General features: G+C 72.0%; 39 protein-coding genes and 2 pseudogenes. 14 read left to right on the top strand and 27 right to left on the bottom strand.

The genetic code is table 11. The annotated features are described in order from the left end of the window. Nucleotides 1–30: 30 nt before the first annotated feature. Both VIW71_RS25395 and VIW71_RS25400 read right to left on the bottom strand, forming a co-directional pair. Nucleotides 31–1,434, bottom strand: a complete 1,404-nt coding sequence (locus tag VIW71_RS25395) for an ABC transporter substrate-binding protein (RefSeq protein ID WP_331624968.1) — start codon at nt 1,432–1,434, stop codon at nt 31–33. 363 nt (nt 1,435–1,797) lie between these two features. Then, the gene (locus tag VIW71_RS25400) at nt 1,798–2,823 is read right to left on the bottom strand and encodes a LacI family DNA-binding transcriptional regulator (protein ID WP_331624969.1); all 1,026 of its coding nucleotides are present in this window, start codon (nt 2,821–2,823) and stop codon (nt 1,798–1,800) included. 893 nt (nt 2,824–3,716) lie between these two features. Between VIW71_RS25400 and glnA (VIW71_RS25405) the strand changes: the two genes are divergently transcribed. The 3 genes from glnA (VIW71_RS25405) (at nt 3,717) to VIW71_RS25415 (ending at nt 9,264) form a co-directional block, all read left to right on the top strand. Continuing rightward, nucleotides 3,717–5,078 (top strand): type I glutamate--ammonia ligase, encoded by a 1,362-nt coding sequence (gene glnA / locus VIW71_RS25405; protein ID WP_331624970.1) that lies wholly within the window; start codon nt 3,717–3,719, stop codon nt 5,076–5,078. 49 nt (nt 5,079–5,127) lie between these two features. Then, entirely contained in the window at nt 5,128–5,811 is a 684-nt protein-coding gene (locus tag VIW71_RS25410) for a histone deacetylase (protein ID WP_414720843.1), read from the top strand. Nucleotides 5,812–6,198: 387 nt separating this feature from the next. Further along, a complete protein-coding gene (locus VIW71_RS25415) occupies nt 6,199–9,264 on the top strand; it encodes a bifunctional [glutamine synthetase] adenylyltransferase/[glutamine synthetase]-adenylyl-L-tyrosine phosphorylase (RefSeq protein WP_331624971.1) in 3,066 nt (1,021 codons plus the stop codon). A 61-nt stretch (nt 9,265–9,325) separates the two neighbouring features. Here the strand turns inward: VIW71_RS25415 and VIW71_RS25420 are convergent, their stop codons facing one another. The 8 genes and pseudogenes from VIW71_RS25420 to VIW71_RS25455 all read right to left on the bottom strand — a co-directional run. Then, a complete protein-coding gene (locus tag VIW71_RS25420) occupies nt 9,326–10,234 on the bottom strand; it encodes a phosphatase PAP2 family protein (protein ID WP_331624972.1) in 909 nt (302 codons plus the stop codon). A 37-nt stretch (nt 10,235–10,271) separates the two neighbouring features. Continuing rightward, nucleotides 10,272–11,339, bottom strand: a complete 1,068-nt coding sequence (locus VIW71_RS25425; RefSeq protein ID WP_331624973.1) for a LacI family DNA-binding transcriptional regulator — start codon at nt 11,337–11,339, stop codon at nt 10,272–10,274. A 34-nt stretch (nt 11,340–11,373) separates the two neighbouring features. Further along, nucleotides 11,374–13,245 (bottom strand): glycoside hydrolase family 13 protein, encoded by a 1,872-nt coding sequence (locus VIW71_RS25430; protein ID WP_414720844.1) that lies wholly within the window; start codon nt 13,243–13,245, stop codon nt 11,374–11,376. A 140-nt stretch (nt 13,246–13,385) separates the two neighbouring features. After that, the gene (locus VIW71_RS25435; protein WP_331624974.1) at nt 13,386–14,297 is read right to left on the bottom strand and encodes a sugar ABC transporter permease; all 912 of its coding nucleotides are present in this window, start codon (nt 14,295–14,297) and stop codon (nt 13,386–13,388) included. A gap of 11 nt (nt 14,298–14,308) precedes the next feature. Beyond that, the gene (locus VIW71_RS25440; protein ID WP_414720845.1) at nt 14,309–15,289 is read right to left on the bottom strand and encodes a carbohydrate ABC transporter permease; all 981 of its coding nucleotides are present in this window, start codon (nt 15,287–15,289) and stop codon (nt 14,309–14,311) included. 285 nt (nt 15,290–15,574) lie between these two features. Continuing rightward, nucleotides 15,575–16,870, bottom strand: coding sequence for an extracellular solute-binding protein (locus VIW71_RS25445; protein ID WP_331624977.1), 1,296 nt, complete (start codon nt 16,868–16,870; stop codon nt 15,575–15,577). A gap of 292 nt (nt 16,871–17,162) precedes the next feature. Beyond that, nucleotides 17,163–17,495: a putative quinol monooxygenase gene (locus VIW71_RS25450; RefSeq protein ID WP_331624978.1), complete on the bottom strand. Its 333-nt coding sequence runs from the start codon at nt 17,493–17,495 to the stop codon at nt 17,163–17,165. 248 nt (nt 17,496–17,743) lie between these two features. After that, nucleotides 17,744–17,986, bottom strand: a pseudogene (locus VIW71_RS25455) (GNAT family N-acetyltransferase); the annotation flags it as partial. Between the two features lie 461 nt (nt 17,987–18,447). Between VIW71_RS25455 and pulA the strand changes: the two are divergent. Together pulA and VIW71_RS25465 are read left to right on the top strand one after the other, a co-directional pair. Next, complete coding sequence (gene pulA, locus VIW71_RS25460; RefSeq protein ID WP_414720846.1) at nt 18,448–23,889, top strand: pullulanase-type alpha-1,6-glucosidase; 5,442 nt, start codon at nt 18,448–18,450, stop codon at nt 23,887–23,889. 193 nt (nt 23,890–24,082) lie between these two features. Beyond that, nucleotides 24,083–24,550 carry a GNAT family N-acetyltransferase gene (locus tag VIW71_RS25465; protein ID WP_331624980.1) on the top strand — a complete coding sequence of 156 codons (468 nt, stop codon included), beginning with the start codon at nt 24,083–24,085 and terminating at the stop codon, nt 24,548–24,550. 67 nt (nt 24,551–24,617) lie between these two features. Here the strand turns inward: VIW71_RS25465 and glnII are convergent, their stop codons facing one another. After that, complete coding sequence (gene glnII / locus VIW71_RS25470) at nt 24,618–25,637, bottom strand: glutamine synthetase (protein ID WP_331624981.1); 1,020 nt, start codon at nt 25,635–25,637, stop codon at nt 24,618–24,620. A 213-nt stretch (nt 25,638–25,850) separates the two neighbouring features. On the opposite strand from glnII, the gene VIW71_RS25475 reads away from it, so the two are divergent. The 4 genes and pseudogenes from VIW71_RS25475 to VIW71_RS25490 all read left to right on the top strand — a co-directional run. Further along, on the top strand, nt 25,851–26,273 hold the full coding sequence (locus VIW71_RS25475; RefSeq protein WP_331624982.1) for a 5-carboxymethyl-2-hydroxymuconate Delta-isomerase: 423 nt from the start codon (nt 25,851–25,853) through the stop codon (nt 26,271–26,273). A gap of 2 nt (nt 26,274–26,275) precedes the next feature. Then, entirely contained in the window at nt 26,276–27,145 is an 870-nt protein-coding gene (locus tag VIW71_RS25480; protein ID WP_331625005.1) for a Gfo/Idh/MocA family protein, read from the top strand. 641 nt (nt 27,146–27,786) lie between these two features. Further along, nucleotides 27,787–28,794: an NADPH:quinone reductase gene (locus VIW71_RS25485; protein ID WP_331624983.1), complete on the top strand. Its 1,008-nt coding sequence runs from the start codon at nt 27,787–27,789 to the stop codon at nt 28,792–28,794. Nucleotides 28,795–28,827: 33 nt separating this feature from the next. Then, nucleotides 28,828–28,938: pseudogene (locus tag VIW71_RS25490) on the top strand (DUF5990 family protein); the annotation flags it as partial. Nucleotides 28,939–28,945: 7 nt separating this feature from the next. On the opposite strand, the gene VIW71_RS25495 reads toward VIW71_RS25490, so the two are convergent. Then, a complete protein-coding gene (locus tag VIW71_RS25495; RefSeq protein ID WP_331624984.1) occupies nt 28,946–29,944 on the bottom strand; it encodes a serine hydrolase in 999 nt (332 codons plus the stop codon). 805 nt (nt 29,945–30,749) lie between these two features. Here VIW71_RS25495 and VIW71_RS25500 point away from each other — a divergent pair. Then, the gene (locus VIW71_RS25500) at nt 30,750–32,435 is read left to right on the top strand and encodes a discoidin domain-containing protein (protein WP_331624985.1); all 1,686 of its coding nucleotides are present in this window, start codon (nt 30,750–30,752) and stop codon (nt 32,433–32,435) included. Between the two features lie 18 nt (nt 32,436–32,453). Here the strand turns inward: VIW71_RS25500 and VIW71_RS25505 are convergent, their stop codons facing one another. Both VIW71_RS25505 and VIW71_RS25510 read right to left on the bottom strand, forming a co-directional pair. After that, nucleotides 32,454–34,157, bottom strand: a complete 1,704-nt coding sequence (locus VIW71_RS25505; RefSeq protein ID WP_331624986.1) for a hypothetical protein — start codon at nt 34,155–34,157, stop codon at nt 32,454–32,456. A 207-nt stretch (nt 34,158–34,364) separates the two neighbouring features. After that, nucleotides 34,365–35,357 (bottom strand): LysR family transcriptional regulator, encoded by a 993-nt coding sequence (locus VIW71_RS25510; protein WP_331624987.1) that lies wholly within the window; start codon nt 35,355–35,357, stop codon nt 34,365–34,367. 137 nt (nt 35,358–35,494) lie between these two features. On the opposite strand from VIW71_RS25510, the gene VIW71_RS25515 reads away from it, so the two are divergent. Beyond that, on the top strand, nt 35,495–36,217 hold the full coding sequence (locus VIW71_RS25515) for a type 1 glutamine amidotransferase domain-containing protein (protein ID WP_331624988.1): 723 nt from the start codon (nt 35,495–35,497) through the stop codon (nt 36,215–36,217). A 71-nt stretch (nt 36,218–36,288) separates the two neighbouring features. After that, nucleotides 36,289–37,161, top strand: a complete 873-nt coding sequence (locus tag VIW71_RS25520; protein ID WP_331624989.1) for an aldo/keto reductase — start codon at nt 36,289–36,291, stop codon at nt 37,159–37,161. 66 nt (nt 37,162–37,227) lie between these two features. Here the strand turns inward: VIW71_RS25520 and VIW71_RS25525 are convergent, their stop codons facing one another. Then, nucleotides 37,228–38,094, bottom strand: coding sequence for an Fpg/Nei family DNA glycosylase (locus VIW71_RS25525; RefSeq protein WP_331624990.1), 867 nt, complete (start codon nt 38,092–38,094; stop codon nt 37,228–37,230). Nucleotides 38,095–38,291: 197 nt separating this feature from the next. After that, nucleotides 38,292–39,701 (bottom strand): type I glutamate--ammonia ligase, encoded by a 1,410-nt coding sequence (gene glnA / locus VIW71_RS25530; protein WP_331624991.1) that lies wholly within the window; start codon nt 39,699–39,701, stop codon nt 38,292–38,294. Between the two features lie 198 nt (nt 39,702–39,899). On the opposite strand from glnA (VIW71_RS25530), the gene VIW71_RS25535 reads away from it, so the two are divergent. Next, complete coding sequence (locus VIW71_RS25535) at nt 39,900–40,367, top strand: RDD family protein (RefSeq protein WP_331624992.1); 468 nt, start codon at nt 39,900–39,902, stop codon at nt 40,365–40,367. A 131-nt stretch (nt 40,368–40,498) separates the two neighbouring features. Here VIW71_RS25535 and VIW71_RS25540 read toward each other — a convergent pair whose 3' ends face one another. The 4 genes from VIW71_RS25540 to lipB form a co-directional block, all read right to left on the bottom strand. Further along, the gene (locus VIW71_RS25540) at nt 40,499–41,182 is read right to left on the bottom strand and encodes a DUF4191 domain-containing protein (RefSeq protein WP_331624993.1); all 684 of its coding nucleotides are present in this window, start codon (nt 41,180–41,182) and stop codon (nt 40,499–40,501) included. Nucleotides 41,183–41,295: 113 nt separating this feature from the next. Beyond that, a complete protein-coding gene (locus tag VIW71_RS25545) occupies nt 41,296–41,526 on the bottom strand; it encodes a hypothetical protein (protein ID WP_414720847.1) in 231 nt (76 codons plus the stop codon). Nucleotides 41,527–41,792: 266 nt separating this feature from the next. After that, on the bottom strand, nt 41,793–42,749 hold the full coding sequence (lipA, locus tag VIW71_RS25550) for a lipoyl synthase (protein ID WP_331624995.1): 957 nt from the start codon (nt 42,747–42,749) through the stop codon (nt 41,793–41,795). A gap of 145 nt (nt 42,750–42,894) precedes the next feature. Next, on the bottom strand, nt 42,895–43,671 hold the full coding sequence (lipB, locus tag VIW71_RS25555; protein ID WP_331624996.1) for a lipoyl(octanoyl) transferase LipB: 777 nt from the start codon (nt 43,669–43,671) through the stop codon (nt 42,895–42,897). 290 nt (nt 43,672–43,961) lie between these two features. Between lipB and VIW71_RS25560 the strand changes: the two genes are divergently transcribed. Continuing rightward, the gene (locus VIW71_RS25560; protein ID WP_331624997.1) at nt 43,962–45,680 is read left to right on the top strand and encodes a regulator; all 1,719 of its coding nucleotides are present in this window, start codon (nt 43,962–43,964) and stop codon (nt 45,678–45,680) included. 17 nt (nt 45,681–45,697) lie between these two features. Here VIW71_RS25560 and VIW71_RS25565 read toward each other — a convergent pair whose 3' ends face one another. The 7 genes from VIW71_RS25565 to sucB all read right to left on the bottom strand — a co-directional run. Then, entirely contained in the window at nt 45,698–46,996 is a 1,299-nt protein-coding gene (locus VIW71_RS25565) for an NAD(P)/FAD-dependent oxidoreductase (RefSeq protein ID WP_331624998.1), read from the bottom strand. Nucleotides 46,997–47,198: 202 nt separating this feature from the next. Beyond that, nucleotides 47,199–48,095, bottom strand: coding sequence for a TIGR01777 family oxidoreductase (locus tag VIW71_RS25570; RefSeq protein WP_331624999.1), 897 nt, complete (start codon nt 48,093–48,095; stop codon nt 47,199–47,201). Between the two features lie 112 nt (nt 48,096–48,207). Then, the gene (locus VIW71_RS25575) at nt 48,208–48,720 is read right to left on the bottom strand and encodes a DUF4240 domain-containing protein (protein WP_331625006.1); all 513 of its coding nucleotides are present in this window, start codon (nt 48,718–48,720) and stop codon (nt 48,208–48,210) included. A gap of 127 nt (nt 48,721–48,847) precedes the next feature. Beyond that, a complete protein-coding gene (locus tag VIW71_RS25580) occupies nt 48,848–49,837 on the bottom strand; it encodes a GNAT family N-acetyltransferase (RefSeq protein WP_331625000.1) in 990 nt (329 codons plus the stop codon). 149 nt (nt 49,838–49,986) lie between these two features. Beyond that, nucleotides 49,987–52,668, bottom strand: a complete 2,682-nt coding sequence (aceE, locus tag VIW71_RS25585) for a pyruvate dehydrogenase (acetyl-transferring), homodimeric type (RefSeq protein ID WP_331625001.1) — start codon at nt 52,666–52,668, stop codon at nt 49,987–49,989. A gap of 242 nt (nt 52,669–52,910) precedes the next feature. Then, nucleotides 52,911–53,549 carry a GntR family transcriptional regulator gene (locus VIW71_RS25590; protein ID WP_331625002.1) on the bottom strand — a complete coding sequence of 213 codons (639 nt, stop codon included), beginning with the start codon at nt 53,547–53,549 and terminating at the stop codon, nt 52,911–52,913. A 175-nt stretch (nt 53,550–53,724) separates the two neighbouring features. Continuing rightward, nucleotides 53,725–54,758: 2-oxoglutarate dehydrogenase, E2 component, dihydrolipoamide succinyltransferase (gene sucB / locus VIW71_RS25595; protein ID WP_331625003.1), on the bottom strand; the 1,034-nt coding region annotated here is incomplete at its 5' end.

Genomic DNA, 54,758 nt, shown 5'->3' on the forward strand with positions numbered 1-54,758 from the left:
CCCCCCCCCCCCCCCCCCCCCCCCCGACGGTTACTGGCCGGCCGCCAGCAGCGAGTTGACCTGCTTCTCGGCGGTCGACAGCAGCTTGGAGACGTCGGCGCCCTTGTCGGTCAGCACCCCGGACATCACGGTGTCGAGCACGGTGTAGATCTTCTGCGCGTTCGGCGGCTCGGGCAGCACCGGCACCTGGGCGTCCACGTACGGCCTGAAGTTCTCCACCGGCACGGTGGCGTTGGCCGTCTTGGTCTCGGTGTCCTTCGCCTTGGAGGCACCGGTGAAGAAGAACGGCTGCGGCAGGCCGACGGGCAGACCGTCGGCCTTGTTGCGCGGGTAGTCGAACTGGCCCTTCTCCAGGGTCAGGTACTTGAAGTTCACCCAGGCGATGCCGGCCTTGATCTGGTCCGGGCTGGCCGACTTCTTGAACATGTAGTCGGCGCCGCCGAACAGCGCGGTCCTGCCGCCGGGGATCGGTGCCATGCCGAGGTCCTCGAACTTCGCCTTGTACTGCTGTACGACCAGCGGGATGTCGTCGGGTGCCCCCACGTACATGCCGATCTTGCCGGTGCCCATCGCCTTCTGCACGTCACCCCACTGAAGACCGGGCGTGGCGGGCATGCTGTTGTCGGACCAGCGCATGTCGTGCAGGGTCTGGAGCACCTGCCGGGTGGGCGCGTCGTTGAAGGCGGCCTTCCGGCCGTCCTCGGTGACCGCCTTGCTGCCCACGCCGTACATCTCGGAGACAAGGTGCCAACCACCCTGGTTTCCGGCCGAGTTGTCCATGTAGCCGTGGATGCCCTTGCTCCCCAGCTTGTCCTGGATCACCTTGGCGTCCTGCCGGACCTCTTCCCAGGTGGCCGGCGGCTTGTCGGGGTCGAGGCCGGCGTCGGCGAAGATCTTCCGGTTGTAGATCAGGCCCATCTGGTAGTTCGAGGTGGGCAGACCGTAGAGCCTGCCGCCGTCCTTGAGGACGTCCAGCACGCCGGGGTCGATGTCCTTCAGGTTCGGCACGGTCGTGTCGTTCACGTAGTCCGTGATGTCCGCGGCCTGGCCGGCGTCGAGCACCTGCTGAAGGTCGGTCATGTACGTGTAGAAGGTGTCGGTCTGGCTGCCGGCCTGGAGTTGCGCGGTGAACTTGGCCGGGTCCTCGCAGGGGAACGCGTCCTTGCTCTTGACCGTGACGTTCGGGTAGATCGTGTTGAACTCGGCTACGTCGTCGAGCCACTGCCGGCGCTCGGCCTTCTTGGTGGTCGGCGGCTCGCAGTCGACGGTGATGGTCACCTTGGTCTTCGGGTCCAAGGGGGTTCCGGCGCTGGAGCCGGTGCTCTTGCTCCCCGGGCCGTCGCCCTCGCTGTCGCTGGAGCACGCGGCGCCGGTCAAGCCGATGCCCGCGACCAGCGCGACCGCCACCAGTCCGCGGTAGCCGATTCTGCTCATGATCAAACCCTTCCCTGAACCACTGCGCGTCGTTGAACTGCGATCTGGGACCCCGCGGCACGTGTCGCACAAGGCGTCCGGCACAGCTACGCGCCGCCGTTTCGGGTTGGCTCAACGTACTTAAGCCGATAGATGTCCGCAAGATGTCGCGCAAATGTCGCAAAGAAACGACCCAATGACGGCGGAGAGTGGTGCGAGTGGTGCGAACATGACGACGCCGGGTCGGGGACGAGTCCCCGACCCGGCGTCGGAAACGGCCGGTCGGCGGTGCGGTGGGTTCACGGGAGGCCGGTGCCGCGGGCGGCGGCTCCGCCGCTGATCGGTGCCGCTGGCCGGTGGCCGGCCGGCGCCACGCGTCGGCGGTCAGACGTTGGCGCGGGCCTCCGGGTGCGGGATGCGGGCGGAGTGCGGGACCGGGCCGGTCGAGCCGCGGACCACCAACTCGGGCTCGAAGAACAGCTCGTCGTGGTCGACCGCGGCGCCGCTGATCTCCCCGGCCAGCAGGTCCACCGCCGCCCGGCCCATCGCCTCGATCGGCTGCCGGACGGTGGTCAGCGGCGGCTCGGTGCAGTTCATCAGCGACGAGTCGTCGTACCCGATCACCGAGACGTCGTCGGGTACCCGCATACGGCGCCGGCGGGCGGCCCGGATGGTGCCGAGTGCCAGCATGTCGGAGGCGCAGATGAACGCGGTGATGCCGCGGGAGAGCAGCCGGCTGGCGGCGGCCTGCCCGCCCTCCAGCGTGAACAGCGCGTGCTCCACGGTGACCGAGGGGTCCACCCGGCGGGCGGCGGCGAGCTTGCGGCGGGACGGCACGTGGTCCGGCGGGCCGAGCACCAGCGCGATCCGCTGGTGGCCGAGCGAGATCAGGTGGTTCATCCCCTGCTCGACCGCGACCGCGTCGTCGCAGCTGACCCGCGGGAAGTCGAGGTGGTCGATGGCCGCGTTCATCAGCACGGTGGGAAGGTTGCGCTCGGCCAGCCGTGCGTAGTGGTCGTGCGGGGCGTCGGCCTGGGCGTAGAACCCGCCGAAGAAGACCACCCCGGAGACGTGCTGCTGGAGCAGCAGTTCGACATAGTCCGCTTCGGAGACGCCCCCGGCGGTCTGGGTGCACAGCACCGGTGTGAAGCCCTGCTGGGCCAGCGCACCGCCGACCACCTCGGCGAAAGCGGGGAAGATCGGGTTCTGCAACTCGGGCATGACCATGCCGACCAGCCGGGCGCGCTCCCCGCGCAACTGGGTGGGCCGTTCGTAACCGAGCACGTCGAGGGCGGTGAGGACCGCGGCCCGGGTCGCGTCGGAGACTCCGGGCTTTCCGTTCAGCACCCGGCTGACGGTGGCCTCGCTCACCCCGACCTTCTTTGCCACCTCGGCAAGTCGTCGTGTCATGGCGTCGATTCTAGTACAGGTGCCGCAAGATTCTTGCGGTGAACTTGCGGAATCTGTGCAAGCCATCGGCTTTTTGCGATATTTGCTCGATATATTGCCGTAACTGGTACGGCAATGTAGCTGTCCCGGTCCTGAAGGTGCGGCGCCCCGCCCGCGGTGCGTCCTTCGGCAGTGAACGTGCGCTCCCCGGTGGCCCGGAGAGGTGCCCGGGCCGTCTGTGCCTGCCGCACCCCGGCCCGACCGCGCCCGTACGACCGCCGCCCCCCTCGCCGCTCCGGTCCCGTCCGGGCTCTCGCGAGCTGCCTTTCGCGCTCCGGGAACCATCCGCGCGAACACTGGGTGAACACGTGTGGCAGTCCCGCGGTGCCGGTGGCTCGGTCTCGTTCGCGGCTCTGGTGCCGACGATTTCCGGCACCGACGGGGAAGGAAATTCCTCAACAGCGGGTGGCCCGATCCCGCGGTGTATTCGCTACTCGTGCGGGGAATCCGCTCCCTCGGGCGCGCGTAAGCTACTGGCAGGTAATGGAAGAGTCCGAGGTCCGGAGCGCCGGGAGGCCCGCCCCGCCGGCCCGCATCGACCACGCGGGCGGAGGTTCTCCGGAACCGGCGGGCGCATGCGCACGCGCAGCAGCCGGAGGCCGTCGTCCGGAGCTCTCCGGTCGCCGGCCTCCCGTCGGGTCCGCGCCACTGGCCGCCGGACGTCCAGGAACGGCACCATGGGGAGTGCACCATCATGGGGAGTGCACCATGAGCAGGCACGATGGCAGTGACCTGGCACCACGGGGAGCGAGCGGTGCTCGCAGCGCCTGCGAAACGGTGTGATGCAATGCTCACGACCCCCCGATGTGGTGTGCGGCGGGGGAGAGATGCCTGACCGGCAAGGATGGATGGATATGGACAAGCAGCAGGAGTTCGTTCTCCGCACCCTGGAGGAGCGGGACATCCGCTTCGTACGGCTGTGGTTCACCGACGTGCTGGGCTATCTGAAGTCGGTCGCCGTCGCCCCCGCGGAACTGGAGCAGGCCTTCGACGAAGGCATCGGGTTCGACGGCTCGGCCATCGAGGGCTTCGCCCGGGTCTACGAGTCCGACATGATCGCCAAGCCGGACCCTGGAACGTTCCAGGTGCTGCCGTGGCGGGCCGAGGCCCCCGGCACCGCGCGGATGTTCTGCGACATCCTGATGCCCGACGGCTCCCCGTCCTACGCCGACCCGCGCTATGTGCTCAAGCGCGCCCTCGCCAAGACCTCCGACCTCGGGTTCACCTTCTACACCCACCCCGAGATCGAGTTCTTCCTGCTCAAGGACAAGCCGCTGGACGGCGGCCGGCCGACCCCCGCGGACAACTCCAGCTACTTCGACCACACCCCGCAGAACGTCGGCATGGACTTCCGCCGCCAGGCCATCACCATGCTGGAGTCCATGGGCATCTCGGTGGAGTTCTCCCACCACGAGGGGGCGCCCGGCCAGCAGGAGATCGACCTGCGGTACGCGGACGCGCTGTCCACCGCGGACAACATCATGACCTTCCGCCTGGTGATGAAGCAGGTCGCGCTGGAACAGGGCGTGCACGCCACCTTCATGCCGAAGCCGTTCTCCGAGTACCCCGGCTCCGGCATGCACACCCACCTGTCCCTCTTCGAGGGCGACCGCAACGCCTTCTACGAGTCCGGCGCCGAGTTCCAGCTCTCCAAGGTCGGCCGGTCCTTCATCGCGGGCCTGCTCAAGCACGCCGGCGAGATCTCCGCGGTCACCAACCAGTGGGTCAACTCCTACAAGCGCATCTGGGGCGGCTCCCAGCGCACCGCCGGCGCGGGCGGCGAGGCCCCCTCGTACATCTGCTGGGGCCACAACAACCGCTCGGCGCTGATCCGCGTCCCCATGTACAAGCCCGGCAAGACCGGCTCCACCCGCGTCGAGGTCCGCTCCCTGGATTCCGGCGCCAACCCGTACCTCTCCTACGCGGTCCTGCTTGCCGCCGGTATGAAGGGCATCCAGGAGGGCTACGAACTCCCGGCAGGCGCCGACGACGACGTCTGGGCCCTCTCCGACTCCGAACGCCGCGCCCTGGGCATCGAACCCCTCCCGCAGAACCTCGGCGAGGCGATCGACCTCATGCAGCGCAGCGAACTCGTCGCCGAGACCCTGGGCGAGCACGTCTTCGACTTCTTCCTGCGCAACAAGAAGCAGGAGTGGGAGGAGTACCGCTCCGAGGTCACCGCGTTCGAGCGGCGGAAGAACCTGCCGGTGCTGTAGTCCGGGAGCGGCGCGGCCTTTCCACGCCGGACGTCATGCGGAGAGAACAGTGAGCCCGGTTCGACAGGTGGCGGCCCGAGGCGTTCATCCGGCGCCCGTCGAGCGGGTCTGGTACGCCGCCTACGGGTCCAACATGCACAGCGAGCGGCTGCGGTACTACCTGGCCGGAGGGTGCCCGCCCGGCGGTGCCCGTACGTACCCGGGGTGCCGGGACACCCGGATGCCCGAGAGGTCGGTGCCCGTCGAACTGCCGGGCACGGTGTACTTCGCCACCGAGTCGCTGGTGTGGACCGGCGGGCGGGCCTTCTACGACGCGGACGCGCCGGGCCGGGTGTGGGGGAAGGCCCATCTCGTGACGGTGGAGCAGTTCTCCGACATCGCCGCACAGGAGATGTACCGGTCTCCGGGCCAGGACCTCGACGTCGCCGACGTCCTGACCCGAACGCTGAGCGGCGGACGGCTGCGGCTCGGGCCCGGACGGTACGAGACGCTGGTCCGCCCCGGGGACGTGGACGGGGTCCCGCTGCTCACCTTCACCGCGCCATGGCGGGCGGCCGAGGTCGTCACGACCAGGCCGTCCGCCGCGTACCTCGGCCATATCGCGGCGGGCCTCCTGGAAGCGCAGGTCTGGGGCGCGGCGGCGGTCGCCGACTACCTCGCGGCGTGCCCGGGAGCGGCCGGCCACTGGTCGGCCGAGGACGTGACGCTCCTCATCGACGGCCTTCGGCGCTGAGGAGGAGGCGGGTGGACACCGTGCCCCTCGACCGCCCCACGCCGGGTATCCCCGCACCTGCGCAGCGCCTACGCGCAGGTCGGCGGCTCCTGCACCGCGCGGGCGCCGGGTGACCCGGAAGCCCTTCGGCGGTGACCGGAACCCCGCCGACGCTGAACGGAAGTCCTTCGACGGTGAGAACGGATACGGAACGCTCGGCCGACCGCCGCAGGCCGCAGCGTGCCACCTGGCGACGCGCGCCCCCGGCGAGCCGCCCGGGAGAGCCTCCGATCCGGCCACCGCGGCCGCGCTCACCGAATCCGTCCCCCACGCCACGTTTCCGCCCCGCGCACCTGCGGTTACGCTCGTGTGACCTGGTGACCGGAACGAGACCCGCCCGGAGGGCACATGTCCCTGCCGCAGGGCAGACGCAGCAGTACCTTCTCCCGCCTGCTGCGTCACGGCTTCACCGACCCGGCGGCGGCCGAACGGCTGCTGGACGCGACCGTCCTGCGCGGCGTCCGCAGCGACCCCGTCCTGCTGGACGCGCTGAGCGCCACCGGCGACCCGGACCAGGCGCTCGCCGCCCTCGTCCGGCTGACCGAAGCCCTCGACGGGCAGGAGCGGCAGGCCCTGCTGGACACGGTCACCACCGCCAAGCCGCTGCGCGACCGGCTGCTGGGCGTACTCGGCGCCTCCGCGGCGCTCGGGGACCACCTCGCCCGGCACCCGCGCGACTGGCACGCCCTGGTGACGTACGAGTCCGCGGACCTGCACCCCGGGGTCGCCGAGTTCGAGCGGTGGCTGCGGGCCGCCGACACCCCGGACGCGCTGCGCGCCGCGTACCGCCGCTGCCTGCTCGGCATCGCCGCCCGTGACGTGTGCGGGACGAACGACCTGGCGCGCACCGCGGCCGAACTCGCCGACCTGGCCACCGCCACCCTGCGCGCCGCCCTGGCGATCGCCGCAGCCGAGCAGCCGCAGGACGCCGCCGCCTGCCGCCTCGCCGTCATCGGCATGGGCAAGTGCGGCGGCCACGAGCTGAACTACGTCTCCGACGTGGACGTGATCTTCGTGGCCGAGCCGCCGGAGGACCCGGAGGACCCGGACGGGAGCGCGGGCCGGACCAGGGACGAAGGCAACACCGTGCAGGCCGCCACCCGCCTCGCCGCCCGCATGATGTGCATCTGCTCGGAGAGCACCCCCGAGGGCACCATCTGGCCGGTGGACGCCAATCTCCGGCCGGAGGGCAAGCACGGACCCCTGGTCCGCACCCTCGCCAGCCACCTCGCGTACTACCGGCGCTGGGCCAAGACCTGGGAGTTCCAGGCGCTGCTCAAGGCCAGGCCGGTCGCCGGGGACGCGGCGCTCGGCGAGGAGTACGTGGCCGCGATCCGCCCGCTGGTGTGGCAGGCCGCCGACCGCGAGCACTTCGTCACCGACGTGCAGGAGATGCGCCGCCGGGTGGTGGACAACATCCCGGTCGCGCACGTGGACCGCGAGCTGAAGCTCGGGCCCGGCGGCCTGCGCGACGTGGAGTTCGCCGTGCAACTGCTCCAGCTCGTGCACGGCCGCACCGATCCCTCGCTGCGCAGCGGCACCACGCTGACCGCGCTCGCCGACCTCGCCGCGGGCGGCTACGTGGGCCGCGCCGACGCCGCCTCGCTGGACGACGCGTACCGCTTCCTGCGCCAGATGGAACACCGCATCCAGCTCCACCATCTGCGCCGCACCCACCTCGTACCGGAGGACGAGGCTTCTTTGCGCCGGCTCGGCCGGGGCCTGGGGCTGCGCGCCGAGCCGGTCACCGAGCTGAACCGGGAGTGGATGCGGCACGCCATGGAGGTACGGCGGCTGCACGAGAAGCTGTTCTACCGGCCGTTGCTGGACGCCGTCGCCCAGCTCGGCGGCGACGACACCCGGCTCAGCACCGACGCCGCCCGGACCAGACTCCAGGCCCTGGGGTACGCCGACCCGGCCGCCGCGATGCGGCACCTGGAGGCGCTGGCCAGCGGGGTCAGCCGGAAGGCGGCCATCCAGCGCACCCTGCTGCCGGTGCTGCTCGGCTGGTTCGCGGACTCCGCCGACCCGGACGCCGGACTGCTCGGCTTCCGCCAGATCTCCGACGCGCTCGGCCACACCCCGTGGTACCTGCGGCTGCTGCGGGACGAGGGCGCCGCCGCCCAGCGGCTGGCCCGGGTGCTGTCCTCCGGACGGCTCGCGCCCGACCTGCTGCTGCGCGCCCCCGAAGCGGTCGCGATGCTCGGCGCGCCCGACGGCCTGGTCCCCCGGGAGCGCGTCGCCCTGGAACAGGAGGTGCTGGCCGCGGTCGGCCGCGCCGAGAGCCCCGAGCAGGCCGTCGCCGCGGTACGCGGGGTGCGCCGCCGCGAGCTGTTCCGTACCGCCGCCGGCGACCTCATCGACACCCACGGCGACGACGCCGGGGGCACCTCCCGGATCGCGGACTCCGGGGAAGGGAACGGGCGGGTGAGCCCCAGCGCCCTGGTCGACCGGGTGGGCACGGCCGTGTACGGGCTCACCTCGGCGACCCTGGCCGGGGCGCTGCGGACCGCCGTGAACGCCGTCACCGACGGTGACGCGCATCCCCTGCCGACCAGGTTCGCCGTCATCGCCATGGGCCGGTTCGGCGGCCGGGAACTGGGCTACGGCTCCGACGCCGACGTGCTCTTCGTCCACGAGCCGCTGGACAGCGCCGACAGCGGCGAGGCGAGCCGTGCCGCGCTGGCCGTCGCGGACGAGCTGCGCCGCCTGCTCCAGATACCCACCGCCGACCCACCACTGCTGGTCGACGCCGGCCTGCGGCCCGAGGGCAGGAGCGGCCCGCTGGTCCGCAGCCTCGCGTCGTACGCCGCGTACTACCGGCGCTGGTCGCTGGGGTGGGAGAGCCAGGCGCTGCTGCGGGCCGCGCCGGTCGCCGGCGACCAGGGGCTGGGGGAGCGGTTCATGTCGCTGATCGACCCGCTGCGGTACCCCGAGGGCGGCCTGAGCGACGAGGCGGTACGGGAGATCCGCCGGCTGAAGGCCCGGATGGAGTCCGAGCGGATGCCGCGCGGCGCCGACCGCACCACCCACGCCAAGCTCGGCCGCGGCGGACTGTCCGACGTCGAGTGGACCGTACAGCTCCTCCAGCTCCAGCACGCCGCGCGGCTGCCGAGCCTGCGCACCACCAGTACCCGGCGGGCGCTGGCCGCCGCGCGGGCCGAGGGGCTGATCGACGCCGCCGACGCCACGGTGCTGGACGAGGCGTGGGTGCTGGCCACCCGGGTGCGCAACGCCGTGATGCTGGTCCGCGGCCGGCCCGGCGACACCTTCCCCCGCGACGGCCGCGAGCTGGCCGCGGTCGCCCGCTACCTCGGCCATCCGCCCGGCCACGTCGGCGACATGCTGGAGGACTACCGCCGCCGCACCCGGCGGGCCCGCGCGGTCGTGGAGCGGCTGTTCTACGAGGGCTGAGGCGCGAACGGTGAGCCGGTGGTACGAGGGGTGACCCGCCCGTACCGACAGTGACCCGCGGCTACCGCACCGGCTCCAGTTCAAGCCCGAGTTCCCCTGGCAGGTGGTACGCCCAGCGCCCGTAGAGGACATACGCCACCGCGTAGGCGAACCCCAGGCAGAGCGTGCCGCCGACCGCGTCCATCCAGAAGTGGTTCGCGGTGGAGACGATCACCAGCAGGGTCCCCGCCGGGTAGACCGCACCGATCATCTTCACCCACACCGGTACGGCCAGCGTCGCGATGGTGACGCCGCACCACAGCGACCAGCCGATGTGCATCGACGGCATGGCCGCGTACTGGTTGGACACCTCGGCGAGGCTGCCCTCGGACATCGTGCCCCACGTGTTGTGGGTGCGCACCGTGTCGATGAAGCCGCCGTCGGTCATCAGCCGCGGGGGCGCGAGGGGGTACGCGTAGAAGCCGATCAGCGCCAGCCAGGTGGTGACGAACAGCGCGAGGCGGGTCGGGCCGTACCGGCCGGGATGCTGGAAGTACAGCCACACCAGTACGCCGACGGTGATGACGAAGTGCAGCGTGGCGTAGTAGTAGTTCATCCCCACGATCAGCCAGGTCACCGAGTCGGCCGCGTGGTTCACGCCGTGCTCGACGGCGAGACCGAGACCGCGCTCGAACGACCAGATCTCGGCGGCGTGCTTCAGCGCGGTGTCCTGCTGCTCCGGAACCGCGTTCCTGATCTGGGAGTAGGTCCAGTAGCTCACGCCGATGAGGAGGATCTCGAACCACAGCCGCGGCTTACGGGGAGCACGCAGCCGGATGAGGAGCGTGTGCCCGAGCGTGAACCCGACGCGCGTCCAGGCGCCGCCGTTCGGTCCCGCGGCGATGGTGGAACCCTTGAACCCTTTGGATCCCCTGGAGGCCGGCGGGGTGGCCGAACGGCCGTTCATCGTCTTCGTGGTCGGTTCCCCCATGACACACCAGTCTGCCAGATCGGCACTGCCCTGCCGATCAGTTCTCGGCCGAACCGGGGACCGGACGGCCCTCCTGCGCCGGGTGCTGCGGGGCGGGCCCGGCGGCGGTGGAACCGCGGACCACCAGCTCCGGCAGGAAGACGAACTCGCTGTGCGGGGCCGGAGTGCCGCCGATCTCCTCCAGCAGCGCGTTCACCGCGGCCTGGCTCATCGCCGCGACCGGCTGGCGGATGGTGGTCAGCGGCGGGTCGGTGAACGCGATCAGCGGTGAGTCGTCGAAGCCCACCACCGACACCTGGCCGGGCACCGAAAGACCCTGCTGCCGGGCCGCCCTGATCGCGCCGAGCGCCATCATGTCCGAGGCGCAGACCACCGCGGTGCAGCCGGCCGTGATCAGCGCACCGGCCGCAGCCTGACCACCCTCAAGGGTGAACAGCGAGTGCTGGATCAGCGACTGCGCCTCCTTCTCGGCCATCCCGAACACCTGGGCCATCGACGCCACGAAGCCCTCGATCTTGCGCTGTACGGGGACGAAACGCCGCTGCCCGACGGCCAGGCCGATCCGGCGGTGCCCCAGGGAGGCGAGGTGGGTGACGGCCAGCCGGACCGCGCCCCGGTCGTCCGGTGAGACGAACGGGGCGTCGACCTTCTCGGAGAAGCCGTTGATCAGCACGAACGGGACGCCTTGGCCCTGCAGCCGGGCGTAGCGCTCGGTGTCGGCGGTGGAGTCGGCGTGCAGCCCGGAGACGAAGATGATTCCGGCCACCCCCCGCTCCACCAGCATCTCGACCAGTTCGTCCTCGGTGGAGCCGCCGGGCGTCTGGGTGGCCAGTACCGGGGTGTAGCCCTGCCGGGTCAGCGCCTGTCCGATGATCTGCGCGAACGCGGGGAAGATCGGGTTCTCCAGCTCGGGCGTGATCAGCCCGACCAGGCCCGCGCTGCGCTGCCGCAGCCGCACCGGGCGCTCGTAACCCAGCATGTCGAGGGCGGCCAGCACGGATTCGCGGGTGGCCGCGGAGACCCCGGGCTTGCCGTTGAGTACCCGGCTGACGGTCGCCTCACTGACTCCCGCCTGGGCTGCGATGTCAGCGAGCCGTGCGGTCACAGCACCGGATGCTAGGCGACGGAGCGCCACCACGTCAGATCGCCCACCAAATTGCCGTGTCTCCGGCGATCGTGACGGTCGTGACGGTCGGGGTCGAATCACCCGTCCCGGCCTCCGAGGCCCCGGCGCCCGGCTCCGCGCCTGCCTGCTCTGTGCCCGGCTCCGCGCCTGCCGGCTCCGCGCCCTGCTCTGTGCCCTGCTCCGCCCTTGCCGACGCAGCCGGGTCCGTCATCTGCGGCTGCGCGCCGCTGGACAGCAGCGCCCGGCCCGGCAGCGGGATCGTCACCGGAGCGCCGGTCAGGTTGACCGTGCAGACGAAGCCCTCGCCGTCGCGGCCGTCGCGGCGGAAGGCGAGCATGCCGTCCGGGGCGTCCAGCCAGGTCACCGCCTCGCCCGCGCCCAGTGCCGGGTGCTCGTGCCGCAGCGCGAGCGCGGCCCGGTACAGCTCCAGCGTGGAGTCAGGGTCGCCGCTCTGCACCTCCACGCTCAGCTCCGCCCACGTCTTGGGCTGCGGCAGCCAGCTCGGGCCGCCGGCCTCGGGGCCGAAACCGTACGGTGCCTCGGTGCCCGACCACGGGATCGGCACCCGGCAGCCGTCCCGGAAGCCGTCCTGCCCGGCCGCGCGGAAGAACGACGGGTCCTGCCGCACCTCGTCCGGCAGATCCGTGACGTCCGGCAGGCCCAGCTCCTCGCCCTGGTAGAGGTAGGCGGACCCGGGCAGCGCCAGCATCAGCAAGGTGGCCGCCCGCGCCCGGCGCAGCCCCAGCTCGCGGTCGCCGGGGTCGCGGAGCTGGAGCCCGCCGCCGGTGGTTCCCTCCCCGTCCGGTACGGGGTGGGCGAACCGGGTGGCGTGCCGCGTCACGTCGTGGTTGGACAGCACCCATGTGGCGGGCGCGCCCACCGCGCCCATCGCGGTCAGCGATGTGTCGACCACCGTGCGCAGTGCCGCGGCGTTCCACGGGGTGGCCAGGTACTCGAAGTTGAACGCCTGGTGCAGCTCGTCGGGGCGCAGGTAGAGCGCGGCCCGCTCGATGGTCGGCGTCCACGCCTCGGCGACCGCGATCCGGTCGCGGGAGTACTCGTCCAGGATCCGCCGCCAACCGCGGTAGATCTCGTGCACGCCGTCCTGGTCGAAGTACGGCATCGTGGACGTGCCGAGCAGCGCCAACTGTTCGGCGTGGCCGATGTCGGGCAGCCCCTCGGCCTTGACCAGGCCGTGCGCCACGTCGATCCGGAAGCCGTCGATGCCCAGGTCCAGCCAGAAGCGCAGCACCGACCGGAACTCGTCGTGCACCGCCGGGTGGTTCCAGTTGAAGTCGGGCTGCTCGGGTGCGAACAGGTGCAGGTACCACTCGCCGGAGGTGCTGTCCGGGTTCAGCGTGCGGGTCCAGGCCGGGCCGCCGAAGATGGACTCCCAGTCGTTGGGCGGCAGTTCGCCGTGCTCGCCCTTGCCCGGCCGGAAGTGGAAGCGCTCGCGCAGCGGCGAGCCGGGGCCCTCGCGCAGCGCCTGCTTGAACCACTCGTGCTGGTCCGAGCAGTGGTTGGGCACCAGGTCCACGATCACCCGCAGGTTCAGCGCGTGGGCGGTCCGTACCAGGTCGTCCGCGTCGGTGAGGGTGCCGAACATCGGGTCGACCTCGCGGTAGTCGGCGACGTCGTAGCCCGCGTCGGCCTGCGGAGAGGCGTAGAACGGCGACAGCCACACCGCGTCCACCCCGAGGTCGCGCAGATAGGGCAGCCGGGCGGTGATGCCGGGCAGGTCGCCCATGCCGTCACCGTTGCCGTCGGCGAAACTGCGCGGGTACACCTGGTAGATGACCGCGTCGCGCCACCAGTCTCTGCGCTCGGCCTCGTCGTCGGCAGCGGTGGCGGCGGAGCTGGGCGCGTCGGTGAGATGCTGGCTCATGACTTCCTTCATGTGTCCCGGGCCTGTGTGTGCGGGGGTTGGGGGCACCCCCGGCCGGAGGTTGGGGGAGGATGGCATACGTGCGGGTGGCATACGTGCGGGTGGGTACGGGCTGGGCTTCAATCCTCGCTCCAGGATCGTCAGCCCTTCGTGCCTCCGGCTGTGAGACCGGTCACCAGGTGGCGCTGGACCAGCAGGAAGACGATGGCGGCGGGTATCGCGATGACCACCGAGGCGGCCGTCATGGCCCCCCAGTTGGCGCGCTGGTCGGAGGCGAAGGTGCGGATGCCGGCCGCCAGCGTGTAGTGGTCGGCACCCATGAACTGACTGGAGTAGGCGACCTCGCCCCACGCCGTCAGGAAGCTGTAGAACGCGGTGACTGCCAGACCCGGCCGGGCCAGCGGCACGACCAGCCGCCAGAAGGTGCCGAACGGGGTGAGGCCGTCGACCCGCCCCGCCTCGTCGATGTCGCGCGGGATGGTGTCGAAGTACCCCTTGAGCATCCACGCGCAGAACGGCACCGAGATGGTGCAGTAGACCAGGATCAGGCCCAGGTAGCTGTCGATCAGGTCGAACCTCGCCAGCAGGTTGTACAGCGGCACGATCAGCACGGCGACCGGGAACATCTGCGTCAGCAGGAAGGTCCACATCAGCGGCCGGTGACCGGGGAACCGCATCCGGGAGATCGCGTAGCCGGCGCTGGCGGAGATCAGCACGCCCAGCACGGTGGTGGCAGCGGCCACGATCACGGAGTTCAGCATCCACCGCGGGAAGTGGCTGTCCAGCAGCACGAACCGGTAGTTCTCCAGGCCGAGATGGTCCAGCACCTCGCCGGGCTGCTGCCAGGCGCTGCTCGGCCCGAGCGAGATGAAGACGATCCACAGCACCGGGAAGACGGCGATGGCGCTGGCGGCGAGCAGCGTGGCGTGCAGGGCGACGGACGCGGCCGGGCTGCGTTCGCCGCGGCCCCGGTGCGCGCGGCGGCGGGGGGTGGCGGTGGTGCGGGACAGGGCGGGGGCGGCTGCGGAGCCGCGCTGAGTGGTCGCGCTCATGGGGGCTCCTTCTAGTCCTGCTGCGTCCGCACCTGGCGGCGGTAGAACGTGGAGAAGGCCACCAGGATGAGGAGGATGACGATGCCGTAGGTCGCGGCACCCGAATAGTCGGACACTCCCGTGAACGCCTTCTGGTAGGCGTATGTCACCAGGATGTCGGTGTCACCGGTGGTGTTGGTGCCGAGCAGCAGGTAGATGATCGGGAACATGTTGAACGTCCACACGGTGCTGAGCAGGATCACCGTGCTGGTCACCGGCCGCAGACCCGGCACGGTTACGTTGACGAACCGCTGGAGCGGTGAGGCGCCGTCCATCTCCGCGGCCTCGTACAGCTCGCCCGGGATCGCCTGGAGGCCGCCGAGCAGCGCGACCATCATGAACGGGACGCCGACCCAGATGTTCACCAGGATCACGGCGACCTTCTGTGCGAACGGCGTGCCGAGCCAGTCCTGGGCGGGCAGTCCGACGCCGGTGACGATGTCGTTGAAGACGCCGTACTGCGAGTTGAACATCAGCCGCCAGGCGAACACGCCGATGAACGCGGGCACCGCCCACGGCAGGATCAGCGACAGCCGGTAGAACAGCCGGAACCGCACCGGGCGGTTGAGCAGCATCGCCATGCCGAGCCCGATGGCGTAGGTGACCGCGACGCAGGAGACCGTCCACACCACCGTCCACTCCAGGCGCGGGTAGAAGTCGCCGTCCTGCCCGGAGATGATCTTCCAGTAGTTGTCGAGGCCGACGAAGTCGTACGTGGCGCCGACGTGGAACGAGCCGATGTCCTTGGCGACGTTCGCCTCGTTGGCGTCGGTGAACGACAGGTACAGGCCGTAGCCGAGCGGGTAGAGCACCAGCACGCCGATCACGATGACGACCGGGGCGACCATCGCCCACGCGTACCAGTGCCTGTCCCACGACCGCTTGATCGACGTCATGAGTCCCGGCCGGGGGTCGCGCGGCGTTCGGGCCGGGCCCCGGGCGGGTTCGTCCATGGTGGCGGTGGTCATCGCTCCTCGGCTCTCGTCACGTCTGTACGGCGGTTGCCCGTGTGGGGAGGTGGTTCACGTGCTGCGGCCACCGGCGGGCGGTCCACGTGCGGCGGCTGTTCGCGCGCGGCGGGCTGTTCGGGTGGGGCGGGCGCTTCGCGCGCGGCGGCCGCCGGTGTGCGGTGGGTGTTCCCCGTGCGCTGACCGGGCCGGCCGGCCGGGCGCGTGGGCCCCGTTCGCGGACGCGAGTACGGGACCCCGGCCGACCGGCCCGGAGCTGGTGGTGGGCCGCTACTGCGCGAAGCCCGGCAGCAGGTCGCCGAACTCCTTGGCGGCGGCGTCCAGACCCGACTGCACGGACGTCTGTCCCTGGAGGATCTTGATGTACTGCTGCTGAAGCGGGGTGAACAGGCTGCCGACCTGCGGCAGTGCGACCCGTGGCCGGGCGGTGTCCATGATCGACTTGAAGCCGGCGATCTCCGGGTCCTTCAGCACCTCGGCGGTGTATGCGGAGGTACGGGTCGGCAGGGTGCCGTTCTTCAGCGCGATCTGCTGCTGGCTGGCCGAGGAGGTCATGAACTGCGTGAAAAGGTACGACGCTTCGAGGTTCTTCGAGCCCTGGTAGACCGCCAGGTCGTGGCCGCCGGTCGGCGCGAGCGCCTTGCCGGTGGAGCCGGCCGGCACCGGCGCGTACCCGAGGTTGGACTCCTTGCCCTTGAAGGCGGAGCCGCTCAGGTCGTCGCTGACCGACCAGGGTCCCTGGATCAGCATGGCGACCTTGCCGGTCCTGAAGGAGGTCTGCATGTTGTCGTACGCGCTGGCGAAGTCCACCTTCAGCGAGGAGGTGTCGTAGATCTCCTTCGCCTTGGTGACCGCCTTGACGGCCTCCGGCGAGTTGATGGTGATCTTCTTCGCCGCCGGGTCGGCCAGGTCCGCGCCCTCACCGAAGAGCAGCGGGAACAGGAAGTACGAGTCCGGGTTGACGTACGTGCCCGCGACGCCGGGCACCTTCTCCTTGATGGTCTTGGAGTCGGCGATCAGCTCGTCCCAGGTGGCCGGCGGCTTGGTGATGCCGGCCTTGGCGAAGATCTCCTTGTTGTAGAGGAGCCCGAGCGTGTCGGTGACCGACGGGACGGCGTAGGTCTTGCCCTCGTACTTCGTGGTGTTCATCGGACCGGCCACGAAGTCCTCGGTGTCCGCCAGCGCGGCGGTGCCGTCCAGCGGGGCGATGTAGTGCAGCGAAGCGTACTCGGGGATCAGGCCGACGTCGGCCCGGATCACGTCCGGCGCGCCCTTGCCGCTCTGCGCCGCCGCCTTGAACTTCTGCTCCACCGTGGTGAAGTCGACGTTCTGGTACGTCACCTTGATCTTGGGGTACTTGGCCTCGAACTCCTTGATGAGCGCCTGGTACGTCGGGGCCTCGTTCTTGGCGTCGGACGTGTCCCAGTACGTGACCGTGCCCGAGACCGATGCGGGGTCCTTGCCGGAGCCGTTGTCCTTCTTGCCGTCACCGTCGCTACCGCCGCAGGCGGTGACCCCGAGAACGATGGCCGCGGCCATGGCCACGGTGGATATGCCGCGTCGCATACCTGTACTCCTTGATGAGGGAACTGCCCGCTCGCCCTGGTCTGACTGGATCGGCTCGGGCTGGGCAGGACCGTAACAGCGTCGCAACCCTTTGCGAAAGAGGTTGCAAGCTCCTTTCCTCTGGTCACCGCTCCGTGACGTCGCCGTTACCTACGGATCACAAGAATGCCTTAATGCTCCTATTTCGGGCGCAACCCCCCGCTCTGGCGCGCCTCACCCACGCCTCACCCTGGAACTGTTTGCGGCCCTTTGCGGCAAGGCGACACAGCGCGGCGCGCCCTGTCCTCCGGACTCACCCTCCCCTGGCCCCGCCCCGGGGGACGCCCTTGCCCGCCAGGTCGTGCAGGAAGGTCACCTCGTGCGACGCGAGGTACCGCCCGCGCTCGGCCAGGAACCGCCGTACGTGCGGCTGCGCCTCGTGTGCGTCGAACGCCGCCCGGTCCGCGTACAGCTCGTAGAAGACCCGGACGTTCGGCTCCTCCGGCACGGTGTGGTTGACGTACACGAGCGTTCCCGGCTCGCCCTCGATGCCCTCCAGCGCCTCGGCCGCGAGTGCGTCGAACGCCGCAGCCGCGTCCGCGTCCTTCGCGGTGAACCGCACCACCAGGCCGAACCTTATGGCCACACCCCTTCCGAACGAGTACCGCCAACGGACCACATACCCCGCCCGCCGGTCAACGGCGACATTCGCGGCCCCACCACTACGCGGCGCAGGGTGTCCGCCTCAGCGGAACAGGCTCAGCGCAAGCCGGCCGAGTCCGCACGGCCAGGCTCGTTCGCATGGCTGACTTCTTGCAGGTGTCCACGGCGACGGCGACCCGTGAGCAGGCTGTGGGGCTGGCACGGTCGGTGGTGGGAGAAGCATCGCCCAGGTCACTCTGCCACCGTCTCGGACCACTTCTCACGGAGAACGCCATAGGTGATCGATTCCCGCCAGGTGCCCCGTACGTGGACGTGCCCGCGGATACGCCCTTCCTCCACCATCCCGGCACGGAGGAGAGTCCGGTGGGACACGCTGTTGGCCGGTGACCTGGCAGCCCACAGCCGATGCAGGTCCAGGACGCGGAATCCCAGGTCCATCAGGGCCCGCACGGTTTCGGTGCCGAGCCCGCGCCCCCAGCGCCGTCGCGGTCTTCGGAGTACTCATCCGCCAGCACTGACGACTTCTCACCGGACGAAAAGGCCGCCCGCCCGGTGCTCGCCGACCCCTGGGCCGACCGGGAGGCCACCGCGCGGCAGGGCGCGGCCCGGTGCGGCCGGGCAGCAGACCGGGTGCCCCGCGCGGGGCCTGGCCTTCCCGGTGGCGTCCCCGGGCTGCGGCCTGCCAGCCGCCCGCGCCCGCCCAGCCCGCAGGACCGCTCACGTCTCCCACGTCGGGCGAAACCACTCCGCCGGACCCGCCCTGGAATTGCTTACAGACCCTTGCTGCAACCGCGCCCGGAGGGATACCGTCCCGGACGACCCCGGCACCGACGCCGGGGCGGCACCCGGTTCATGCGCGTGGGTCCGGGCGCGAGGCTGTCCTTTTTCCGTTGTCGGACGACGACGGATAGCCGCAAGGAGAACCGCCCGTGGCCCTGCCGTTCAGGCTGCCCGCGTCCAGGACGCGGACCCGCCGGACCCGAGTGAGACGCACCGCCGCCGCCACCGCGCTCGCCGCGCTCGCGGCCCTGGTCGTGCCGGCCGGTACGGCGCACGCGGCGCCGCAACCGCCCCCGCCGCCCTCCGACGAGGTGCTGGCCGCGCAGCCCGCGCGGCACGACGCCACCCGTGAGCAGTTCTACTTCGTCCTGCCGGACCGGTTCGCCAACGGGGACGCCTCCAACGACCGCGGCGGCCTGATCGGCAGCCGCCTGGAGACCGGGTACGACCCCACGGACAAGGGTTTCTACCAGGGCGGCGACCTCAAGGGGCTGACCGAGCACCTCGACTACATCCAGGGACTGGGCACCACCGCCATCTGGATGGCGCCGATCTTCAAGAACCAGCCCGTGCAGGGCGCGGGCAAGGACGCCTCGGCCGGCTACCACGGCTACTGGATCACCGACTTCACCCAGGTCGACCCGCACTTCGGCACCAACGACGATCTGAGGAAGCTGATCGGCGCCGCCCACGCCAAGGGCATGAAGGTCTTCTTCGACGTCATCACCAACCACACCGCAGACGTCATCGGGAACACCGCGAACACCTACGGGTATCTCTCCAAGGGCGCGTTCCCCTACCTGTCGGAGGACGGCACCCCCTTCGACGACAGCGACTACGCCGACGGCACGAGGGGGTTCCCTGAGGTCACCGCCGACTCCTTCCCGCGCGTGCCCGTCGTGCCCGAGGCGAAGCGCAACATCAAGGTCCCGGCGTGGCTCAACGACCCGACGATGTACCACAACCGCGGCGACTCCACCTTCGCCGGCGAGAACTCCGAGCAGGGCGACTTCGTCGGCCTCGACGACCTGTGGACCGAACGGCCCGAGGTCGTCCAGGGCATGGAGAAGATCTACCAGAAGTGGGTCGGGGACTACGGCGTCGACGGTTTCCGGATCGACACCGTGAAACACGTGGACATGCCGTTCTGGACCCAGTGGGCCACCGCGCTCGACGCGTACGCCGCCCGCCGCGGCCGGCCCGACTTCTTCATGTTCGGCGAGATCTACGCCGCCGACCCGGCGTTCACCTCGTCGTACGTCACGCAGGGCCGCCTCGACGCCACGCTCGACTTCCCGCTGCAGGAAGCGGCCCGCGCGTACGCCTCGCAGGGCGCCGCGCCGGACAGGCTCGCCGGGATCTACGCCCAGGACTACCGCTACACCACCGACAAGGCGAACGCGTACGAGCAGGTCACCTTCCTCGGCAACCACGACATGGGCCGCATCGGCGCCTTCGTCAAGCAGGACAACCCGACCGCGAGCGACGCCGAACTCCTCCAGCGCGACCGGCTCGCCAACGAGGTGATGTTCCTGACCCGCGGCAACCCGGTGGTCTACTACGGCGACGAGCAGGGCTTCACCGGCTCCGGCGGCGACAAGGACGCCCGCCAGCCGATGTTCGGCTCCGGCGTCGCCGACTACCTGGACGACGACGAACTGGGCACCGACCGTACCGCCGCCGACGACGCGTACGACCCCGCCCACCCGCTCTACCGCGCCATCGCCGCCCTGTCGAAGCTCACCAAGGAGCACCCGGCGCTCCGGGACGGCGTCCAGACCGAGCGGTACGTCGAGCCCGGCAGCGGCCCGGGCGTGTACGCGTACTCGCGCACAGCGGAGAACGACTACCTGGTGGCGGTCAACAACGCGACGACCGCGCGGACGGTGACCGTGCCCACGGGCGCGGCGGCCGGCGCCGAGTACCGGGGGATCTACGGTACGGACGGTACGGTCGTCGCGTCGGGCCAGGACGCGACCGTGACGGTCACCGTGCCCGCGCTCCACGCCGTGGTCTACCGGGCGGCCCAGCCGCTGCCCGCACCCGCCGCGACGCCCGCACTGACCCTGACCGCGCCGGAGGCCGGCGCCACCGGCACCGTCGAGCTCACCGCCGACGTCACCGGCGGCGGCCTGAACCGGGTGGTGTTCGCCGCCCAGGCCGGCACCGCGCGGTGGCAGGTGCTCGGTTCGGCCGACCACGCGCCGTACCGGGTCACCCAGGCCCTCAGCCCGACGCTGCCCGCCGGAACTCCCGTACGGTACAAGGCCGTCGTGATCGACTCCGCCGGCCGTACCGCCGCCGCCACCGCGGCCACCAGCACCGGCACTCCGCCGGTCACCGCGCCGCCCACCGCCGTCAGCCGCGACTACGCGATCGTGCACTACCAGCGCACCGACGGCGACTACGCGGACTGGGGCCTGTACACCTGGGGCGACATCGCCGACGGCGAAGGCACCAGCTGGCCGGCCGGCCACCCCTTCACCGGGCGTGACGCGTACGGCGCCTTCGCCTACGTGAAGCTCAAGCCCGGCGCGTCCGGCATCGGCTTCATCGTGGTCAGCAAGGACGGCGTGAAGGACACCGAGGCCGACCGCGCGATCGACCTCACCGCGACCGGCGAGGTGTGGGTCAAGCAGGGCAGCCCGGACGTCGCCACCACCGCGCCCGCCGGCGCCTACCCGCCGCAGGACACCGCGAAGGCGGTCCTGCACTACCACCGCGCGGACGGCGACTACACCGGCTGGGGGCTGCACGTGTGGACCGGCGCCGCCCAGCCCACCGAGTGGAGCGCTCCGGTCCTGCCGGCGAGGACCGACTCCTACGGCGCGGTGTACGAGGTGCCGCTGGCCGCCGGTGCCACCTCGCTCAGCTACATCGTGCACAACGGCGACACCAAGGACCTGCCCAGCGACCAGTCCCTCGACCTCGCCGCCACCGGGCACGAGGTGTGGCTGCTGAACGCCACCGAGAAGTACCTGCTGCCGCAGCCCAAGGGGTCGGGCGCCGACCTCGACCTCGGCAAGGCGCAGGCGCAGTGGATCGACCGCGACACCGTCGCCTGGAAGACGTCCGCCCCCTCTGCCTCCCAGCAGCTCGTGTACGCCCGCGACGGCGGCATCACCCTCCAGGGCGGCGCCCTGTCCGACGAGGGGCACTGGCTGAGGCTGACCAGGCAGGGCGACCTCACCGACGCCCAGCTCGCCGCGTACCCGCAGCTCAAGGGCTACACGGCGTTCACCGTCGACCCGCGCGACCGCGACCGGGTGCGGGACGCCCTGCGCGGACAGCTCATCGCCACCCAGCGGGCGGCCAACGGCGCCCTGCTCGCGGCCACCGGGGTCCAGATCGCCGGCGTCCTGGACGACCTGTACGCCGGGGCCGCCCGGCAGGCCGCGCTCGGCCCGGTGTTCGGAGCGCACGGCACACCCCGCCTGTCGCTGTGGGCGCCGACCGCCCACAGCGTGTCGGTGGAGATCGGCGGCCGGACCGTACCCATGCGGCGGGACGCGGCCGGCGGCGTCTGGTCGGTGACCGGCAACCGGTCATGGACCGGCAAGCCGTACCTGTACGTCGTCACCGTCTGGGCGCCGAGCGTCCGGGCGCTGGTGGTGAACAAGGTCACCGACCCGTACTCGGTGGCGCTCACCGCCGACTCCGCCAGGAGCCTGCTGGTGGACCTGGACGACCCGAAGCTCGCGCCCCGGGGCTGGGCACGGCAGGCGAAACCCGCCGGCGTGCCGATCGGGCGGGCGCAGATCCAGGAGCTGCACATCCGGGACTTCTCCGTCGCCGACTCCACCGTGCCGGCCGCCGACCGCGGGAAGTACAGCGCCTTCACCGACACCCACGCCGCCGGCATGACCCACCTGCGCGACCTCGCCGCGGCGGGCATCACCCACGTCCACCTGCTGCCCGCCTTCGACTTCGCCACCGTGCCCGAGCGCGACCAGGACCAGGCGGAACCGGCCTGCGACCTGGCGTCGTACGCCCCCGACAGCGACCAGCAGCAGGCCTGCGTGACGAAGTCGGCGGCGAAGGACGCGTACAACTGGGGCTACGACCCGTACCACTACACCGTGCCCGAGGGGTCGTACGCGAAGGACCCGGACGGGCCGGAGCGGACCAAGGAGTTCCGGCGGATGGTGCAGGGGCTCAACGGCGCGGGACTGCGGGTGGTGATGGACGTGGTCTACAACCACACGTCCGCGTCCGGCCAGGCCGCCACCTCCGTACTGGACAAGATCGTGCCCGGCTACTACCACCGGCTGCTGCCGGACGGCTCGGTCGCCACCTCGACCTGCTGCGCCAACACCGCGCCCGAGAACACCATGATGGGCAAGCTGGTGGTCGACTCGATCGTCACCTGGGCCAAGGAGTACAAGGTCGACGGCTTCCGCTTCGACCTGATGGGCCACCACCCCAAGGCGAACATCCTCGCCGTCCGCAAGGCGCTGGACGCGCTCACCCTCGCGCACGACGGCGTGGACGGCAAGAAGATCATCCTCTACGGCGAGGGCTGGAACTTCGGCGAGGTCGCCGACAACGCCCGCTTCGTCCAGGCCACCCAGGCCAACATGGCGGGCACCGGTATCGCCACCTTCTCCGACCGGGCACGCGACGCGGCACGCGGCGGTGGCCCGTTCGACGCCGACCCCGGCATCCAGGGCTTCGCCTCAGGCCTGTTCACCGATCCCAACTCCTCGTCGTCCAACGGCACCGTGGCCCAGCAGCGGGCCCGGCTGCTGCACTACCAGGACCTGATCAAGGTCGGACTGACCGGAAACCTGCGGGAGTTCGGCTTCACCGACTCCGCCGGCCGGCAGGTCACCGGCGCCGGGATCGACTACAACGGCGCGCCCGCCGGATACGCCGACGCGCCCGGCGACGCCCTCGCCTACTCCGACGCACACGACAACGAAGCCCTCTACGACGCCCTCGCCTACAAACTCCCGGCCGGCACCTCCGCCGCCGACCGGGCCCGAATGCAGGTACTCGCCGAGGCCGTCCCCGCGTTCTCCCAGGGACCGGCCCTCTACCAGGCCGGATCGGACCTGCTGCGCTCCAAGTCCCTGGACCGCAACTCCTTCGACTCCGGGGACTGGTTCAACGCGATCCACTGGAGTTGCGCTGGGGGGAACGGCTTCGGGCGCGGCCTGCCCCCCGCGGCCGACAACCAGTCCAAGTGGGTCTACGCCAAGCCCCTGTTGACCGCTGACGGCCTCACCCCCGACTGCGCGCGGATCGACGCGGCCGGCGCCGCGTACCGCGACCTGCTGCGGATCCGCACCGCCGAGCCGGTCTTCCACCTCACCACGGCGGCGCAGGTACAGCAGCGGCTCTCCTTCCCGCTGTCGGGGACGGACGAGACGCCGGGCGTGATCACCATGAAGGCCGGTGACCTGGTGGTCGTCCTCAACGCCACACCGCAGTCGCAGGAGCAGCGGATCGCCTCCCTCGCGGGCACGCGGTACGGGTTGCACCCGGTCCAGGCCACGGGCGCCGACCCGGTCGTCAAGACGGCCGGCTACGCCCCGACAACCGGCACCTTCACCGTGCCCCCGCGTACGGTGGCGGTGTTCAGGTCGGCCGGCTGACGCCCGGCTGACCCTACGGTGGGCCGGTCCGGGTCCTGACCCCCGGACCGGCCGCCGCGTTCGGCGCGGGGGCGGGAACGTGGTGAGTACGGGGCCGGTGCGTCGGTCCGACCGGTGTTACCGGCAGTTGCGCCGACCGGGGAACTTCGAGGCCGGATTACGCGTCCCATCCCCCGTGAACATCCCCCATGTCATGATCCGGCCTGCCCTGCCCGAGGACCTCGACGCCATCTGCGAGGTCCACGCGCGGGCGAGGGCGACCTATTACGCGGGGCATCTGCCCGCCGAGGCGTACAGCGGGCCCGCCGAACTGGAACGTCAGCGGGCCGGGACCGAGCAGGCGATCCGCTCCGGGGAGTACACCGTGCTGTGCGCCGTCCGTGACGAACGGGTGGTCGGGTTCGCCGTCCTGGGAGCCCGGTTCGAGGGGGACAAGCTGTTCCACTTCCACATCGACCCCGCGGTGTGGCGGACCGGCACCGGGACCGCACTGCACCGCGCGTGCGTCGCGGTCTGGCAGGACGCCAAGCTGACCACCGCCCGTCTGTACGTCTTCGCCCCCAACGCCCGCGCCCGTGCCTTCTACGCCCGGCAGGGGTGGGAGGAGGACGGCCGCGAGGAGGACCATGTGACGATGCGGCTGCGGGTGCCGGAGGCGTGAGGGGGTCGTACGAAGGGTGCCCGGCTCCGAGGAGCCGGGCCCCCTTCGTACGACGCGGGGCGGCGGATCAGACCAGGCCGGCCTTCTCCAGCGCGCTGCCGCAGGTGTCGGTGATCAGGCGGGTGACGACGTACGGGTCGACGTTCGCGTTGGGGCGGCGGTCCTCGATGTAGCCCTTCTGGTCCACCTCGACCTGCCACGGGATACGGACCGACGCGCCGCGGTTGGAGACGCCGTAGCTGTACTCGTTCCACGGGGCGGTCTCGTGCGCGCCGGTCAGGCGGGCCTCGACGCCGGTGCCGTAGTTCTTGATGTGCTCCATCGGCTTGTCGTCGCGGCCGAGCGACTCGGCGGCCTCGATGATCGCGTCGTAGCCCTCGCGCATCGCCTTGGTGGAGAAGTTGGTGTGCGCGCCCGCGCCGTTCCAGTCACCCTTGGCCGGCTTGGGGTCCAGGGTGGCGGAGATGCCGAAGTCCTCGGCGGTGCGGTAGAGCAGCCAGCGCGCGATCCAGAGCTGGTCGGAGACGTCCAGCGGGCCCAGCGGGCCGACCTGGAACTCCCACTGGCCGGGCATGACCTCGGCGTTGATGCCGGAGATGCCGAGGCCCGCGGCGAGGCAGTTCTCCAGGTGCTTCTCGACCACCGGGCGGCCGAAGATCTCGTCGGCGCCGACACCGCAGTAGTAGCCGCCCTGCGGGGCCGGGAAGCCGCCCTCGGGGAAGCCGAGCGGGCGCGAGCCCTGGAAGAAGGTGTACTCCTGCTCGATGCCGAACAGCGGCTCCTGCGCGGCGAACTTCTCCGCGACCTCGCGCAGTGCGGCACGGGTGTTCGACTCGTGCGGGGTGTCGTCGATGTTGAAGACCTCGCACAGGACGAGGACGTCGTCGCCGCCGCGGATCGGGTCGGGGTAGGAGGCGACCGGCTTGAGTACGCGGTCGGAGGCGTGACCCTCGGCCTGGTTGGTGCTGGAACCGTCGAAGCCCCAGATCGGAAGCTCGGCACCGTCCGCAAGGATCTTCGTCTTGGAACGGAGCTTCGCGGTCGGCGTGGTGCCGTCTATCCAGATGTACTCAGCCTTGTAGGTCACGGTGACGCCATCCTTAACGAGCGTGTGCGCGGGTTGGCCGAGCGGCAGCGATCGGGCCGAAGGCAGCGTGACAAAACGGCTTTTCCCAACTGTTGCCCACGTGTTAACCCAGTGTGAACTAGCCTGCATGACCAGCGGATACAGCACTTCAGTCTCCTGGGCCTCAACCCCGCGTCGGTGGTGGCCGGAGAACGTGCCGTTAGGCTGCGCCCCATGCCGCACACGACCGTTGAGTTCTCCAGTGACCTGGGCTCCGTATTCGACACGGCGGGTTTCGCCGAGGATCTGCACCCGACGATCGCCTCCATCGCCGACGCGAGCGTCGAAGGCTGCAAGACCCGCTTCCTCCACCCCGGCTTCGTCGACACGGACTACCTCCACATCGCCGACGGCTCGCCCCGCCACGCGATGATCCACGTCGAGATCGCGCTGCTCTCCGGCCGCACGACGGACGTGAAACGCGAGCTCGGCCAGGCCGTCCTGGCCCTGGTCCGCACCCACACCGCGCCCGCGCCGGCGTTCCGGATCCAGATGTCGGTGGAGATACGCGAGCTCGACCGCGAGACGTATGCGACCCACGTCGAGCCGGTGCGGGACGCCTCCCCGCAGGACGCGCCCGTCCGGGACGACGCGTGACCGTGCGCGTCGGGCTCCTCGGGACCGGGCCGTGGGCGCTGCGGACGCACGGGCCGGCGCTGGCGGCACACCCGGGGGTGGAACTGGTCGGCGTGTGGGGCCGCAGGCCGGAGGCGGCGGCGCGGGTCGCGGCGGAGTTCGGCGCGCGGCCGTACGGGGACGCGGACGCCCTCATCGACGCCGTGGACGCGGTGGCGATCGCGCTGCCGCCCCACCTCCAGGCGCCGCTGGCGGTGCGCGCCGCGACGGCCGGCCGCCACCTGCTGCTGGACAAACCGCTGGCCGCGACCGTCGAGGACGCCCGCGCGGTGGCCGACGCGGTGGCCGCGGCCGACGTCGCCTCCGTGGTCTTCTTCACCCTGCGCTTCGACACGGAGACCGAAGAGTGGCTGGAGCGGCAGGCCGCGGCGGGGGAGTGGTACACCGGCCGCGCCGACTGGTACGGCGCGGTGTTCAGCGCGGTGGGGAGTCCGTACGCCGACTCGCCCTGGCGGCGGGAGATGGGCGGCCTGTGGGACGTCGGCCCGCACGCGCTCTCCGTACTGCTGCCGGTCCTCGGCGACGTCACGGAGGTGAGGGCCTCGCGCGGCCCTGGCGACACCGTCCATCTGACGCTGCGTCACGTCGGGGGACCGTCCAGTACGGCCGTGCTCACGCTCACCGCCCCGCCGGCCGGCGCGGGCGTCGCCGTCGAATTCCGGGGCGCCCACGGTGTCGCCGCCCACCTCGACGGCCTGCGCGGCTCCGCGACCGACGCGTACGCCCGCGCGATCGACGCGCTGCTCGCCGCCACCCCGCATCCGTGCGACGTGCGCTTCGGTCTGCGCGTGACGGAGATCCTGGCGGCGGCGGAGGCGGCGCTGGGGGAGTAGACGGCGGGGGCGGGGGCGCGCCCTGCCGGCACGAGGTCACCACCACCGACGGCGCCACCCGGCAGGGCCGTTCTCCGGTGCCGGGCCCGGGGCGGACGCCGTACGTGCCCGCGCCCTTCTCCGACGTGGTGTCGCCGCGGATGTTCCACCTCACCGACTACCTGTACCGGCCGCGGGCCCGCACGGGCGCGGCGCGGGCGGCGCTCGACGCGGTGCACGACCCGGTGCGCGGGCCTCTCACGCACCGCGGGCACGCGGGTGCGTGCGGCAGTCACGCGCCGCCGGTCCGGGCGCGGGGGATCTCCCGGTTCCGGCGCGGAAGACCAGGCTGCCGGTTCCGGTACGGACGGTACGGCCGCTCCCGCGGCCTCCGGCGCGGTCACCGGTCGCCGGGCCGCCGGTCGAGGGCACCGCGCCGCGGATCGCGCCGGCGGCGGACCGGACGGCGCCGGTGGACCGGTCGGCGAGCCGCGGTCCCGCACGGTGGGCGCGTCCCGGGGGCGAAGGGCCGCCCCCTCGGTGCGCTCGGCGAACCGCCGCCGCACCGACGCGTCGTCCGGGAGTGCCTTTCACCTGCGGCGCACCGAACGGAGTATGCGATTGCGGGAAGAATCCGGGGGGCGGCGTACATTCTTGGATGCATGAAGGCGATCATCTACACCACCAGCGGCAGTCCCGACGTCCTGACCCTGAGCGAGCGCCCGGTGCCCGAACCGGGTCCGGGTGAGGTACGGGTCCAGGTGCGGGTGTCCGGCGTCAACCCCACCGACTGGAAGAGGCGCCGGACCGTCGGCCCTTCCTGGGAGCAGGTCCCCAACCAGGACGGCTCGGGTGTCATCGACGCGGTCGGCTCCGGCGTGCCCGAGAGCCGGATCGGTGAGCGGGTCTGGGTGTGGGAGGCCGCGTACCAGCGCCCCGGCGGCACCGCCCAGGAGTACATGACGCTGCCCTCCCGCCAGGCCGTCGCCCTCCCCGACCACGCCTCCTTCGCACTCGGCGCGAGCATCGGCATCCCCGCGCTCACCGCCCACCGCGCCCTGACCGTCGCCGACGGAGGGCCGCAACGGCTCGCCCCCGGCGCGCTCGACGGACGTACGGTGCTGGTCGCCGGCGGGGCGGGCGCGGTGGGCAACGCGGCGATCCAGCTCGCCCGCTGGGCGGGCGCGACGGTCGTCACCACGGTGAGCAGCAAGGAGAAGGGCGAGCTGGCCCGCGCCGCCGGCGCCCACCACGTCGTCGACTACACGTCCCAGGACGCCGCCGCCGAGATCCGCCGCATCGCCCCGGACGGCGTCCACCAGGTGGTCGAGGTCGCCCCCGCCGCCAACGCCGGACTCGATCTCGCGGTCGCCGCCCCGGACGCGGTCGTCGCCTTCTACGCCGACGACAGCGGCACGGTCACCGTCCCGGTCCGCCCCTCCATGACCGCCAACCTCCGCTGGCAGGGCATCCTCGTCTACACCTTGCCCCCGGCCGCCAAGGACCACGCCATCGCCGCGGTCACGGCGGCGCTGGCCGACGGCGCGATCCGGGTGGGCGAGGAGGCGGGCCTCCCTCTCCACCACTTCCCCCTCGACCGCACGGCGGACGCCCACGCGGCGGTGGAGCAGGGCGCGGTGGGCAAGGTCCTGGTCGACGTCTCCTCCTGAGCCGGGGCGCACTCGGGGACCGCCGGCGTACTCGGCGCCGCCCTCCGCGCCGGCCGCCTGACCTGCCGCCTCTGCCTCACCGACGCCAGGGGTCACCCCCTGTGCGCCCGCGTGGTCCCGCCCGCCGTCGCATGGTCCGCGTAGCCGGAGGTCACCCCGCGGTCCCGGCTGCGGTGTACGCCTTCGCCGCGGCCAGGGCCATGTCCTCGACCAGGTCGATCCCGGCGGCCTGCGAGCGCTGGCCGGAGGACAGGACGGAGATCAGCAGCCGGTGCCCCCGGTAGGTCACCTCGCCGATGCTGTTGATGTCCCACAGACCCGTGGCGGTACGCCGCAGCCAGCCGTTCTTCAGCGCGTAGCCGCGCGCGTCGGAGTCGGGGCCCCTGTTCGCCGCGGAGACCCCCCATCGCTGACCCGAGGTCACCGAGCGCATCAGGCCCTTGACGTACGTGCGGGAGGTCGCCGACAGTGGCGAGTCATCACCGAACACCGCGCGGAGCAGGGTGAGTTGGTCGTGGGCGGTGGTCTGGGTGAGCCCCCACAGGTCGCCCGGCCCGCCCCAGGTGCGCTGCAGCCCCAGCGTGCGGTTGGCCGCGTTGAGGCCCGGCGCGCGGCCGATGGTGCGCCACAACGCGAGGGCCGAACTGTTGTCGCTCCACTCGATCATCGCGGTGGCCAGCCGCCGCTGCGCCGCGGTGAGCGGCCTGCCGTCGTGCTGCGCGTCGAGCAGCAGCGCGGCGAGGATGTCCACCTTGACGATGCTCGCGGTGTCGAAGAAGTCGTCCCCCGCGTCACTGTCGTACGTCGCCACGACGCCGCCGTCCAACGCCGTCACGCCGACCGCGAAGTCCCCGGTACGGCTGCCGGGCAGCGCGGTCACGGCCCGCGCGACGGCCCGCCGGACATCGACGGCGGTGGCCGTCCTCGTCGGTGCGGGCGGTGTCGTCGTGGGCGTGGGCGTGGGCGTGGGCGTGGGCGGCGGCGCGGTGGCCGCACCGGTCATGGCCACCGGTGTGGTGAGGACCGCGTTCCGCGCCGCCGCCGTCGTGTGCGGCACCGGCTTCGTATCCGCCCCCGCCCCCGCCTTCGCCGAGGGCGACTGCGCGATCGTGACCAGGGTGAGGACGGCGACCGCGGTCACCGCGGTCACCGCGGTGGGTCGTGGCCGAGCCCGCCACCGACGCCCCCCGGCCGGCCCGGCCGCCCCCACCGTCCGCGCGCCCGCGGCTTCCGCCGTCTCCCCGAGGTCCGCAGGGCCTTTGGCTCCCCCAGCGTTCCCGGGGCCCGCGGCGTCCGGGCTTGCCCCGGGGCTCCCGGTGCCTGCGGCGTCTCCGGTGTCCTCCGCGTCTGCGGCTTCGCCGGCGTTCCCGGCTTCTGCCGCGTCCCCGGGGTCCGCGGTCTGCCCGGTGTCCGCCGTGTCCTCGGCGCTCCCCGCGTCCGGCGTTTCCCCGAGGTGCCCTGCGGCCGCGGCGTCCGGTGCGTTACCGGCTTCGGCCGACTCTCCGGCCCCTGCCGCGTCCCCGGTGTCCGCCGTGTCTTCGCCTTCCGGCGCGTCAGCGGTGTGTGCCGTGTCTCCGGCGTCCCCCGCGTCCTGCGCCTCCCCGGCCCCCGGTATGCCGCCCTCACCGTCCTCCGGGGCCTCGTCGTCCTGGTCCATGCGGGGACCGTATGAACGAATTCTTGGATTGCGCCGAGCTTTCCGTTCCAATCATGTGAAACCTTCCGGAGGGCGCCGTACCGCGGTGCCGCACTCCGCCACCCGCCCCCACCTGAGTGCTTCTTGCGTGACTTCGGTCAAATTTTTCTACTGGTGCGCGATCCATTGCGAAGCCGTAACGCTGTCGTTACGATCCCCGCACCAGATCCCCGGCTCGCTGCCGAGCACATCGGGAACGTCAACCAGCCCTCAAAAAAGGGGAGTTGACCCGGCCGGAGGAGAGAGCGGAGGAGTCCAGATGGGCGTCACACGCAGGACCCTGTTGCAGAGCGCGGTCGCGGCCAGCGCCGCGGGCACGTTCGGGATCACCGAGACCGCGGTGGCCGGGAGCGCGTCGGCCGCCGCCAGTCCGCCGGGAGACGTGGTCGGCAAGATCACCGTCGGGTACCAGGGCTGGTTCGCCTGCATCGGCGACGGCGCACCGATCAACGCCTGGTGGCACTGGAGCCCCGACTCCGGCCGGCCGCCGTCCCCGTCCAACACCGGCATCGCCGCCTGGCCGGACGTACGCGACTTCACCAGGACGTACCCCACGGCCTACGCCGACCTCGGCAACGGGCAGCCGGCCGCGCTGTTCTCCTCGTACGACCAGCAGACCGTGGACACCCACTTCCGGTGGATGCAGCAGAACGCCATCGACACCGCCGCCCTGCAACGCTTCAACCCGACCGGCGGCGAGGGCCCGACCCGCGACGCCATGGCGGTGAAGGTGCGCACCGCCGCCGAGTCGTACGGGCGGAAGTTCTACATCATGTACGACGTCTCGGACTGGACGAACATGCAACCGGAGATCAAGGCGGACTGGACCAACACGATGTCCGCGCACACCGCGTCTCCCGCCTACGCCCGCCAGAACGGCAAGCCGGTGGTCTGCGTCTGGGGCTTCGGCTTCAACGACAGCCAGCGGCCGTTCGCGCCGGGTCCCTGCCTGGACGTCGTCAACTGGTTCAAGGCCCAGGGCTGTTACGTCATCGGCGGGGTGCCGACCTGGTGGCGTACCGGCGACCGCGACTCGCGGCCCGGGTTCAGCGACGTCTACCACGCCTTCCACATGCTCTCGCCGTGGATGGTCGGCCGGATCGGCAACGTCGCCGACGCCGACAACTTCTACAACGTGGCGACCCTCCCGGACCTCGCCGAGTGCGCCGCGTACGGCATCGACTACCAGCCCTGCGTGCTGCCGGGTTCGGTCGCCGACCGGCAGCGCGCGCACGGCGACTTCATGTGGCGGCAGTTCTACAACGTGGTCCGGGCCGGGGTGCAGGGCATCTACATCTCGATGTTCGACGAGTTCAACGAGGGCAACCAGATCGCCAAGACCGCCGAGTCACTGGCCTGGGTGCCGGTCGACTCCGGATTCCTCGCCCTCGACGAGGACGGCACCGCCTGTTCCGCCGACTACTACCTGCGGCTGACCGGCGACGGCGGCCGGATGCTCAAGGGCCAGATCGCGCTGACGGCCACCCGCCCCACCCCACCGGTGGCCGGCTCCGGCTCCGGCACCACCAACCTCGCACTGCACAGACCGACGTCGGAGAGCAGCCACACCCAGGTCTACGGTTCGGGCAACGCCACCGACGGCGACCCCGGCACCTACTGGGAGAGCGCCAACCACGCGTTCCCGCAGTGGCTCCAGGTCGACCTCGGCGCCGCCACCGGCATCGGGCGCATCGTGCTCACCCTGCCGCCGTCCAGCGCCTGGGGCACCCGGACCCAGACCGTCTCGGTCCAGGGCAGCACCGACGGCGGCAGCTTCACCACCCTGCTGTCGGCCGCTGACCACACCTTCGACCCGGCGACCGGCAACACCGCCACACTCACCCTGCCGTCCACCGCCACCACCCGCTACGTGCGCCTCACCTTCACCGCCAACACCGGCTGGCCGGCCGGCCAGGTCTCCGAGTTCCGCGTCTTCAGCGCCTGAACCCGCCCACGTGCGTGCTCAGCGCCGTGGGCAGACCACCAGATGGAGCGCGGGGTACGTGGCCGACGGCGCGGCGCAGTCGTAGCGGGCCCGTACCGCCGCAGACACCTCGGGCGCGACCTGGCTCAGCGGGAACCAGAACGTGTCCAGCACCGCGTACCGCGCGCCCGGGTCGTCCAGGCAGCCCAGGTTCTCCCGGTAGCTGGTCTGGCCGGTGATCTCGCGGTCGTAGCGGGTGCGCTGCAGGAAGGTCGGGGTCGGGTAACGGCAGTGCGTCGGATTGCCCAGCAGGTAACCGATGTCCCCGAAGGCCAGATACGTCACCGGGGTGCCCGGCCCGATCCGGTCCCGTACTCCGTCCAGCCACCGGCTCACATCCTGCCGGGTGCGGGCGCGTTCGAGCGCGGTGAAGGCGGAGTGCCGGGTGTCGTAGGAGTACGGGGTCGTCGGCCACGCCGGGATCGCCAGCGCGAGGACGGCGACGGCGGCGGTCCCGTACCGCGGCGGCGCCCCGCCCCGCAGCGGCCTTCCCCGCCCGGAGAAGGCCGCACCGAAGGCGACGGCGGTCACGGCCGACAGGAGGCTGTACGCGAGGCCCGCGTGCGCGCCGCGCCAGGCGAGCGACTGCCCGGCGACGGCCGGGACGGCGGCGCCGAGCAGCGCGGTCGCGGCGAGCACCCAGCGGTGCGGGTACCGGACCAGGGCCAGCGCCCACAGCGCGGCGGCCAGGACGGGCAGCGCGGCCAGGTGGTACTCGAACCACTGCCCCTGCACGACCAGCGCGGCCAGTACGCCGGCCACCCCCGCCCCGGTCAGCAGCGGCCACGCCCAGCGCGCGCGGCCGCTTCCCCCGGCGAGCAGGACGACGGCGGCGGGCAGCAGCGCCACCACCGGGTTCATCAGCGCTTCCGTACCCACCGTGTCGACGAGCTGCCGCAGGTCGGCGACGTGCAGGCCGTTCTGCAACGGCGTGTTGGGGTTGAGCGCGGACAGCTCGTTGAACCACCGCCACTCGCGCGGCTGAACGGCGATCGCCAGAACGAACCCGGCCGGGGTGGCGATCGCCGCGGCAGCCGCCGTCCACCAGCCGCGGCGGCGGTCGAGCACGACCAGTGCGCCGAGCGACAGCAGCGCGGTGGGGGCGGTCGTGTACTTGACCAGCACCACCAGCGCGGTCAGCGCACCCGCGGCCGGGACCGCGTACCGCAGGCGGCGCAAACCCAGCCCGGCCGCCAGCGCCGCCACCGCCAGCCACACCGCGACCCACTCCGGTTGCAGGAAGTCCCAGGCCGGCGCGAACAGCAGCGCGAGACCGATGCCGGCGGCGACCGCGTTCGCCTCCCGCCGCGGCAACCGCCGGGTGAGCCCGGCCCGCAGCCACCACACCACGGCGGCGGTCAGCGCGATCACCAGCAGCCGCAGCCATGCCTCGCGCGGCGCGACCGGCCCCGCGGTCAGCCGGTCCAGCGACGCCAGGATCCAGCGGTACGCCAACGGCCGGTGCACGAACGTCTCCGACGCGGAGTACCCCCCGTCGCCGGCCGCCCGCATCCCGCCGAGCACGTACCGCACATCGTGGTTGAGCCCGCTCCAGCACATCGCCGCCACCGCGACCACGCCGGCCACGGCCGCCGCGATACGGGCGGCGTGCGGCGTCGTACCGTCCTTGGCAGCGGTCGGTGTCGTGGTGCCGCGCTCGCCGTGAGCTTTCACTGAGGTCACAGCGACCGACTCTATGCGGGCGGTCGCGCCGCTCCTCGACCGGCGGGTCACGGAACGGGGACGGCCGGCCGCCACCCACGGGCGCTTCGACACGGCTCGGCGCGCGTGCCCGCGCTTCGCAGCGATCGCCGCGCCGTGCGGACCGGGGCGGCGGTGAAGGCGGCCCGCCGGCCCGCGGCTGGTGAGGTACCACCGGCCGGCGGTGTCTCACCAGCCGCGGGCCGCCTGGAGGAGGTGGTCGCGGACCCGGGCGATGCCGGGGTTGGCGGTGGGCCCGGGACGCTGCACGAGGAAGGGAGTGTTGATCGGCGGGTCGTCGGGCTCGTGCAGGGCGACGAGGGCGCCGGCGGCCAGTTCGCGCCGGCACAGATAGCGGGGCAGGACGGTGAAGCCGGCGCCCGCGGTGACCGCGGCGAGGACGCCGCGCAGGTCGGGCACGGTCACGGCGGCGCGGCAGGTCAGGCGCCTGCCGAAGACGTGCCGCCAGTAGCGGCGGGCGATCGGCAGGTCGTCGGCGTAGACCACCAGCGGCACCCTGTGCAGCGCGCCGGGCAGCTCGGTACCGATCCCCTCGGTGCCGATCCGCTCGGCCCAGGTCGGCGCGGCGACCAGTACGAACTCCTCGTCCATCAGCGGCGCCGCGGTCAGCGCGCGACCCCGCGGCCGGCTGGTGGCGATGACCAGATCGTGCCGTCCGGCCCGCAACTCCTCCAGCAGCGGATCGGTCAGCCCCGGGGTCACCCGCAGCCGCACCCCCTCGGCGACCAGCGGTGCCAGTGCCGGAAGCACCCGTACGCACAGCAGCTCGGCCGGCCCCGCCAGGTGTACCGGTTCCGCGGCGGCGTCCCCCGCCCCGTCGCCGGAACCGGTCACCGCGGCGAGCGCGTCCAGCGGCGCCACCACCCGGTTCGCCAGGTCGTCCGCGAACGCCACCGGCACCACCCCGCGCGCCTGCCGCTCGAACAGCTCCCGGCCGAGCTGCCGTTCCAGCGCCCGCACCTGCGTGGTCACCGTCGGTTGCGACAACCCCAGCAGCCGCGCCGCCGCGGTGAACGAGCCGGAACGGTGCACGGCGAGGAAGGTGCGCAGCAGGTTCAGATCGAGCGGGCCGGTCCCGTGCGGCTGCGGCAGCCCGTTTGCCCCGGCGCCCCCCGGCTGGGCCGCCCGCTCCTGCGACCCATTGGTTTCCCTATGCCTCATGCAGGCGATCCTATTGGTAGCCGATGGTCGCAGCGTCCTACGGTCGAGGAGTCGGCGCGGTGGCGTTCCGGGTTCGAGGAGCCGGAACGTGCACCTCCTTCGGGCCGGGCGGCCCCCTACCTTCGGAAGTGTGTGAGATGGCGAGGATCCTTTTCGTGGTGACCGGCAGCGACCACTGGACGCTGGCGGACGGCACCAAGCACCCCACCGGCTTCTGGGCGGAGGAGGCCGTGGTGCCGTACGAGGCGTTCACCGCGGCCGGACACGAGGTCGTGGTGGCAACGCCCGGCGGTGTCGTACCGACCGTGGACCGGGGCAGCCTGGCGCCGGAGTTCAACGGCGGACCGGAGGGCGCCGGGAAGGCCGCCGCCGCGCTGGCCGGGATGACCGAGCTCGACCACCCCGTGCGGGTCGAGGACGTGGACCTCGCCGATTACGACGCCGTGTACTACCCGGGCGGACACGGCCCGATGGAGGATCTGTCCGTCAACGCCGCTTCCGGCAAGCTGCTGATCGACGCGCTGGGCTCGGGCAAGCCGCTCGGCCTGGTCTGCCACGGCCTGGCGGCGCTGCTCGCCACCGGCGAGAACGGGGAGAACGGGGGGATCGCGGGTACCGGCGCCGGGGGAGCGTTCGCCGGCTACCGCCTGACCGGTTTCACCAACGTCGAGGAGAACCAGGCCGGTCTCGGGCCCAGGGCGAGGTGGCTGCTCCAGGACGGCCTGACCGGCCTCGGCGCGGACTTCCAGGAAGGCGAGCCCTGGGCGCCGTACGTCATCACCGACCGCAACCTGGTCACCGGTCAGAACCCGGCCTCCTCCGCCCCGGTCGCCGCCGAACTGCTGAAGCGGCTGGCCTGATCACGTCCGCGGACCGGCGCTCGCGGATAGCCTCGTACCGTCCCACTGTTGTGCGTCGAAAGGCACCTCACATGACCACGCAGACCTCCGCCCGCCCGGCGGACGCCTCCGGCACCTTCTCCGTCGGCGGTGATCTGCCCGTCAACCGGCTCGGGTACGGCGCCATGCAGATCACCGGCCCCGGTATATGGGGCGAGCCGAAGGACCCGGCCGAGGCGGTACGGGTGCTGCGGCGCGCGGTCGAGCTCGGCGTGAACTTCATCGACACCGCGGACTCGTACGGCCCGTTCGTCAGCGAGCTGCTGATCCGCGAGGCCCTGCACCCGTACGCCGACGACCTGGTGATCGCGACCAAGGGCGGCCTGACCCGCTCGGGCCCCGGCGACTGGCGGCCGGTCGGCCGGCCCGAGTACCTGCGGCAGCAGACCGAGTTGAGCCTGCGTCACCTCGGCGTGGAGCGGATCGACCTGTACCAGCTGCACCGCATCGACCCCCAGGTGCCGCTCGCCGACCAGCTCGGCGAACTCGTGCTGCTCCAGCAGGAGGGCAAGATCCGGCACATCGGCCTGTCCGAGGTCACCGTCGACCAGATCCGGCAGGCGCGGGAGATCGCGCCGATCGTCTCCGTGCAGAACCTGTACAACCTCGCCAACCGCAGCGCCGAGGACGTCCTGGAGTACGCCGAGGCGGAGAACCTCGCGTTCATCCCGTGGTTCCCCATCGCCACCGGTGAACTCGCCAAGCCCGGCGGCCCGTTGGACACCTTCGCCAAGGACCACGCCGCCGCCCCCTCGCAACTCGCCCTGGCCTGGCTGCTGCGCCGGTCCCCGGTCATGCTGCCGATCCCCGGCACCTCCAGCGTCGCCCACGTCGAGGAGAACACCGAGGCGGCGCGTCTCTCCCTGAGCGACGAGGAGTACGAGGCGCTGGCCGCGGCCGTCTGAGGCCCCGCCGGTACGGACTCCGTACGGGACGCGGGCGCGCCGCGCGGACCGGCCCGTCTGCCGTGGTTACTTCAGCAGCCGCGACAGGCGCCGGTCCGCCAGCGGCTTGCCGCCGGTCTGGCAGGTCGGGCAGTACTGCGTCGAGGAGTCGCTGAACGACACCTCACGGATGGTGTCCCCGCAGACCGGGCACGGCTCGCCCGTGCGTCCGTGTACCCGCAGCCCGCTCTTCTTCTCCGCTTTCAGGTCGCGCAGCGGCAGCCCGCGCGACCGCTCGATCGCCTCGGCCAGCGTCGTCCCCATCGCCGTGAAGAGCCGGGCCACCTCCGCCGCCGTGAGCCTGGCGGCCGGCTTGTACGGCGACATGCGGGCCGCGTGCAGGATCTCGTCCGAGTACGCGTTCCCGATCCCGGCGAGCACGCTCTGGTCGCGCAGCACGCCCTTGATCTGCCGCCGCTCACGGCTGAGCAGCCCCTGGAACGCCTCCAGCGTGAAGCCCTCGTCCAGCGGGTCGGGCCCGAGCCGGGCGATCCCGGGTACCTGCGCGGGGTCCCGTACGACGTACACCGCGAGGCGTTTCTGCGTCCCCGCCTCGGTCACGTCGAAACCGGCGCCCTCGGGGTCGGCGAGCAGTACGCGCAGCGCCAGCGGCCCCTTGCCGGGGCGCGGCGGCACGGTCGGCGTCTTGTCGTGCCACCGCACCCAGCCCGCCCGCGCCAGATGGACGACCAGATGCAGTTCACCGGCGCGCAGGTCGAGGAACTTCCCGTGCCGGATCACCTCCTCGACCGTACGGCCCTCGATCGCGCCGACCGGCGGGTCGTACGTCTTCAGCGCGGACACGGCGACCGCGTACACCTTCCCGACCCGGCGCCCGACCACCTGCTCGGCCAGGAACCGGCTGAGTGACTCCACTTCCGGCATTTCAGGCATAACCCCAGTCTGCCAGGGGCGCCGCCTTCCCCGTACTCCGCCCGCCTCCGGGCCGCCGTCCGACCGCAGTGTTCACCGCCCGTCCGTTCGGAGCGGGGCCGCCGGTCAACCGCGTTCGGGGGACCGTTACGCCCCGCGGCCCCTCCCGGTAGCCGTTCGGGCTGGTGGGAGGGGCCGCAGGGCGGTCTGGGGCCGGATCACACGTCGAAGTAGAGCTCGAACTCGTGGGGGTGCGGGCGGAGCTGGAGCGGGGCGATCTCGTTGGTGCGCTTGTAGTCGATCCAGGTCTCGATCAGGTCGGAGGTGAAGACGCCGCCCTGGAGGAGGAACTCGTGGTCGGACTCGAGGGAGTCGAGGACGCCCGGGAGGGAGGTGGGGACCTGGGGGACGCCCGCGTGCTCCTCGGGGGCGAGCTCGTAGAGGTCCTTGTCGATCGGCTCGGCGGGCTCGATCTTGTTCTTGATGCCGTCGAGGCCGGCCAGCAGCAGGGCCGAGAAGGCCAGGTACGGGTTGCCGGAGGAGTCCGGGGCGCGGAATTCGACGCGCTTGGCCTTGGGGTTGGAGCCGGTGATCGGGATGCGCATCGCGGCGGAGCGGTTGCGCTGCGAGTAGACCAGGTTCACCGGGGCCTCGAAGCCGGGCACCAGACGGTGGTAGGAGTTCACCGTCGGGTTGGTGAAGGCGAGCAGCGAGGGGGCGTGCTTGAGGATGCCGCCGATGTAGTAGCGGGCGGTGTCGGACAGACCCGCGTACCCCGCCTCGTCGTAGAACAGCGGGGAGCCGTTCTGCCACAGCGACTGGTGGACGTGCATGCCGGAGCCGTTGTCACCGAAGATCGGCTTGGGCATGAAGGTCGCGGTCTTGCCGTTGCGCCAGGCGACGTTCTTCACGATGTACTTGAAGAGCATCAGGTCGTCGGCGGCGGCGAGCAGCGTGTTGAACTTGTAGTTGATCTCCGCCTGGCCGGCGGTGCCGACCTCGTGGTGCTGGCGCTCGACCTGGAGGCCGGCCGCCTCCAGTTCGAGGGAGATCTCGGCGCGCAGGTCGGCGAAGTGGTCGACCGGCGGGGCGGGGAAGTAGCCGCCCTTGTAGCGGACCTTGTAGCCGCGGTTGTTCTCCAGGGCGCCGGTGTTCCAGGCGCCGGCCTCGGAGTCGATGTGGTAGAAGGACTCGTTCGAGGACGTCTGGAAGCGGACGTTGTCGAAGACGTAGAACTCGGCCTCGGGGCCGAAGTACGCGGTGTCGGCGATGCCGGTGGAGGCGAGGTACGCCTCGGCCTTCTTCGCCACGTTCCGCGGGTCACGGCTGTACTGCTCGCCGGTGATCGGGTCGTGGATGAAGAAGTTGATGTTGAGCGTCTTGTCCTTGCGGAACGGGTCGACGCGGGCCGTGGAGAGGTCGGCGCGCAGGGCCATGTCCGACTCGTGGATGGCCTGGAAGCCGCGGATGGACGAGCCGTCGAAGGCCAGCTCCTCGGTCGGGTCGAACGAGGACACCGGGACCGTGAAGTGCTGCATGACGCCGGGCAGGTCGCAGAACCGGACGTCGACGAACTTGACGTCCTCGTCCGAGATGAACCTGTTGACGTCGTCGGCGTTCTGGAACATCCAACTCCTCCTAGACCCGGCCCTGCCGGGTCGGGGATGCGGTTCGCGGTGCGGCCAGTGCGGTGGCGCACTCTGTCCCGACCATAGGGACCACGCATTTCTTCCATATGACCCATTTGTTTCCTAGAGGTTAACCGCAACGTCGGAGGGTGGTACCCGGGCGGCCGGAATACCTCGTGCGGGGGTTACGGTGGTCGCGTGGACAACAGGGATGCAATCGGATCGTGGCTGTCGGGGCCGCGTGCCGCCGCTGAGCAGATGGGCGTGGATCTCGGGTACCGCGGTGAGCGGCTCGGCCTGCCCGAGGAGGGGCCGGGGTCCGTCGCGCCGATCGGCCGACGGCTGGTGGCGGTGTTCGTGGACTGGATTCTGTGCGTGGTGATCGCATACGGCCTGATCGCGCACCGTGACGTCCACGCGGCCAACTCGTGGGCCCTTGCCGTCTTCGGTGTGGTCACCGTGCTGGGCGTCGCCCTGGCGGGCAGCACCCCGGGCAAGCTGCTGATGCGGCTGCGGGTGGTACGGCTCGACGGCCGCCGCCTCGGCCCGGGTGCGGCGGTGATCCGCACCGTGCTGCTGCTCCTCTTCCTCCCGGCCGTCGTCTGGGACCGCGACACCCGCGGCCTGCACGACAAGGCCGCGAAGTCGGTGGAGGTGCGGTTCTGAGTCCGGGGTTTCCGGACCGGCGACCGGGGTTTCGGACATACGGGTGAGGCCCGGGACCAGTGCGGTCCCGGGCCTCACCCGTGGATGTGACTACCCCTGACCCGTAGCCGTGAGAAGCGCGAGAGGACGGCTCAGCGGCCCTTCGGCATGCGCATGCCGCCGCGGGGCATCGGGCCCTTGGGGATCGGCATGTTGCTCATCAGATCGCCCAGCGCCCGCAGCCGGTCGTTGACCTCGGTGGTCTTGGGGCCGCTCAGCGCGCGGGGGAGCCGCAGCAGGGTGGTGCGGACCTTCTTCAGCGGGAGCTCGCCCTCACCGGTCCCGATGATGTAGTCGTGCACCGGCACGTCGTAGACGACCCGGGCGACCTTGCGCTTCTCGGCGGCCAGCAGGCTCTTGACCCGGTTGGGATTGCCCTCGCCGATGAGGACGACGCCGGCCTTGCCCACCGCGCGGTGGACCACGTCCTGGCTCTTGTTCATCGCCACCGCGGGCGTGGTCGTCCAGCCCCGCCCGACGTTCTGGAGCACGGCCGCGGCGGCGCCCGGCTTACCTTCCAGCTGCCCGAACGCGGCCCGCTCGGCACGGCGGCCGAAGACCACCGCCATCGCGAGGAGGGCCAGCAGAAAGCCCAGAATGCCCGCGTAGACGGGGTGATCGATCAAGAAGCCGAGGGCGAGGACGACACCGAAGGTGACGATTCCCACAGCCGCAATGACAAGCCCGATCTTGGAGTCGGCCTGCCTGGTCATCTTGTAGGTCTGAGCGATCTGTGCCAGTCGCCCAGGGTTCTCGGATGTTTCCTTCCTCGCCATGCGGCACAGGATACGTGGCCTGGCGGTACGCCGTCACGGCGGCTGCGGACGGCCGGGTTCAATCCGCCGCGCCGCCTTCTCGCCTCCGCGCGCTCAGGCCCGGTGCAGCCGGCTCAGTCCCGTACGGCGTCCCGAACGCCGTCCCGAACGGCGCTCGCACGGACGCCGCTCACCAGGGCGTTCATCTCGTACTCCGCTTCCCGCCGGTCCTTGGCGCGCTGCCGGTCCGCGACCACGGCCGCCCACGCGTTCCGGCGGGCGGTCCGCTGGCCACCGCGCAGCAGAAAGGATTCGACGGCCCGCAGCGCACCGGCCACAGGAACGTGCGGGTGAGGAGCCTGCATGGACTCGGACGACATGGCGCCCCCCTCACATGGTCAGAAGGCAGCGGAAACCGCTGTTATGTGAAACCAGCCTTGCCACAATGTGTTACCAGCCGGTGACCAGTCGGTCAATCTCACATGAAAGCGTCCACGCGCCAAAAGCGGCACGACCGAAACCGCCGTACGGATCGCCCGTTCGGCGGGGTGCGGCCGGTTGTACGCGATGCCCGGGACCGATCCCCGGGTGCGTCCGTGCGACGCCCGGGGACCGGGGCGCCGCCCCGCGCTCAGCTCGCCGCCAGCTCCTGCCGACGGTCGATCGCCTGCTGGAACAGCCGCCCCGCACGGTAGGAGGACCGCACCAGCGGCCCCGACATCACACCCGCGAAGCCGATCTGCTCGGCCTCCTCCTTCAGCTCCACGAACTCCGCGGGCTTCACCCACCGCTCCACCGGGTGGTGCCGCACCGACGGCCGCAGGTACTGCGTGATCGTGATCAGCTCGCACCCCGCGCCGTGCAGGTCCCGCAGTGCCTGGCTGACCTCCGCCCGCTCCTCACCCATGCCCAGGATCAGGTTGGACTTGGTGACCAGGCCGGCCGCGCGGGCGCGGGTGATGACCTCCAGCGAGCGCTCGTAGCGGAAGGCCGGGCGGATGCGCTTGAAGATCCGCGGCACCGTCTCCACGTTGTGCGCCAGCACCTCGGGGCGGGCGCCGAAGACCTCGGCGAGCTGCGCGGGCTCGGCGTTGAAGTCGGGGATGAGCAGTTCGACCTTGGTACGGCCGCCCGGCCGCTCGGCGGTCATCGCGTGGATCCGCCGTACCGTCTCCGCGTACAGCCACGCGCCGCCGTCCTCCAGGTCGTCGCGGGCGACGCCGGTGACGGTGGCGTAGTTGAGGTCCATGGTGAGCACGGACTCGCCGACGCGGCGCGGCTCGTCGCGGTCGAGCGCGGCCGGCTTGCCGGTGTCGATCTGGCAGAAGTCGCACCGCCGGGTGCACTGGTCGCCGCCGATGAGGAAGGTCGCCTCGCGGTCCTCCCAGCACTCGTAGATGTTGGGACAGCCGGCTTCCTGGCAGACGGTGTGCAGACCCTCGCTCTTGACGAGTTTCTGCATCTGCGTGTACTCGGGGCCCATCTTCGCCCGGGTCTTGATCCACTCGGGCTTGCGCTCGATGGGGGTCTGGCTGTTGCGGACCTCCAGGCGCAGCATCTTGCGTCCGTCGGGTGCGACTGCAGACACGACCGGCTCCCTATGACTTCGATTCTTCGGCGAACACCAGGGTACGCCCGTGGTTCACACGCCCCGAAACGGTGTAACCAGCAGCGTCGAGGGGGAATTCCCGCCACCGCGGTCCCGCCCGCCGCCGGCCCCGCCGTCCGGGGCGCTAGACGGCCCGCGGCAGCGGCACCGTCGTCTCCAGCACCCGCGTCAGATGCTTCTCCACCACCGGCAGCACCTCGGCCACGGCGACCCGGCGGCCGAGTTCCGCCGAGAGCGAGGTCACGCCCGCGTCCCGGATGCCGCACGGCACGATCCGGTCGAACCAGGTGTTGTCCGGGTCGCAGTTCAGCGCGAACCCGTGCATCGTCACACCCTTGGCGACCCGGATGCCGATCGCCGCGAGCTTGCGGTCCTCGCGGCGCTGGCCGGCGTTGGAGGGCGCGTACTGCGGGCCGCTCAGCCGCGGGTCGAACTCCTCGTCCGCCAGCCGCGGGTCGAAGTCCAGGGTGAGGCCGCCGCTCCGCTGCTCCACGGGATCGCCGAGCACCCACACCCCGCTGCGTCCCTCCACCCGCGTGGTCTCCACGCCGAAGTCCGCCGCCGTACGGATCAGCGCCTCCTCCAGGCGGCGGACGTGGGCCACCACGTCGACCGGCCGGGGGAGCTTCAGGATCGGGTAGCCGACGAGCTGGCCGGGGCCGTGCCAGGTGATCTTGCCGCCGCGGTCGACGTCCACCACCGGGGTGCCGTCGAGCGGGCGCTCGTTGTCGGCGGTACGGCGGCCCGCGGTGTAGACCGGGGGGTGTTCGAGCAGCAGGCAGGTGTCCGGGACTTCCTCCGCGAAACGCGCCGCGTGCACCCTTCGCTGCTCCTGCCACGCCTCCTGGTACTCCACGGCGTCGGCCCCGAACCCCAGGTGGACGAAGTGCAGCTCACTCACGACGACTCCCCATCCGTACCCGGTCGTGCCCGTGCCCCGCGTGCGCGATCCGCGCCCCACTCACTGTACGGCGGCGGGCACCGCGATCCGCCGCCGCCGGTGGGGGAGCCGCTGTGGCCCTCGCCATACCGCCGCGGTGCGCCCCCCGACCCAGGTGGTTTACCCCGCAATGTGCGCTGTTGTAGTTCATTCGGGTGATTATGCGGCTCTTACGGTGAACTTCCCGGCACTGACCGTTACATTCGCGCCGATCCTGAGACCCACCCAGAGGAAGTTGGGCCGCACAACCGATGACGGACCGTTCCACGCAGCGAAACCCGGACCGCACGCCGGACACCATCCTCCGCCCCGCCCCCACCCGAACCCCCGCCCGAACTCCCGGCCCCGCCCCTGTCCCGAGCCCCGTCCCGCTCTCCGTCCCGACCGCCGTCCCCACCCCGGTCACCGCCGGGCACCGGGCACCGCCGTCCGCCCCGCCGACCCGTACCACCCGGCACAACACCCGGCTCGCCGCACTGATCGCCGAGGCCGGCTTCTCCAACGCCGGGCTCGCCCGCCGGGTCGACCAGCTCGGCCTGGAGCACGGCCTCGACCTGCGCTACGACAAGACCTCGGTGACCCGGTGGCTGCGCGGACAGCAGCCGCGCGGAGCCACGCCCGCGCTGATCGCCGAGGTCTTCACCCAGCGGCTCGGGCGCCGCCTGTCCCCACCGGACCTCGGGCTCGACTCCTGCGCGCCCGTCTACGCGGGCCTGGAGTACGCGGCGTCACCCGAAGAGGCGGTGGACATCGTCAGCGGGCTGTGGCGCAAGGACACCGGGAACCCGGCGGAGCTCCGGAAGATCACGTCCACCCCGGCCGGCCTGGTCGTCCCGAGCCGCGACTGGCTCATCGGGCGGGCCGACGACTCGGTGGCGCGCGTCGGCGGAGCGGGCGGTGGTGCGACCGGTGGTGGGGGTGCCCCGGCCCCGGCCGGCGTCGGCGACCTGGCCGCGCGGGTGCCCGGGCAGAGCAGGGGCCACACGAGCCCGGGCCGCGCCGGGCCGGGCACCGCCGGCGGGAAGTCCTCATCCCTGCCCGGTTTCCACGCCGGCGCGGCACGCGGCAGGATCAGCGCCGGTGACGTCGCCGCGGTACGGGCCGTCGGCGACCTCTTCCGCACCCTCGACCACGCCTACGGCGGCGGCCACGCCCGCCAGGCCCTCGTCCGCTACCTCGAGTACGAGGCCGAGCCCATGCTGCGCGGCAGGTACGGGGAGAACACCGGGCGGGGGCTGTTCGCCTCCGTCGCCGAACTGACCCGGCTGGCCGGATGGACGTCGTACGACATCGGCGCCCACGGCATCGCCCAGCGCTACTTCGTCCAGGCGCTCCGGCTCGCCCAGGCGGCGGGCGACCGGGTGTACGGCGGCTATGTGCTCGTCACCATGAGCCGCCAGGCGGTCTACCTCGGGCACGGGCGCGAGGCCGTCCAGCTCGCGCGGGTCGCCCAGCAGGGCGTCGGTACCGGCGCGCCCGCCGTCGCACAGGCACTCCTGCACGCCGCCGAGGCCCGCGGTCACGGGCTGCTCGGGGACGTGCGCGCCTGTACGGCCGCGCTCGTGCGGGCGGAGCGCGCGCTGTCCGTCGCGCGGGGCGGCGACGAGGTGCCGCCCTGGGCCCGCTTCTTCGACGAGGCGCAGCTCGCCGACGAGTTCGGGCACTGCCACCGCGACCTCCACCAGCACCGGCTCGCCGCACGGTACGCCGAGCGGTCCCTCCAGTTACGCCCGGTCGGCTACGCCCGCAGCCGCCTCTTCTGCCGTACGGTGCTCGCCTGCGCCCGCCTCGGCCTCGGCGAGGTGGACACGGCGGGCGCGCTCGGCCTGGAGGTGGTGCAGCAGGCGGCGGACCTGCGATCCGCTCGTGCGGCGGAGTACGTGCGGGATCTGGTGCGGCGGTTCGAGCCGTACCGGAACGTGGGCGTGGTGCGGGCGTTCCACGAGCGGGTGGGGGCGTTGGGCCGTTAGGGCCGGTCCCCGCGACGCTACGCCGCCTCCCGCCGCTCCGGTCCCGGGGCAGGCGCCGCCAGGTCCCGCAAGGCGCTCAGTGCGGCCCGCCGCCCCGACAGCAGGGCGCCCTGGACCGTGCTCGTGTCCCGGTGGCCGCCGCACACGTAGAGCCCGGACAGCACCCGTACCGGACGGCGCAGGTCGTGCGGGGCGGGCATGGCCGCCACGGCGTCGGGGTCGGTGTGCACGGCGAGCAGTTCCCAGCCGTCGGTGGAGGTCTCGTACAGCTCGGCGAGGTGGGCTCGTACGGCCTTGTCGCCGTCGCCGTCCGGGGACGGGCCGAGGATGACCGAGGTGACCAGGGCGTGCCCGGCCGGGGCCCTGGTGGGGTCGACCGCGCTGGCCGGGAAGGTGTGCGAGACCGGGCCGAGGCGGTCGGCGTCGAGTACGAGGACGGGTTCGCGCACCGGTGCGGCGGGTGCCGCGTGGTGGACGACGGTGACCTGGTGGAAGGCGGGCACCCGCAGGCCGGGCAGCAGGTCGCTCGCCGTTCGGGCGTCGGTGGCCACCACCACGGCCCGGCACGGGAGTTCGCGGCCGTTCTCGGTACGGACCGCGTTGACGGCGACCTCCGTGACGCGGCTGCCGAACCGTATCGTTCCCGGTGGCAGCGCCGCCGCCAGCCGCTCGGGCACGCTCGCCGCGCCGGCCGCCGGCAGGCACGTACGACCGCGGGCGAAGCCGCGCAGCACCAGGTCGGCGACGCGGCTGGAGGTGGTCAACTCCGGATCGCACAGCAGGGCGGCCAACAGTGGGCGCAGGAAGCCGTCGACCGTGCGGGGTGCGAAGCCGCGGGCGGACAGCGCCTGGGCGGCGGTGGTCTCGGGGCGGGCGGCGAGCCGGGAGGCGGGCGTGGCGGCGAGGCGGTTGAGGGTGGTGCCGAGCCGTGCCTTGTCCAGGGTGGAGCCGATCGGTGCGCGGGCCGAGCTGAACGCCGCGCGGGCACCGCGCGGATCGCCCACCCGGTAGCCGCGTCCGGCGGCGCGGACCAGGGCGCCGGGCGCGAACGGGGCCAGCGGCAGGGCGCGCAGGTCCGGCGTGCGCCGCAGCTCCGGGTAGCAGGTGTTGAGCAGATGGGCGCCGCGGTCCAGCCGGAAGCCGTCCACCGTCTCGGTGGCCATGCGGCCGCCGACCCGCTCGGCGGCCTCCAGCACGGCGACCGTCAGGCCGCCGCCGATCAGATGGTGGGCCGCGGAAAGTCCGGCGAGTCCCGCGCCGACCACGACCACGTCCACGACGGCCGCCGCGTGATGACGGCGTACTGGTGCGAGCACGATGCCCCTCCCCCAGATCGGGTCCGATCCCCCGCTCGCGCCGCCCGACCGTGCCGGCCTCCGGCAGGCGCTGGTAGTGGTCATGCCCTCAACAAAGGCAATCGATGCGGCGCGCACCGGAGCAATCCGGCCCTTCTCGGACCGTATACGGTCGGGGTCGGGCAACATCCGGTCACGCTTCGCCTGTCCCCTGCGACGGGTGTTACACCTCGCTCAGCGCCGCGGCGATCGCCGCGTCGATCCCGGGGTGGGCGAACGTGAAGCCCGCCTCCAGCAGCCGCCTGGGCCGTACCCGCTGGCTGCCCAGCACGTCCCCGGCGAACTCGCCGAGCGCCAGGCGCAGCACGGACGCCGGGACGGTGGCGAGGGTCGGCCGGTGCAGGACCCGGCCCATCGCCGCGGTGACCTCGCGGTTGGTGAGCGGTTCCGGCGCGGTCAGGTTGACCGGGCCGGACAGCGCCGGGGTGTCCAGGGCGTACCGCAGCGCCGCGATCTCGTCGTGCAGCGCGATGAAGCTCCAGAACTGCCGCCCGTCGCCGAGCCGCCCGCCGAGCCCGGCCTGGAAGATCGGGAAGAGCCGGCCCCAGGCGCCGCCGTTCCTCGCCACCACCAGGCCGGTGCGGGCGCACACGGTGCGGATGCCCGCCGCGCGGGCCGGGTCGGCGGCGGCCTCCCACTCCTGGACCAGGTCGGCGAGGAAGCCCTGGCCGGCCGGGCTGTCCTCGTCCACCCAGTCGTCGCCCGTGTCCCCGTAGTAGCCGATGGCCGAGCCGCACAGCAGCACCCGCGGCGCCGGGGCCAGTGACGCCGCGGCGCGGGCGATCGCGGCGGTGCCCAGCACCCGGCTGTCCCGCAGCACCTTCTTGCGGGCCTCGGTCCAGCGGCGGTCGCCGACGCCCGCGCCCGCGAGGTGGACGACGGCCTCGCACCCCGCGAGGCCTCCGGTGTCCACGGTGCCGGCCGCCGGGTCCCACCGGACCTCGCCCGGCCCGTCCGGCGGTCGCCGCACCAGGGTGACGACGTCGTGGCCGTCCGTGACCAGCGACCGGACGAGAGCGGAACCGATCAGCCCGGAGGCGCCGGTGACAGCGATACGCATGCGGTCATTCTCGCGTGCCCGGTGACGCCGGGTCAGGCGGCACGCGCACAGTGATCGTACGGCGTCGGTCCGTGTGCGTAACCGTCCGTACCGCGTCCCGTGTCCTGACGCGTCAGCCGAACCGCGCCCACAGGTGCGGGAAGCGGGCCGCCATCGCCTGCTCGTCGTCCAGGTCCAGCGGCTCGCCCTCGGGCGCCTCCGGCTGCGGCAGCTCCAGATCCGGCAGCCGGACGCCGGTGAGCCGTTCGTACGCCTCGTCGGCCGCGTAGCCCAGATCCTCCGCGTCGCCGTCGGTCTCCGGGTCGAAACCGGCGGCCAGCGCGGCCAGATCGTCCGGGGCGTGCAGGGCGCCCTCGAAGACATGGCGGCCCTGGCCGATCAGCCAGCAGCGGAAGTAGTCGAAGGACTCGTCGTCGGCGCCGCCCAGCATGATGTCGGCCGCGCCCCACAGGTCCCACCGGAAGGCGCGGACGAAGCGCGTCTCGAAGTGCCGGGCGAAGTCCACCACGGAGTCCGGGTCGAGCTGGGTCAACCGCTCGATCAGCAGATCGGCGTGGTCCTCCGGATCGCCGCCCGCGGCCTCACGCGTACCGTCGACGATCTCCCAGAACTCCGTCTCGTCCATCACGCGTCCAGCTTCCCGGTTGCCGCCCCTCCACGCACGCGCGGCACCCCGGACACGCCGTGTCGTTACGGACCGGTCGGAGGGGCGCCGGTCCGGGAGGGCGGCGCCCGGCGCCCGCCGCGGAGGTTCAGCGCCGTGCCGGGCTCAGTTGGTACAGGACCGTGCGACGCAGGGGGCGAAAGCCGAGCGCCGTGTTGACGGCGAGCATGTGGCGGTTGTCGTCGGCGTTGTCCGTCGTGATCTCGGTGAGGTGCGGGTGCCGCTCGCGCACCAGCCGGAGCATCTCGGCCTTGATCCACAGGCCCAGGCCGTGGCCGCGATGGGCCGGCAGGACCGCGGTGCTGTACTGCTGGGCGCGGGGGGCGGCGTCGGCGGGCAGCACCAGTTCGGTGTAGCCCGCGATCGAGCCGTCGGCCTCGCACCGGGCGGCCACCGTCAGCAGGCGTTCGCCCCGGCGGGCGACGGCCTCGGCGACCTCGCGGACCCTGGCCACATCCCAGCGGGCCTCGCCGATGTCCACCTCGCCGGTCGGCATGTCGGCCATGCCCTGGTGGGCGCGGACCAGGCTTTCGGCGAGGCCGTCGGGTACCACGCCCTCCCAGGACGTCAGCCGGTAGCCGGGATGCGCGGCCGACGGCAGGCGGTGGACCCGCTCGGGCACCTCGTCGAGGGCGAGGCGCAGCCAGGTCAGCCGCAGCGCCGGGAGGAAGTCGCGGGTGGCCAGAAAGCCCTCCGCGGCCGTGCCGGCTGTTACTTCGGTGATGAGGCTGCGGCAGCCCGCGTCGGTGGCCGCCCCGGTGACCGTGGACAGCAGCCGGGAGCCGGTGCCGAGCCGCCGGTGCGCGGGGTGGACGGTCACGTCGAACCGGGCGAGGTGGCGCTGCTCGTGGAAGAGCCGCAGCGTGGCCGTCGCCACCGGCTCGTCACCGGAACCGCGGACCAGCCACAGCACCAGCCGGCTGCGGCTGCCCGCCGCCGTCAGCCGCGCCTCGACCGCCGCCTGCGACGGCACCGGTTCCCCGGGCCGGTCATGGGCGAGGGCCGCGGCCTCCACCTGGTGCCAGGCGCGGAAGTCATCGGGGACGGGTGCTGTCAGCGGGCGTGGGTCGGCGGGCATCCGGGGGACCGTAGCGGCTGGGCGCGAGGGCTCGCAATCGTTTTCCAGTCGCCGGCCCTGTGGCCGAACACGGCGGACGGCCGCGCGTGGCACCCCTACAGCCACCCGCGACCGCCCCACCGGACCGGGCGGAGCACCCGGTCGGAGTGCTACAGCCCGTACCGCTCCGCCGCCTCCTTGACCGTCTCCGGCTTGACGTCGCCGCGCCGGGCGAGCGCGGCCAGCGCCTGGACCACCACCGACTGCGGGTCGACACCGAAGTACCGCCGGGCCGCCGCACGGGTGTCGGAGAGACCGAAGCCGTCCGTGCCGACCGATGTCCAGTCCTGCTCGACCCAGGGCGCGATCTGGTCGGGCACCGCCCGCATCCAGTCGCTGACCGCGACCACCGGACCGGGCGCACCGGCCAGCGCGCGGGTCACGTACGGCACCCGCTCCTCGCCGCGCAGCCGCGCCGCGTCGCACTCCAGCGCCTCGCGCCGCAGTTCGGTCCAGGACGGTGCCGACCACACGTCGGCCGCCACACCCCACTCCTCGGCGAGCATCCGCTGCGCGTCCAGCGCCCAGTGGATGGCGGTGCCGGAGGCGAGCAACTGGAGCCTGGGCGTGTCCTCGGCGGCCGGCGCGGCCTCCTGGAAGCGGTACAGGCCCTTGAGGATGCCTTCCTCCACACCGGGCGGCATGGCGGGCTGTACCTTCGGCTCGTTGTAGACCGTCAGGTAGTAGAAGATGTCCGAGTCCTCGTCGGCGGAGCCGGGACCGTACATCCGCCGCAGGCCCTCGCGGACGATGACCCCGACCTCGTACGCGAACGCCGGGTCGTAGCTGATCGCCGCCGGGTTGGTGGAGGCGATCAGGTGCGAGTGGCCGTCCGCGTGCTGGAGGCCCTCACCGGTCATCGTGGTCTTGCCCGCGGTCGCGCCGATGATGAACCCGCGGCCCAACTGGTCGGCCAGCGCCCAGAACTGGTCGCCGGTCCGCTGCCACCCGAACATCGAGTAGAAGATGTAGAACGGGATCATCGGCTCGCCGTGCGTGGCGTACGACGTGGCCGCGGCGGTGAAGTCGGCGAGCGAACCGGCCTCGGTGATCCCCTCGTTGAGGATCTGGCCGTCCTTCGCCTCCTTGTAATAGAGCAGTTGGTCGCGGTCGACCGGGTCGTAGGTCTGCCCCTTCGGCGAGTACAGGCCCGCCGACGGGAACAGCGACTCCATACCGAAGGTGCGTGCCTCGTCGGGGACGATCGGCACCCACCGCTTGCCGGTCTCCTTGTCCCGCATCAGGTCCTTGACCAGCCGGACGAAGGCCATCGTGGTGGCGATCTCCTGGCCGCCCGAGCCCTTCGCCAGCGGTGCGTACACCTTGTCGCCGGGCAGCGGCAGCGGCTTGGCGACCACCTTGCGGGCGGGCGCGGGACCGCCGAGCGCGGCGCGCCGCTCGCGCAGGTAGCGCACCTCGGGCGAGTTCTCGCCGGGGTGCCAGTACGGGACCAGGTCCGCGTCCAGCGCGCTGTCCGGTATGGGAAGCTCCAGGAGATCGCGCATCGTGCGGAACTGCGCGCCGGTGAGCTTCTTCATCTGGTGGTTGGCGTTGCGGGACTCGAAGCCCGCGCCGAGCGTGTAGCCCTTCACGGTCTGCGCGAGGATCACCGTCGGGCCGCCCTTGTGGTCGACGGCGGCGCGATAGGCCGCGTAGACCTTGCGCTGCTCGTGGCCCGCCCGCGAGGTGTGGAAGAGTTCCAGCAGCTTGGCGTCGGTGAGCCGGGTGCCGATCGTGCGCAGTGCCGGGTCGGCGCCGAAGAAGTGGTCGCGGACGTACGCCGCGTCGCGGGTGGCGTACGTCTGGAACTGGGCGTCCGGGATCTCGCCGAGGCGCTGGAGCAGAGCACCGTCGGTGTCCTGCGCCAGCACCTCGTCCCAGGCGCGGCCCCACAGGGCCTTGACCACGTTCCACCCCGCGGCGCGGAACTGGGACTCCAGCTCCTGCACGATCTTGAAGTTGGGGCGGACCGGGCCGTCCAGCCGCTGGAGGTTGCAGTTGATCACGAAGGTCAGGTTGTCCAGACCCTCACGGCCGGCCAGCGCCAGGGCGGCGGTCGACTCCGGCTCGTCCATCTCGCCGTCGCCGAGGAAGGCCCACACGCGGGAGGCCGAGGTGTCCTTGATGCCGCGGTGCTCCAGGTAGCGGTTGAACCGGGCCTGGTAGATCGCCGACAGCGGGCCGAGGCCCATCGAGACGGTCGGGAACTCCCACAGCCACGGCAGCCGCCGCGGGTGCGGGTACGAGGGCAGGCCGTCGCCGTTCGCCTCCTGGCGGAACCGGTCGAGGTGACCCTCGGTCAGCCGCCCTTCGAGGAACGCGCGGGCGTAGATGCCGGGGGAGGCGTGGCCCTGCAGGTAGAGCTGGTCGCCGGAGCCGTCACCCTCCTTCCCGCGGAAGAAGTGCTGGAAGCCGGTCTCGTACAGCCAGGCAGCCGAGGCGAAGGTGGCGATGTGGCCGCCGAGGCTCTGCCGGCTGCCGCGGGTCACCATGGCGGCGGCGTTCCACCGGTTCCAGGCGGTGATCCGGGCTTCCATCGCCTCGTCGCCGGGGTATTCGGGCTCGGCGGAGGTCGGGATGGTGTTGATGTAGGGCGTTTCCAGCAGTGAGGGCAGTGCGATCCCGTCGCCGGCGCTTTCCAGCGTCTGGCGCATCAGGTACGCGGCCCGGTGCGGTCCCGCGGCCTTGGCCACGGCGTCGAGTGACGCACGCCATTCCGCGGTCTCTTCTGGGTCCCGGTCGGGGATCTGGTCGAGCTGACTCAGCCGTGCTTGTCGTACGGCGTCGGGCATGGGTGGCCGCCTTCCGAACGGAGGGAGGAGGGGGTGGAGCGGATGAGTCGGCAGACAGGGTTCGCTCCCCGCCTTCCACGGTACGCCGCCGATCGATGATCGATCAATGGGTTCCGGGCAGGAAAATCGCAGGTGGCACGGGGTGTCAGCCTTGAGGGCACCGAGTGTCAGGTCTGCGTCACCTTAGAAATGCTGGTCGCAGCGGTGCGTGACACTTACGTGACACCTACGTGGTGCTCGGGCTACACCTGCGGCGCGCAACTCAGCACGTGGGATTTGATGAGCTCGCAGATCGCCGGGTCCTCCCGGACGAAGGCGTCCAGGATCTCCTGGTGGTCGGCCGCGTACGCGCGCGGCGCGGGGCTCAGCCACCGGATGGAGAGAGTCGTCCAGACCTCGATGCCCAGCGACTCCCAGGCGTGCAGCAGCACGGCGTTGCCGGCCGCCCGGACCACTTCGTGGTGGAACGCCACCGTGTGCCGTACCTGTGCCTCGCCGTCCAGCGCCGCGTCGGCGGCACGCAGGGCCTCGACCTCGTGCTCCAGCGCAGAGGGGTCCGCCGCCAGCCGCGTGGCGGCCAGCTCGGCCGCCACCTGCTCCAGGCCCGCCCGGACCGGATAGCTCTCCTTGAGGTCGGCCGCCGTCAGGCTGCGCACCCGTACGCCCTTGTTCGGCGCCGACTCGATCAGCCGCAGCGTCTCCAGCTCCCGCAGCGCCTCCCGCACCGGGGTCTGGCTGACCTGGAGCTCCACCGCGATCCGCCGCTCCACGATCCGCTCGCCCGGCTTCCACCGCCCGCTCACGATGCCTTCGAGGATGTGCTCGCGGATCTGCTCGCGCAGGCTGTGCACAACCAGATGCGAGGCGGCGGCAGAACCCATGGGGGGCACTCCTTCACGGTTTGCGTGACATAGACGATACGACGGGGACGCGATGGCGACTCCCCATCCGCGCGGGGTGAGCGCGTCGCGGGTGGCGGCCGACACGACGGCGCCCCCGTCCCGGCGATCAGCCGGAACGGGGGCCCCGTACCCCCGTAGTGCCACCAGGGGGCGGTCAGAGGCCGAGCTCGACCTCGAACTCGCCCGCCTCCAGGATCTCCTTGACCGCGGTCAGATAGCGGGCCGCGTCGGCACCGTCCACCAGCCGGTGGTCGTAGGAGAGCGACAGGTACGTCATGTCCCGGATGCCGATGACCGTGCCGTCGGCGGTGTCCACGATCACCGGGCGCTTGACGGTCGCGCCGATGCCGAGGATCGCCGCCTGGTTCGGCGGCACGATGACCGTGTCGAACAGCGCGCCGCGCGAGCCGGTGTTGCTGATCGTGAAGGTCGCGCCGGCCAGGTCGTCCGGAGTGATCTTGTTGGACCGGACGTTGCCCGCCAGTTCCGCGGTCTTCTTGGCGATACCGGCGATGTTGAGGTCGCCCGCGCCCTTGATGACCGGGGTCATCAGACCCTTCTCGGAGTCCACCGCGATCCCGATGTTCTCGGAGTCGAAGTAGGTGACCGTGCCCTCGTCCTCGTTGATCCGGGCGTTGATCGCCGGGTGGGCCTTGAGCGCCTGGGCGGCGGCCTTGACGAAGAACGGCATCGGGGAGAGCTTCACGCCCTCGCGGGCGAGGAAGGACTCCTTGGCCTTGCCGCGCAGCCGCATGATGCGGGTGACGTCCACCTCGACCACGGTGGTGAGCTGCGCCTGCGAGTGCAGGGCTTTCATCATGTTGTCGCCGATGAGCTTGCGCATCCGCGTCATCTTGACCGTCTGGCCGCGCAGCGGGGAGACCGCGGTGGCGGCCTTCGGCGCGGCGGCGGCCGGCGCGGCCGGGGCAGCGGCGGCGGCCTTGGCGGCCTCGGCGGCGGCGAGCACGTCCTGCTTGCGGATCCGGCCGCCGACGCCGGTGCCGCGTACCGAGCCGAGGTCCACGCCGTTCTCGGCGGCGAGCTTGCGGACCAGCGGGGTGACGTACGCGCCGACGGCCGGGGCGGCGGCGGGAGCCGCGACCGGGGTGACCGGAGCAGGAGCCGGCGCCGGGGGGGCCGGCGGCGGGGTGACCTGCTGCGGCGCCGGGGCCGGCGCGGGGGGAGCCG

Origin of the sequence: Streptomyces sp., assembly GCF_036524955.1 — a bacterium.
In the GTDB taxonomy this organism is placed as follows: Bacteria; Actinomycetota; Actinomycetes; order Streptomycetales; family Streptomycetaceae; genus Actinacidiphila.

Bases quoted from the DNA above. Each gene is read 5' to 3' on its own strand.
- VIW71_RS25540 (WP_331624993.1), bottom strand. From the start codon at position 41,182: ATGGCGAGGAAGGAAACATCCGAGAACCCTGGGCGACTGGCACAGATC.
- VIW71_RS25510 (WP_331624987.1), bottom strand. From the start codon at position 35,357: ATGAGGCATAGGGAAACCAATGGGTCGCAGGAGCGGGCGGCCCAGCCG.
- VIW71_RS25400 (WP_331624969.1), bottom strand. From the start codon at position 2,823: ATGACACGACGACTTGCCGAGGTGGCAAAGAAGGTCGGGGTGAGCGAG.
- glnA (WP_331624970.1), top strand. From the start codon at position 3,717: ATGGACAAGCAGCAGGAGTTCGTTCTCCGCACCCTGGAGGAGCGGGAC.
- VIW71_RS25415 (WP_331624971.1), top strand. From the start codon at position 6,199: ATGTCCCTGCCGCAGGGCAGACGCAGCAGTACCTTCTCCCGCCTGCTG.
- VIW71_RS25440 (WP_414720845.1), bottom strand. From the start codon at position 15,289: ATGGACGAACCCGCCCGGGGCCCGGCCCGAACGCCGCGCGACCCCCGG.
- VIW71_RS25395 (WP_331624968.1), bottom strand. From the start codon at position 1,434: ATGAGCAGAATCGGCTACCGCGGACTGGTGGCGGTCGCGCTGGTCGCG.
- VIW71_RS25475 (WP_331624982.1), top strand. From the start codon at position 25,851: ATGCCGCACACGACCGTTGAGTTCTCCAGTGACCTGGGCTCCGTATTC.
- VIW71_RS25570 (WP_331624999.1), bottom strand. From the start codon at position 48,095: ATGCGTATCGCTGTCACCGGCGCCTCCGGGCTGATCGGTTCCGCTCTC.
- VIW71_RS25420 (WP_331624972.1), bottom strand. From the start codon at position 10,234: ATGGGGGAACCGACCACGAAGACGATGAACGGCCGTTCGGCCACCCCG.
- VIW71_RS25520 (WP_331624989.1), top strand. From the start codon at position 36,289: ATGACCACGCAGACCTCCGCCCGCCCGGCGGACGCCTCCGGCACCTTC.
- VIW71_RS25560 (WP_331624997.1), top strand. From the start codon at position 43,962: ATGACGGACCGTTCCACGCAGCGAAACCCGGACCGCACGCCGGACACC.
- glnA (WP_331624991.1), bottom strand. From the start codon at position 39,701: ATGTTCCAGAACGCCGACGACGTCAACAGGTTCATCTCGGACGAGGAC.
- VIW71_RS25545 (WP_414720847.1), bottom strand. From the start codon at position 41,526: ATGCAGGCTCCTCACCCGCACGTTCCTGTGGCCGGTGCGCTGCGGGCC.
- VIW71_RS25465 (WP_331624980.1), top strand. From the start codon at position 24,083: ATGATCCGGCCTGCCCTGCCCGAGGACCTCGACGCCATCTGCGAGGTC.
- VIW71_RS25580 (WP_331625000.1), bottom strand. From the start codon at position 49,837: ATGCCCGCCGACCCACGCCCGCTGACAGCACCCGTCCCCGATGACTTC.
- VIW71_RS25430 (WP_414720844.1), bottom strand. From the start codon at position 13,245: ATGAGCCAGCATCTCACCGACGCGCCCAGCTCCGCCGCCACCGCTGCC.
- VIW71_RS25500 (WP_331624985.1), top strand. From the start codon at position 30,750: ATGGGCGTCACACGCAGGACCCTGTTGCAGAGCGCGGTCGCGGCCAGC.
- VIW71_RS25525 (WP_331624990.1), bottom strand. From the start codon at position 38,094: ATGCCTGAAATGCCGGAAGTGGAGTCACTCAGCCGGTTCCTGGCCGAG.
- VIW71_RS25590 (WP_331625002.1), bottom strand. From the start codon at position 53,549: ATGGGTTCTGCCGCCGCCTCGCATCTGGTTGTGCACAGCCTGCGCGAG.
- VIW71_RS25575 (WP_331625006.1), bottom strand. From the start codon at position 48,720: ATGGACGAGACGGAGTTCTGGGAGATCGTCGACGGTACGCGTGAGGCC.
- VIW71_RS25485 (WP_331624983.1), top strand. From the start codon at position 27,787: ATGAAGGCGATCATCTACACCACCAGCGGCAGTCCCGACGTCCTGACC.
- aceE (WP_331625001.1), bottom strand. From the start codon at position 52,668: ATGCCCGACGCCGTACGACAAGCACGGCTGAGTCAGCTCGACCAGATC.
- VIW71_RS25435 (WP_331624974.1), bottom strand. From the start codon at position 14,297: ATGAGCGCGACCACTCAGCGCGGCTCCGCAGCCGCCCCCGCCCTGTCC.
- VIW71_RS25445 (WP_331624977.1), bottom strand. From the start codon at position 16,870: ATGCGACGCGGCATATCCACCGTGGCCATGGCCGCGGCCATCGTTCTC.
- VIW71_RS25515 (WP_331624988.1), top strand. From the start codon at position 35,495: ATGGCGAGGATCCTTTTCGTGGTGACCGGCAGCGACCACTGGACGCTG.